The following is a 57,671-nucleotide window of genomic DNA, read 5'->3' as shown; positions in this document are numbered from 1 at the left end:
CGGCACACACCACACGCACCGCACACACAGAACACGGGGAATCAGACATGAGCAGCAAGACCCGCGCCGTCCTCACCGCCGGCGTCCTCGCCGTGGCCCTCGGGCTCGGCGTCACCGCCCAGGCCTCGGCCGGCGCTCCGCGCACCGTCGCCGGCAACCCGGCCGACAACATCACCCGCATCGCCGACTTCTACGGCGCCTACATCGACGCGGAGAGCGACCCGGACGGCAGCGGTGACCTGCCCACCGCGCTGCGCGCCTACTACATCGACCCGACCTACCTGAAGAAGCTGACGGCCTGGGAGGACCGGGAGCACGCGGACGGGGTGCTGCGGGCCCAGAACACCCCGCTCAAGTGGAAGGTCAAGGACAACGGCACGGCCAGGTACACGGAGGCCGTCGTCACCCTCACCTGGAGCCGCAACACCACCACGAAGCTGGTCGTCGACATGACCCGCTCCACCCACAAGATCATTCACATCGGCACCACCGGCCTCGGGGGCAAGTAGCCGGAAGGTCGGCTTTCGGCCAGGTTCGCCGGTGCCGCGGACCGCGTGAAACAGCTCGGGGGGTTGCGTGCGGGGCTGAATCACGCCGGGTCCGCGGCACCCTTGGCGCGTACGGGACGGTCCGGACGGTGACGTACGGGCCGGAGCGTACCCGGGACTTGGCCGAACACCCGGTCGTCATCGACGTGACATGACTGGCCCGTGCCCGAGCGGGCATGGATCCCGTGAACGTGTTCGATCAGGAGGGGATCCGGCAACAGCGTGCGGGCGGGGGTCATGAACAGTCAGGCACGAGGGGGCGGTCCCGTGGCCATCGGGGCCTCCTCGGCGCAGACGGCGGGGGAAGAGACCGACCCGACGGAACGGGGGCACCCCTCGCAGCTCAGGCGCCGACTGGGGCGCTCGGACCTGCGGGCGGTGCCCGAGGCACGCAGGGAACTGCGGGAACTGCTGCGGCACTGGGGGCGTCCCGGCCGCTCCGAGATAGCGGAACTGCTCACCAGTGAACTCGTCACCAACGCACTCGTCCACACCGACCGCGAGGCGGTGCTGACGGCGGTCGTGGAACCAAGCCAACTACGCGTGGAGGTGCGGGACTTCGTGGCCCGCAGGCCGCGGGTGTGCACCCCGGGCACCGGCGACGGCACACACGGCCGGGGCCTGGTGCTGGTCGACTCCCTCGCGGACGCGTGGGGTGTCCAGGCGCACGAGGTCGGGAAGTCCGTGTGGTTCGAACTGGACGCGGAGGCCGCCTAGCGGGGGCCGGGGCCGTATACACAACGGGACGGGGGCGTGACCTTGAAGGTCACGCCCCCGTCCCGAGGTGCCGTACGGCAGCAGGTGATCAGCCGAACTGCTGCTCAAGGTCCTTGAGCTTGCGCTCCAGGGAGTCGAGGCGCGGCAGCGCCATTGTGTCGTCCTCCGCGGTCAGGTCGACCGTGATCGGGTCAGACCCTTTGCGGACGGGCTGAAGGGAGGGCCGCTGGCGTACGGGCAGCTGCTCCGGCGCCGATATGGCAGGCTCCGCAGTGGGCTGGGAGGCGCGCTCCACCTGGTGCTGGACCTCGTCCTGCCGGCCGCGTCCGACGAAGCCGCGGTGGCCCCGGCTTATGGCCTTGAGCTGAGCCCGCTCCAGACGGTCCTGCTCGCGGCGGCGCAGCCGGTTCGTCTCCTTCTGCCGCTTGTCCTCGCGCACCTCGTCGACCGCCTCGTCCAGGCTGCGCACGCCCTCGAGGAGCATCAGCGACCAGGCCTTGTAGGTCTCGCGGGGGGCGCGCAGCCAGCGGACGATGCGGATCTGCGGCAGCGGGCGCGGCACCAGGCCCTGCTCACGCAGGGCGGCCTTGCGGGTCTGCTTCAGCGCACGGTCGAAGAGGACGGCCGCGGACAGCGACATGCCGGCGAAGAACTGGGGAGCGCCCGCGTGGTCGACGCCCCTGGGCGCGTGCACCCAGTTGAACCAGGCCGCGGCGCCCGCGAACGTCCACACGAGTATCCGGGAGCCGAGGGCCGCGTCACCGTGGCTCGCCTCGCGCACCGCGAGGACGGAGGAGAACATCGCCGCGCCGTCCAGACCGAACGGCACGAGGTACTCCCAGCCGTCGGAGAGGCCGAGGTTCTGCTGGCCGAAGCCGACCAGGCCGCGGAACGAGAGGGCCGCGGCGACCGACGCGGAGGCGAACAGGAGCGCGTAGGAGACGGTGCCGTATACGGCTTCCTTACGCCGGCGGCGCTCCTCGCTGCGCTCCCACGAGTCGTCCTTCGCGTGCTCCCCGCCGGACCGCTTGGACCGCGCAAGCACCGCCACCGCGACCAGCATGCCCAGGAGCAGTACGGCGCCGGGAAGCAGCCAGTTCAGCGATATGTCGGTCAGTCTCATCTAGGGGTCCCTTGCATTGGGATAGGGCGTATCGCCCGCCATAGTGGCCCAATCCCACTGGCCCTCAGGGGGTTTCGGGGCAAGAGGCCGCCAAGGAAGTGCAAGGGGATGCCCCAGGGCGGCATTCTGCTCGAACTGCCGCGTGAGGGGCGGGAGTTGAGTTCGAGTAAGACTACCCATACGGGTGGTTCTTCGGAAAGTTCCTGCGGCAAGTGAGGAAGTTGTGAATTCCCTGTCCCCACAGGAGCGACCTTGCCATCGGCGATCTTAGTGGATGCCGAGGAGTGCTGCACCCCGGGGGTGGGTGCCGCGGAGAGGCTGAGGGCGGCTCAGGCCGCCGCGGCCGCCACGAGTTTGACGATCCGCTCGTCGTCGCAGGTCCGCGGGCAGGTGGCGCAGGTGTCCTCGGGACGCAGGGTGTAGTACATGCAGCAGCTCGCCCGGTCCCGGGTGGGCAGCGGCTCCCCGGCCGGACCGGTCAGCACCCGGAAGGCGGCCGAGCCGACGTACGGCTTGGTGGCGCCCGGCAGGAGCTGTTCGAGTTCGCGTACGACCCGCTCCTCCTCCCCGAGCAGTCCGGCGATGTACCAGAGCCCCTCGACGACCTCGTCGGTCGCCATGCCCCACAGGGCGCGTCCGCGCCGCCGCATCCGCGGCCCGAAGCCGCCGAGGACCGGTTCCAGATGCTCGGCGACGGCAGCCCGCACCTCCGCCCGCAGCGCCTCCTCGCCGCCGACGACGACCGCGCCGGGCAGCGCCGCCGCCGGGTCGTCCGGGAGGCAGGCGAAGGAGGCGACGCGTACGGCCATCCGGCCCGCCGTACGGTCGTACGACACCTCGGTCGCGGGGAGGCGGGGGACCCGGCGGTCCAGGAACCAGGGGAGGGTGATCAGGAGGCAGGCGGCCCAGCCGTAGCGGTGCAGGCCGAAGGTCGCGACCACGTCGGGGCGGGCCGGCTTTCCCTCGTCGCGCAGGATCTGGTCCTCGTCCCAGGCCAGGAAGGCGTCCAGACCGGGACCGCCCGCCGCCAGCTCGGCGGCGCCGACCCAGTCGCCGCCCCGGGGCGCCGCGTCGCCCGGCCCCAGCTCCGTGACCGCCAGGTCCGGGCAGACCTCGGTGAGGCGGGCGTAGGAGGCGGAGACGGGGGAGATCATGGGCTACCGCCGATCGGGTGAGGGCCGACTGCCAGATAAGTAAGCCTTACCTTACCCACCCGTTCGGAAGTTTGAACCAGCGCCTTGTGCGCCTAAGGTGCTTGACGGACAAGTAACAACCCGCCGTTAATGACCCAAGTGCCGACGAGCCGGAGGAGGACCCGTGGACCAGCGCGCGCACGCGGCTCCCGCCGAGACGGCCAGGGTGCCTGCGCAGTCGCGGTCCGAGGAGTCGGCGCGGGAGGCGCCCGGTTTCCCCGCCGGTCCGCCGGCCGCGCGGGGCGAGCACACGCACAGTGAGCCGCCGATCCGGCAGCCGAGGCCCGCTGTGCAGCGGGCCTCCGTGCGCGGGCAGATCCTCGACGCGTTGCGTACGGCGCTGGTCGGCGGGGAGCTGGCGCCCGGCGAGGTGTACTCGGCGCCGGCGCTGGGGGAGCGGTTCGGGGTCTCCGCGACACCGGTGCGCGAGGCGATGCAGCAGCTGGCGCTGGAGGGCGCGGTCGAGGTCGTGCCCAACCGCGGGTTCCGGGTCGTGGAGCGGGGCGCTCGCGAGCTCGCGGAACTGGCCGAGGTGCGGGCGCTGATCGAGGCACCGGTGATGCTGCGGCTGGCGCGCAGCGTGCCGGCCGAGCGGTGGGCCGCGTTGCGGCCGCTCGCCGAGGAGTCGGTGCGGGCGGCGGCGACGGGGTGCCGGGTGACGTACGCGGAGGCCGACCGGGCGTTCCACCGGGCGGTGCTGGCCCTCGCGGGCAACGAACAGCTGGTACAGATCGCCGAGGACCTGCACCGCCGTGCGGTTCCGCTGCGCGGGGCGCGGGCCGACCTGATGGCAGATGCGGCCGAGCATGCGGCGCTGCTGGAGGCGTTGATCTCGGGGGAGCTGGACGCCGTGCGGCGGTTGGTGACCGGGCATTTCGCCGCCGCGGGCTGACAGGGCAGGGCGTTTGCGGCGGCGGCTCGCCGTAGGGGTGCGGACCGGGTGCCGGGTGCGGGTGGGTGGGGGCTGGTCGCGCAGTTCCCCGCGCCCCTGACGGGGCGCTTCGCTCGCCGCTCCTTTATGCGGTGGGCGCCGGGGGATCGCCGTAGCGGTGTGGGTCGGGTGCGTCGTGGCTGGTCGCGCCCACGCGGCGGAGCCGCACATCAAATACAGCCCCGCGCCCCTGACGGGGCTCGTTGTCCGCGGGCAGTCGTGCCTCCCCCAGTGCCTTAAGGGCCTGGGAGGTGCCCCCAGGGCGGCACGGGTGGGCGCGGGCGGCACCCGGCAAGCGCCGGTAAGCGTCCCCACCCCCCGGCCTCAGCGCCCTCAGCTGCCCTTCGCCGTCTTCTGGTACGCGTCGTGCCACGCCGCCTTCGCGCCCGAGTCGCCTATGCGGTAGACGTCGACCACCGCGCCGGCCGCCACGGCCACCGACAGCACGCCCACGACGATCCGCACCGGGAGGGCCGACCAGCGGGCGTCCTTGCCGGGAGCCTGCTCCTCGCCGCTGCGCCGCGTCGCCCACCACACCACCGCGGCCAGTACGAACAGACCCAGGGCCCACGGCAGCAGCCCGTCGCCCAGTTCGGTGTGCCGGCGGACCAGGGTGTCCTCGGTCACGTGCCGCTCCAGCCACTCGCCGGCCTGGGTCGTCAGCGGCACGCTGACCAGGGCGACCAGGGCGAGCGCGGGCAGCAGCACCCCCAGCCGCCGGGCGACCCGCGGCCACAGTGCGGCGGCCACCAGGGCGAGTGCCGTCAACGGGACCAGGACGACGACGATGTGGACCAGCAGGACATGGGCCGGCAGCCCGTTGACGGTGCTCATGGCGAAGCGCTCCTGAGAGGGTCGGGGCGCGTGAGCCTGGCACAGCAAACTCTCAGTTTCCTCTGAGCCGATCCTCAGGCGGTCGCCGCTCCCGGTGCGGGCGGTGTCAGCTGCCGCGCCAGCCAGGTCGGGACGCCGCCCAGGAGGCGGAACAGGCGGCCCGCCTCCTCGCGCAGGCGCGACGCCTCCGGCTCGGACTCCGTGTCGGCCAGGGAGGCGAGGGCCGGGGCCGTGCCCACCAGGTAGCCCAGCTCCTCCCTGATCCGCAGCGACTCCGCGAACCCGTGCCGCGCCTCCGCCAACTCCCCGTCCCGCAGCGCCAGTCCGGCCAGGTGGCGCCAGGTGAAGGAGAGGAGGAGAGGGTCGGCGTGGGCGGTGGCGGCGGCGTGGGCGCGGCGGTAGGCGGCGCGGGCGGCCTGCGGGGAACGGGTGAGGTTCTCCGCCAGCAGACCCCGGCGGAAGTCGAGCAGCGCCCGCCCCGACGTCCCCGGCGGGATCAGCGCCGCCGCCCTGCCGAGCGCGGCCCGCGCCTCGTCCGCCCGGTCGCGGACGCCGTGCAGCGTGGCCGCGTAGGCGAGCTGGCCGCGCTCGCAGGCGGCCGCCCCCCGCTCCTCGTCGGTCCGGGCCACCGCCTCCGCCGTCCGCAGCGCGTCCTCGGCCTCTTCCCAGCCCCGCTCGGTGTACAGACACCGCTCGACCATCAGCCCCGCCCGCTGCAGCGAGTACGCCGGGGTGTCCGACGGCAGCAGGGCCGCCGCGTCGGCCCAGCAGGCCCGCGAGCGCAGCCGCCATACCGCGGTCTGGAGCGGATCGTCACCAGCGGTCGTTCCGTTCCCAGACATGGCGGAATACGCCACGTTGCCCTCCCCTAGCGCGCCGTCGAGCAGTGAAGTGGTGGCCGCATTCCAGCACCGATCGCCGCGCGGGGCCAAGAGGGTGGGTGAATAATTTCACAAAGTCGTGGGACGGCGGCGGCACTTGGCGTGAGCCGGTCGCACGCCCGCGTGACCTCAACTCATCCGCAATGCCAAGAAGAAATCGAGCTTGTCCTCCAGCCGGGACAGGTCCCGGCCCGTCAACTGCTCGATCCTCCCCACGCGGTAGCGCAGCGTGTTGACGTGCAGGTGGAGACGGGTGGCGCAGCGGGTCCAGGAGCCGTCGCAGTCGAGGAACGCCTCAAGGGTGGGGATCAGTTCGGCGCGGTGGCGGCGGTCGTAGTCCCGCAGGGGGTCCAGCAGCCGGGCGGTGAAGGCACGGCGGACGTCATCGGGGACGAAGGGGAGGAGAAGGACATGCGAGGCCAGCTCCTGATGACCGGCCGCGCAGACCCGGCCCGGGCGGGCCGCCGCCACCCGGCGGGCGTGCCGGGCCTCCTCCAGGGCGCCGCGCAGCCCCTCCGCGGAGTGCACGGCCGCGCTGACACCGAGGGTGACCCGGCCGTCGTCGTCGAGACCCGCCGCCAGCGGGTCCCGTACGGCCGCCAGGAGGGCGTCGGCGTGGATGCCGGACTCGGAGCCGTCGTGCTCGGCGACGACGGCGGGCAGCGGCACGAGGGCGATCGCCTCGTCGCCGGTGTGGGCCACCGCTATCCGGTCGGAGGGCTCCGGGCCGGTCGCCAGCGGGTCGACCAGGATCTCCTCCAGGAGGGACTGGGCCACCGGGCCGCCCTCCACCTCGCCGCCGTCCCACTCGACGCGGGCGACGACCACCTGCCAGTGCGGGGCCGCGCCGAGGCCGGGCAGCAGGACCGGGGCGGCCACCCGCAGGCGGGCGGCGATCTCGGCCGGGGCCGCGCCGGTCTGGACCAGCTCCAGGACCTCCTGCGCCAGCCTGCGCCGCACCGTGCGGGCCGCGTCGCGGCGGTCGCGCTCGACGGCGATCAGCTGGGTGACGCCCTGGAGCAGGTCGAGCCGCTCCTCGGGCCAGTCGCCCGCGTCCGCCTCGACGGCCAGCAGCCAGTCCGACAGCACGGTCTCGCGTACGTCCCGGGCACCCTGCGGGGAGCGGCCGCTGGAACGGATCGGGAAGAGCGAGTAGGTCGTGCCGTCGAGCAGGACGCGGTGCGGGCCGCGGCGGCCGGTGCGGGTGGCGGCCAGGTGCTCGGCGGCCAGCCCGGCGCAGGCTTCGGCGGGCAGCGCGGGCCCCGACACCTTGGAGCCCGCGATCAGGCGGCCGGCCGGGGACAGCACCCAGGCCCGCAGGTCGAGGTCGGAGCCGAGCAGGTCCAGGACCACGTCCGGACCGCCGCCCGCCGGGCCCGAGGTCATCATCCGCCGGTGCCGGTCCACGACGGCCGCCAGGTCCCCGGCACGCTCGCCGCTGACCTGCCGTACGACATGCTCGGTGATCGTCGCGAAGGCCACCGACTCGTGGACCGCGAAGAGCGGGAGGCGGTGCCGGGCGCAGGCCACGACCAGGTCCTCCGGGACGTCGCCCAGCTCCGCCTCGCCCGCCGCCAGCGCGACCACCCCGGCCTGCACCAGGAGTCGTACGAACGGCTCGGAGTCCGCCGCGTCCCGGCGCCAGGCCAGGCCCGTCAGCACCAGCTCACCGCCGGAGAGGTAGCGGCTGGGGTCGCGCAGGTCGGTGGTCATGACCCCGCGCACGGTACGGTCCAGCTCGTCCTCGCCGCCGAGCAGCCGCAGGCCCAGCGCATCGGTGTCCAGGAGTGCGCGCAGCCGCATCTCGTCGCCGCCGTTCTGTGTCTCGAAATCTACGATGAATCATGAAGGGTCACGGGTGAGGCGCCCGGACGGGCGGGTCCGCGGGCCGTCACCAAGGGTCGCCGGGCCGCAACCGATGGCTGCCAGGGCGTTTCCTGCGTTTCCACAGGAAGACCAGGAGGTTACTGATGACCCCCGTTCATACGAATCTACAAGATGCCCGTGCTGGCCAGCCAACTCCTTCATGGTTTCAGTGACTGACCCCGCTGGAGTAAGGGGCGGTGTACTGGCGTCATTCCGCGTTAACAGGACATGAACGAGCCGGGCCCGCCGCACACGGATTGGCTCAATCCGCACGACTCACGAGACTCACGAGACGGAGAAGAGAGCCGGTCATGGACTTCCTTCGCCCCGCCAGCTGGGAGGAGGCGCTCGCCGCGAAGGCCGAGCACCCCACCGCAGTGCCGATCGCGGGTGGCACCGATGTGATGGTCGAGATCAACTTCGACCACCGCCGGCCCGAGTACCTCCTCGACCTCAACCGCATCGGTGATCTCTACGAATGGGAGGCCGGCGAGGAGAGCGTACGGCTCGGCGCCTCCGTCCCGTACACCCGGATCATGGAGAACCTGCGCGCCGAGCTGCCGGGCCTGGCCCTCGCCTCGCACACGGTCGCCTCCCCGCAGATCCGCAACCGCGGCGGCGTCGGCGGCAACCTCGGCACCGCCTCCCCGGCCGGCGACGCCCACCCCGCGCTGCTCGCGGCGGGCGCCGAGGTCGAGGCCGAGTCGGTGCGCGGCACCCGGCTCATCCCCATCGACGACTTCTACACCGGCGTCAAGCGCAACGCCCTCGCGCCCGACGAACTGATCCGCGCGGTGCATGTGAAGAAGGCCGACGGCCCGCAGCAGTACTCGAAGGTCGGTACGCGCAACGCGATGGTGATCGCCGTGTGCGCCTTCGGGCTCGCCCTGCACCCCGAGACGCGGACCGTGCGGACCGGGATCGGTTCGGCCGCCCCGACGCCGGTGCGCGCCAAGGTCGCCGAGGACTTCCTGAACGCGGCGCTCGACGAGGGCGGCTTCTGGGACAACGGAAAGATCATCACCCCGTCGGTCGCCAAGCAGTTCGCGGACCTGTGCGCCGCCGCCTGCAACCCGATCGACGACGTCCGGGGCACCGCGAGCTACCGCCGCCACGCGGTCGGCGTGATGGCCCGCCGGACGCTCACCTGGACCTGGGAGTCGTACCGCGGCACCACTTTGCAGAAGGGGAGTGTCGCCTGATGCGCGTCAACTTCACCGTCAACGGACGTCCGCAGGAAGCCGACGATGTGTGGGAGGGCGAGTCCCTGCTGTACGTGCTGAGGGAGCGCCTGGGCCTGCCCGGCTCCAAGAACGCCTGCGAGCAGGGGGAGTGCGGGTCGTGCACCGTCCGGCTGGACGGCGTGCCCGTGTGCTCGTGTCTGGTCGCGGCGGGGCAGGTGGAGGGCCGGGAGGTCGTCACCGTGGAGGGGCTGGCGGAGTACGCCAGGCAGCGGGCCTGCGGGACGGAGGCCTGTGGTATGTCACATGTCACGCGTGACACTTCAAAGAACTGGCAGCCCAAGCCCCCCTCCGACTCCCACACCGGAGAGGGCACCGAACTCTCCCCCATCCAGCAGGCGTTCATCGACGCCGGCGCCGTCCAGTGCGGCTTCTGCACCCCGGGGCTGCTGGTCGCCGCCGACGAGATGCTGGAGCGCAACCCCAACCCGACCGACGCGGACATCCGCGAGGCGCTGTCGGGCAACCTGTGCCGCTGCACCGGCTACGAGAAGATCATGGACGCGGTCCGCCTCGCGGCCGCCCGGCAGGGAGAGGCGGTCTGAACCGGATGCCCACCAACGGCGCTCCCCTCGGCACTCCCACCAAGGTCACCCAGGGCTCCCAGACCAAGGGCGGCATCGGCGAGTCCACGCTCCGCCCGGACGGCACCCTCAAGGTCACCGGAGAGTTCGCGTACTCGTCCGACATGTGGCACGAGGACATGCTCTGGGGCCAGATCCTCCGCTCGACGGTCGCGCACGCCGAGATCGTCTCGATCGACACCGGCGAGGCCCTCGCCCAGCCCGGTGTCTACGCCGTCATGACGTACGACGACCTGCCCACCGAGGTGAAGAACTACGGCCTGGAGATCCAGGACACCCCGGTCCTCGCGCACGGCAAGGTACGCCACCACGGCGAGCCGGTCGCGATCGTCGCCGCCGACCACCCGGAGACCGCCCGCCGCGCGGCCGCGAAGATCAAGGTCGAGTACCGCGAACTGCCCGTCATCACCGACGAGGCCTCGGCCACCGCCCCGGACGCGATCCACGTCCACGAGAACCGCGACGACCACCACATCGGCCACGTCCCGCACCCCAACATCGTGCACCGCCAGCCGATCGTCCGCGGCAACGCCGACGAGGCGGCGAAGAAGGCCGACGTCATCGTCAAGGGCGAGTACTACTTCGGCATGCAGGACCAGGCCTTCCTCGGCCCCGAGTCCGGGCTCGCCGTGCCCGAGGAGGACGGCGGCGTCCACCTCTACATCGCCACCCAGTGGCTGCACAGCGACCTGCGCCAGATCGCGCCCGTCCTCGGCCTGCCCGAGGACAAGGTGCGGATGACGCTGTCCGGCGTCGGCGGCGCGTTCGGCGGCCGCGAGGACCTGTCGATGCAGATCCACGCCTGCCTGCTGGCCCTGCGCACCGGCAAACCGGTGAAGATCGTCTACAACCGCTTCGAGTCCTTCTTCGGCCACGTCCACCGCCACCCGGCCCGCCTCTACTACGAGCACGGGGCAACGCGCGAAGGCAAGTTGACGCACGTCAAGTGCCGGATCGTGCTCGACGGCGGTGCCTACGCCTCCGCCTCCCCGGCCGTCGTCGGCAACGCCTCCTCGCTCGGCATCGGCCCGTACGTCGTCGACGACGTCGAGATCGAGGCCATCGCCCTCTACACCAACAACCCGCCCTGTGGCGCGATGCGCGGCTTCGGCGCGGTCCAGGCGTGCTTCGCCTACGAGGCCCAGATGGACAAGGTCGCCAAGCAACTGGGCATGGATCCGGTGGAGTTCAGGAAGCTGAACGCCATGGAGCAGGGCACCATCATGCCGACCGGCCAGCCGGTCGACTCCCCGGCCCCCGTCGCCGAACTCCTGCGCCGGGTCAGCGCGATGCCGCTGCCGCCCGAGCGCCAGTGGGAGAGCAGCGAGGGCGCGGACGTACGGCAGCTGCCCGGTGGTCTGTCCAACACCACGCACGGCGAAGGCGTCGTACGCGGCATCGGCTACGCGGTCGGCATCAAGAACGTCGGTTTCTCCGAGGGCTTCGACGACTACTCGACGGCGCGCGTGCGGATGGAGGTCGTCGGCGGCGAGCCCGTGGCCGTCGTGCACACCGCGATGGCGGAGGTCGGGCAGGGCGGTGTGACCGTCCACGCGCAGATCGCGCGCACCGAGCTCGGCGTGGCGCAGGTGACCATCTACCCCGCCAACACCCAGGTGGGCTCGGCCGGTTCGACCTCGGCCTCCCGGCAGACGTACGTCACCGGCGGAGCTGTGAAGAACTCCTGCGAGCTGGTCCGCGAGAAGGTCCTGGACCTGGGCCGCCGCAAGTTCGGCACGTACCACCCTGCTTGGGCCACCGCCGAGCTGCTCCTGGAGGGCGGCAAGGTCGTGACCGACGGCGGTGAGGTGCTCGCCGACCTGGTGGACGTCCTCGGCGACGAGGCCGTGGAGATCGAGGCGGAGTGGCGGCACCGCGCGACCGTGCCGTTCGACCTGCACACCGGGCAGGGCAACGGCCACGTCCAGTACAGCTTTGCCGCCCACCGCGCGGTCGTCGAGGTCGACACCGAACTGGGCCTGGTCAAGGTGATCGAACTGGCCTGTGCCCAGGATGTCGGCAAGGCGCTCAACCCGCTCTCCGTCATCGGCCAGATCCAGGGCGGTACGACCCAGGGCCTGGGCATCGCGGTGATGGAGGAGATCATCGTCGACCCGAAGACCGCGAAGGTCAGGAACCCGTCCTTCACGGACTACCTGATCCCGACCATCCTCGACACGCCGACCATCCCGGTCGACGTCCTCGAACTCGCCGACGACCACGCCCCGTACGGGCTGCGCGGTGTCGGCGAGGCCCCCACCCTGTCCTCGACTCCGGCGGTCCTCGCGGCGATCCGCAACGCGACCGGCCTGGAACTGAACAGGACACCGGTACGCCCGGAACACCTGACGGGCAACGCGTGACCAGGGCGTGGCCGCCTCCCGCGGCCACGTCGTAACGCGGCACCACCGGCGCCGGGCAACTGCTCAACTCCCGGCGCCGCCCACCCAAAGCGTGCACCACCGGGCCGTCCCCCGGGTCATGCACTTCCCAAATCCCGTACCGTCGGAGGCGTTTGCGCAACGGCGGCTGCGGGGGCCCCTGTGAACCTTGGGAGACGGCACCATGACCCAGCAGTCACTGGAGCCCAGGGCGACGGCCGAAGACGCGGGAGAAGGCACCCGCGTCCCGGCCGGACGGTCCTGGCTCGACCGGTACTTTCATATTTCCCAGCGAGGATCGAGCGTCGCGCGTGAAGTGCGCGGCGGCGTCACCACCTTCATGGCGATGGCGTACATCCTCCTGCTCAACCCCCTGATCCTGTCCGGCAAGGACGCGGCCGGGGACACCCTCGGACAGAAGGCGCTGATCACCGCGACGGCGTTCGCGGCGGCCTTCACCACGCTGCTGATGGGCTTCGCCGGCAAGGTGCCCCTCGCGCTCGCCGCCGGCCTCTCCGTCTCCGGCGTGCTGTCCTCGCAGGTCGCCCCGCAGATGACCTGGCCGCAGGCGATGGGCATGTGCGTGATGTACGGCGTCGTCATCATGCTCCTGGTCGTCACCGGCCTGCGCGAGATGATCATGAACGCGATCCCGCTCGCGCTCAAGCACGGCATCACCATGGGCATCGGCCTGTTCATCGCCCTGATCGGCTTCTACAAGTCCGGCTTCGTGCACCAGGGCAAGGCCACCCCGGTCACCCTCGGTCCCGCGGGCGAACTCGCCGGCTGGCCGGTGCTGCTCTTCGCCGGCACCCTGCTGCTGATCTTCATGCTGCAGGCCCGGAACGTCCCCGGCGCGATCCTGATCGGCATCATCAGCGGCACGGTCGTGGCGGCCGTACTGAACGGCCTCGGAGTCATCGACCCGAAACAGTGGGCCAGCGGCGCCGCGCCCGAACTGCACGGCTCCGCCGTCTCCATGCCGGACTTCTCGCTCTTCGGGCACGTCGCGTTCGGCGGCTGGGGCAAGGTCGGCGCGATGACGGTGGCGATGATCGTCTTCACCCTCGTGCTCGCCGGGTTCTTCGACGCGATGGCCACCATCATCGGCGTCGGCACCGAGGCGAAGCTCGCCGACGACAAGGGCCGGATGCCGGGCCTGTCCAAGGCGCTGTTCATCGACGGCGCGGGCGGCGCGATCGGCGGAGTGGCCGGCGGCTCCGGCCAGACCGTGTTCATCGAGTCGGCCACGGGGGTCGGCGAGGGCGCCCGTACCGGTCTCGCCTCCGTCGTCACCGGCCTGTTCTTCGCGGCCTGCCTGTTCTTCACCCCGCTCACCGCGATCGTGCCCCAGGAGGTCGCCTCGGCCGCCCTGGTGGTCATCGGCGCGATGATGCTGATGAACGCCCGGCACGTGGACTGGGCCGACCGGGCCACCGCCATCCCGGTGTTCCTGACGGTCGTCCTGATGCCCTTCACCTACACCATCACCACCGGCGTGGCCGCCGGCGTCATCTCCTACACCGCAATCAAGGCAGCTCAGGGCAGGGCGCGGGAGGTCGGGGCATTCATGTGGGGCCTGACAGGGATCTTCCTGGTCTATTTCGCCCTCAATCCCATTGAGAGCTGGCTGGGCGTCCACTAGGACGCTCCGCTGGGAGAGCCGTGAACGGGCCCGTGGTCGGGTGCGGGTCCGTTCGGGCTGGTCGCGCAGTTCCCCGCGCCCCTTACGGGGCGCTTGACCTCAACCTCGTCAAGGAGATCGGGACATGCTGGACATCGCCGAGGAGCTGAGTCGGTGGGTCGTCGACGGGCGGGACTTCGCCGTGGCCACGGTGGTGGCCGTCGGCGGAAGTGCGCCCCGGCAGCCCGGTGCCGCCCTCGCGGTGGACGCCGAGGGCACGGCCGTGGGCTCGGTCTCCGGCGGTTGTGTGGAGGGCGCCGTGTACGAGCTGTGCCGGCAGGCGCTGGAGGACGGGGAGACCGTCCTGGAGCGCTTCGGGTACAGCGACGACGACGCCTTCGCCGTCGGTCTGACCTGTGGCGGCGTCATCGACATCCTCGTCACACCGATACGGGCGGACGACCCCGTCCGGCCGGTGGCCGCGGCCGCGCTGGCCGCCGCCGTGCGCGGGGACGCGGCGGCGGTCGCGCGGATCGTCACCGGGCCGCCGGAGCTCCTGGGCCGCGCCCTCCTGGTGGACGCCGACGGCTCCCACGAGGGCGGCTTCGGCGCCCATCCGGAGCTGGACCGCACGGTCGCCGCCGAGGCGGCCGCCTTCCTGGACGCGGGCCGCACCGGCACCCTGGAGATCGGAGAGCAGGGCTCTCGGTGCGGAGCACCGCTCATGGTGCTGGTCGAGTCGTCCGTCCCGCCGCCCCGGATGATCGTCTTCGGTGCGATCGACTTCGCGTCCGCGCTGGTCCGGGTCGGCAAGTTCCTCGGCTACCACGTGACGGTGTGCGACGCGCGCCCCGTCTTCGCCACCAGGACCCGCTTCCCGGAGGCCGACGAGATCGTCGTCGAGTGGCCCCACAGGTACCTGGAGCGCACGCAGGTCGACGGCCGTACCGTCCTGTGCGTCCTCACCCACGACGCCAAGTTCGACGTCCCGCTGCTCCGGCTCGCCCTGCGCCTCCCGGTGGCCTACGTCGGCGCGATGGGCTCGCGCCGCACCCACCTGGACCGCAACGAGCGCCTGCGCGAGGTCGGCGTCACCGAACTGGAGCTGGCCCGCCTCAGGTCGCCCATCGGCCTCGACCTCGGCGCCCGTACGCCCGAGGAGACCGCGCTGTCGATCGCGGCCGAGATCGTCGCGAACCGCAGGGGCGGCAGCGGGGTCTCCCTGACCGGGGCGCACACCCCGATCCACCACGACGTGACGTCTTCGCAGGCCCCGGCGCGGCGGATCGGGTCGGTGGCCTAGCTCCCCCTGTGGCGGCCGTCCCGGCGTGCTCCCCCGGAGCGCCCGGCCCGTTCCCCCGATCGCCGTACCGGTCCGGGCGCCAGGGGACGATGGAAGCGCCTTCACAGCCGCCGTACAGCGTCAAATGACGCATTCGGCGCCGGGAGTTCCGTTCTCATGCACGCGAGTTGCACGTGAGTTGCACGCGGGTTGCGTGCGCGCTGCAGGCGCGTCGGCTCACTCCTCGGCCCAGCGCCGCAGCCCCGCCAGGTCGAGTACGACGGTCCGCCCCCGGCGGGTGGCCACCAGACCCTCCTGCTGCATGGCCCGCAGGCAGCGCACCACCGACTCCCTGGACGCCCCGGTGGCGGCGGCCAGTTCACGCTGGTTGACCTGCACGGCGACGGCACCCGGCAGGGTCCCCGGGGCCGCCGAGCCGTACTGCACGGCGAGCTTCACCAGCAGCCCGGCGACCCGGGCGCGGGTGGTGCGGGCGCCCTGTTCGGCGCGCAGCCCGTCGGAGTCCCGTAATCGGCCCACGACACTGCGCAGCACCGACAGGCACAGGCCCGGGTCGCGCTCCAGGAGCCGCAGGAAGGCCTCCGCGGCGACCACCGCGCCCTCGCTGCGGCGCATCGCGGTGACCGTCGCGCCCCGGGGCCGGCCGTCTATGCAGGAGAACTCGCCGAGGAGCTCACCGGGGCCGCGCAGGGCGAGCAGGCTGGTGTAGCCGTTGGCCGAGTCGACCGTCACCTTGACCAGGCCGTCGGTGAGCAGGACGACGGAGTGGGCCTCCTCGCCCTCCCGCATCAGCACCTCGCCGCGGGTCCACCCGCGCGGATGTCCGGCCTCCCGTAACAGCTTCGCTTCCCCGGGCGAGAAGAACGCCACCTTCGAGCCTCCCGGCCGCATCGAACCACGGTGACCGTTCGGCACCGGACGGCCACTGTCCATCCTGCGGCCGGGCTCTGCCAAGGGGCCGGCCATCCGCACGGCACCGCGGTCAGGGCCGCCGGAGCAGCGAGTTGACCGCCCGTCCGAACACGGCCCGGGACATCCGGCGCACCAGCGGGTCGAAGAGCGACGGCAGCCCCCGGATCCGCAGTTCCTCGTGCCAGACCACCCGGGTGCGGCCGCCGGGGCCGGGGTGAACCTCCAGTTCGGCCCAGCCGAGCACCACCCGGCCGTGCTTGACCAGGCGGCACCGGCCGGAGCCGCCGTCCTGCGGCGGATGCCAGACGGTCACCTCCATGGGATCCTCGAAGGACAGCGGTCCGAGACCGGAACGCGCCACGAAGACCGTGCCCTCGTGGGTCGGGGGATCGGTGAGCACGGTGACCCGGGTCAGCGGGACCACGTCGGCATGCCGGGACCACTCCGTGAGCCGGCGCCACGCCTCGTCGATCGGCAGCGGAGCCGTGCGTTGGAGGAGGAAGTTGACCACGGCACGATCGTAGGGAACCGGCCACCGCGAGCGGGGCTCGCTCGGCGTGTTCACAGGACCGAAAGAATCGTCCAACCCGGGCCGGTACCGGCCCGGGGAACCGTACGATTTCCGTCATGGCGGGCGAACCGCCTGCCCTCACGGGGAGTTGGTCATCATGCCGTTGAAGACCTATGGCGTACTGATCACGCGGGCTGTCGACACCCGGCGCGAAGGCGCCGCCGACACCCCGCACTACCAGATCCACCTCACGGACGACCACGGCGTCCACTACCGGGCCGCGGTCAACGTCCTCTCGCAGGAGAAGCCCGCCGACCTGCTCTACCTCGTCGACGACGACCTGAAGCACCCGATCACGGCCCGCCTGGACGGTCTGACGAGCGGCTGGAACACCCTGCCGCCCGGGCCCGGCGGACCGAACCTCGACTTCGTGCGCGGCAACCTGTTCGACCCGGCCCACCTGCGCACCCTGCCCGCGGACGCGAGCGGCCCCGACAACGACCTGGCCGACCTCCTGGACCATTACGTGCGGCGGGCGGTCGACGACCCGGACGCCCGGCTGTACGTCTTCGGCGAGCGCTTCGGCCCCGAACCCTCCGTCAAGGACAAGGTGTTCGGCTTCCTGCCAGGCAACGGCGTCCACGACATCCATATGAACCAGGGCAACGACGGCCGCTTCACCGGCGACGACGGGGTCTGGCAGGACGGCGGACTGCTGATCCGCTTCCCGGGCGACGGCCAGGCCGCGGAGCGCTGGGTCGGGATCTTCCTCGCCTTCCAGAGCCAGGCCTGGCACACCGACGACGTCACCGGCCACACCCTCCCCGACGTCGACACCTCCCGCCCCGCCCCCGGCGACCGGCCGGTCCGGATCGTCGCCGCGCTGGTCAACCCGGTCGGCCCCGTCCCGGAGGCGGAGACCGTCACCCTCCTCAACGCCTCGTCCGCCCCGGTCGACCTCACCGGCTGGCGCCTCCTCGACCGCATCGGCCAGGGCTCCCCGGTACCGGCCGGCCGGCTCGCCGCCGGCGCCACCCTGGCCGTACCGCTGTCCGACGGCGCCCAACTCGGCAACCACGGCGGCGAGATCAGCCTCCTCGACGCCACCGGGCTCAAGGCCGACGGGGTGTCGTACACGGCCGAGCAGGCGACCCGCGAAGGGTGGTGGGTCGTCTTCTGACAGGTCCGCGCACGGCCCTGTCGCGGCGGCACGGCGGTACGGCACCATGAGCGCGGTCCGTACCGTCGTCGTCCCGGGGGGCCTCTCATGGCACACGAACACGAACCGCAAGGCAGACTCGACGAGTTGATGCGCGAGCCCTATCCGCTCTACGCGCGGGCACAGGCGGCCGAGGGTCTGGTCCACGTGCCCGAGCTGGCCGCCTGGCTGGTCGCCCGGGACGCCGACGTACGGGAAGTGCTGCTCCGTACCGAGGAGTTCTCGTCGGTGAACGCGTTACGGCCGGACGTCATGCCGTCGCCCGCCGCGCTCGCGGTGCTGGGCGGCGGCTTCGGCGGCGGGCCGGTGGTGGTCGTCTCGGACGGCGAACGGCACCAGCGGCTGCGGGCACCGCTGCTGCGCGCGCTGTCGCCCGCCCGGGTCGCGGCGGCCGTGCCCTACGCCCGTGAACGCGCCGCCGCCCTCGTCGACGCCTTCGCCAAGGACGGCCGGGCGGAGCTGATGGCGGCCTACGCCATGCGGCTGCCCGGCGAGGTCATCGGCCGGATCGTCGGACTCGACCCCGCCGACGTGCCCCTCGTCGTGCACGGCGGGTACCGCGCCGAGGAACTGCTGTTCCGGCCGCTGCCGGAGGACGAGCAGATCGCCGCCGCCGAGGACGTGGTCGCCATGCAGCACATCCTCGACGCCTGCGCCCGCGACCGCTACAGCCAACCCCGCGAGGACCTGGCCACGGAGATCGTCGCCTCCGTGGCCGAGCCCGGCCACACCGAACTGCCCCTGGAGCAGCGCCACGAGGCCGTCGCCCATCTCCAGAACCTGCTGATCGCCGGGCACCTGACCACGACCGCGCTCATCGGCACCACCGTCCTGCACCTGCTGAGCCACCGGGACCAGTGGGAACTGCTGTGCGCCCGGCCCGACCTGATCCCGGCGGCCGTCGAGGAGGCGGCCCGCTACGACACCGCGCTCCAGGGCTTCCGCCGGGTCACCACCTGCCCGGTCACCCTCGCCGGCACCGAACTCCCGGCCGGGGCCGAGCTGTTCGTCGCCTTCGGCGCGGCCAACCGGGACGCCTCGCGGCACCCCCGCCCCGACACGTTCGACATCACCCGGGACGCCCCCGCCCGCCATCTCGCCTTCGGTTTCGGCGCGCACGCCTGCGTCGGCGCCCAGCTGGCGCGCGAGCAACTCCGCATCACGCTGGAGGAGTTGACCCGCCGGCTCCCGGACCTGCGGCTCGCGGAGGGCCGTCCGGTCACCATGCGGCCGACGATGATCCACCGCTCACCGGAGGAGCTGCACCTGACCTGGGCGGCGTCCTAGGCCTCCGCTCCGGTGCCGGACGCCTGATCGAGGCTCTTCGGTCAGACGCCCGGCTGTCCGGACCGGTGGTCACTTCTTGGTGACGGACTCCACCCAGCTGATGAAGTTGGTCGTCGAGTCGCCGGTGCGCTCGGCCTGGGTGTGTCCCTGGGCCCACACGGTGGCGAAGTCGACGTCGCGGATGCCGTAGTTCTGCAGGGCCAGCGCGATGTTGATCTCGGTCGTGTTGGCCGTGTCACCCTGCATGATGCCGGTGCGGATGCGCCAGTGGCGCGCCGGCTGCGACCGGCGGTAGCCGCCGAAGGCGGGTGAGAGGAAGTACAGCGGGTTGTACGCGTCGGCCCGCCAGGCCATGTCCTTGCCGACGCTGTCCTTCTTGGCGAAGTCGCTGTCGTACGCCGAGGAGCCGTAGTCGGAGTTCCAGTCGGAGTACGTGGCGTACGTCGTCTCGTTCGCCTTGATGACGTCGCGAGTGAGGGGCGCGAAGTGCGAGGGAGCGTTGAGCCCCATCGCGAAGACGCCGTTCTCGGTCTGCCCGCGGGAGTACCCGTCGAACGCGCCGACCGGCTTGCTCGCGGTCTTCTGGCTGTTGACGAAGCCTTCGAGGCCGGACACCGTGGCGGTGTTGGTCGTGGCGTCGTAGGTGACCCAGGTGCCGGCGGTGTTGAGGTGGGCGATGTAGTCGTCGACCGTCTCGTACGTGGTCGAGGACCCCGTCTGGCCCGATCCGGGCGGGCCGCCCATCGTGGTGATGGTGTACGGGAAGGTGTTGTCGGACAGGAAGTTGTTCAGCGAGGTGGTGATCACCTCCATCAGGTGGTCGTAGTAGCTGCCGGCCAGGTGGACGCCGCTGCCGGACTCGGTCAGCTTCAGGCGCCTGCCCTGCTCGTCGCGCAGGCCCAGGCGGTTGACGTACTTGGGCCAGGCCTTCGCGAGGTCCGCCGAGTAGGCGCTGGTCCAGGTCCCGGACGCGCGCGTGCCGGTCGAGGCGAACTGGCCCATGTTCCACTCGTAGGACAGGTTGGCCTCGTGCAGGCTGGTGATCGGGCACCAGGCCATGACGCCGGCGACCGCGTCGCTGAGGGGCCGGCCCTGGGCGTCCTCCATCGCCGCGCCGATCGTGCGCAGGTACGGGTGGAACAGGGGGCTGTCACCGGACGCGCCCGCCACGGTGTCCTGGGCGCCGCCGCCGCTCATGCCGAACAGGACGATGTCGTCCGTGCTGCCGGGCAGCACGCTCCGGTTGTACCGCAGGAAGCGGACCGCGGCCTTGAGGTCGGTCACGCCCCAGGGGGCCGCGTCGGAGCGGGTGCTGGTCGAGCTGTCCCGGCCGCGCAGGCCCGGCCACACGTAGATGTGCCCGGCCGCGAGGTACTGCGACACGCTGCTGTAGCCGTAGGACGTGGCCGGCTTCTGCCCGGCGTAGCCGGGGGTGTTGACCGGGATCACGATCGGCGCCGTGCGTCCCGAGTACGCGCCGACGGTGCCCTTCGGGTTGACCTTCGCGGTGTACGTGGTCCCGTCGCTGTTCGCGGTGGCCGTCAGATAGGCGCCCGGCACGTATATCGACAGGTTCTCGTAGTCCGTCGCGGCCGGGCTGGCGACGTACACCTTCCCGAGCTGGTAGTACACGTCGTTGGCCGAGTCGTACGACCAGGCGGTGGAGTCGAACTCCAGCGAGTACGCCGAGGACGTGCCCGACGAGCTGTTCGACGACGATGTGCCGGCGAAAGCCGTGCCTGCCGCGCCCTCGGCGATTCCGAACGCGGCCATGGCCGCGGCGCCCCGGACAACGGTTCTGCGGTTGACGTCCACCCGGTAGACCTCCTTGTGCAGCGGGTTCGTGGTCACAGCCGTACCTGCGCGCCGCTCTGGCGGCATCGCGGGCAGGTCGGGCTGTGCGGCTCGTACGAGTCCCCGACTGTAGGCAAGGAGGCCCAGGATTGTTGACAATTTCGATGATAATTTTGTTAGAAGCCTCGCCGGCTGTTCTAGGGCCTGTACACCTTCCCCGGTTCGGCCTTGCCGGGGGCGAGCAGCTGGGGGACGGTCACGAACACGTACCCGCGCGCCTTGAGGGCGTCGATGATGCCGGGTACGGCGGGCACGGTGCCCTTGTAGAGGTCGTGCAGCAGGATGATCCCGTCCCGGGAGGCCTGGTCCAGGACCCGCTTCTCGATCAGCGCCGAGTCGGTGGTCATGTAGTCCTTCGCGGTCACGCTCCACAGCACCTCGGAGAGGCCCAGCTCCCGGCAGATGCGGTGCACGTTCGCGTCGGTACGGCCCTGCGGCGGGCGCATCAGCGTGGGCTTCCGCCCGATGAGGTGCTCGATCGCGTCGTCGGTGCGGGTGAGCTCCGCGCGTATCTGCCGGTCCGATATCCGCGTGAGGATCTTGTGGTCCCAGGTGTGGCTGGCGACCTCGTGCCCCTCCGCCGCCATCCGCTTCACCAGCTCCGGGTACTTCTCGATGTGCCGCTTGCCCAGCAGGAAGAAGGTCGCCGGGACGTGCTTCTCCTTGAGGATGTCGAGCAGCCGGGCCGAGTTCTCGCTGGGCCCCGCGTCGAAGGTGAGCGCGATGCACTTGGCCTCGCGGCAGTCGACGGTCCCGAACCGGGCCTGGCTCGCCGTGGCGGCGTGGTTGCGTGCGTCGGCGGGCGAGGTCGTGTCGACCTGCGCGCAGCCCGCCAGGGTCAGGGCCAGCGAGGCGGCCGCGGCGGTGAGCGCCGGGAGGCGAAAACGGCCGGACCGGGTTCCGGTGGGCCGGAACCCGGAGGGCCGTCTTTCCCTCTTCTTGCTCGGAAGCTTGCTCCAAAGTGGCATGCCGGGACTATACACACAGTGTATAGAATGTGTGTGCGAATTTTTTGGTGATCGATTCCGGGCGGTGCGGGAGGCTCCGGGGCTGGTCAGCCGTGTGTGGTGGGGTCCACTTCGCCCCAGGCGATGCCCGCTCCGCGGTCCATGTCGCGCACGCGGGCCATGTCGGCGTCGTCGATGCGGAACGAGAAAACGTCCAGGTTCTCACGCATGCGGACCGGGTCGGTGGTCTTGGGAAGCACCGGACAGCCGTTCTGCACGCCCCAGCCCAGAAGGAACTGCGCCTCGGTCACGCCGTACTTTTCCGCCAGCTTCTTGAACGGGGAATCGGGGCGCTCGCCTTCGGTGCGCATCTCCTGCGTCTTGCCGCTCATGTGGCCGGGCGCGGTGCGCCAGGTCGACAGCGGAACCAGGCTGCTGTAGGCGATGGGCGTGATGCCCTTCTGGTGCAGGTGGGCGACCAGCCGGGGCTTCTGTGACCAGGGGTGCAGTTCGGTCTGGTCGGCGTGCGGAACGGGAAGCCCCGCCTCGATCAGCTCGTCGATGTGATCGGCGTTGAAGTTCGAGACGCCGAACGCACGCGCCTTGCCGCTCTTGTGGGCCTCGACCAGTGCCTGCCACTGTTCCAGGCGTTGCTCACGCCCGAACGTGGCGTGGACGAGATACAGGTCGACCTGCTCCAGGCCGAGCCGGTCAAGACTCTCGTCGAGGGACCGCAGGGTCTCTTCGCCCGTCTTGCTGCGTTCCTGTGCCAGCGGCCACAGCTTGGTCGTCACGAACACGTCGCCGCGTTCGAGCCCTTCCTGCCGCATGCCGCGACGCAACCCTTCGCCGACGCCGCGCCTGTTCTCGTACACCTCGGCCGTGACGATGTGCCGGTACCCCGCGGCCAGGGAACTCTCGACGGCGGACGCGACCTCCGCGTCCGGAATGAGATAGGTCCCGAAACCGACCAGGGGAATCCTCACCCCGGTGGTCAACTCATGATCAGGCGTATTGGTCATCGAAATCTCCTTGCCGGACGGCTTCCTGCTCTTGGAGTGCGGCGTGACAGAAGCCGGCGGGTGACGTGCGGCCGGTGGCGCCGCGCATCACCCGCCGGGAGCGGCTCAGTGGTTGTCGACGGCCGAGGCCCAGTCGAAGTCCACGCCCATCTGCTTGTACATGGTCGAGTAGCCGACGAAGCAGTTGAACTGCTCGACCTTGCCGTCCTTCAGGTACCAGAAGTCGGCGGTCGGTACGTCGACCTTCGCGCCGTTCGGCTTGACGGTGCCGGCCGGCGACTGCAGCGGTCCCTCGAACGTGCCCTGGATCGACAGCTCGATGCTGATCACGTCGCCGTTCACGGTGATGCGCTTGAGTTCGCGGTGGACGTCGGGGAAGAGGCCGGCCATGTAGGGCAGCACGTTGCCGAGTGCCTCGCCCCGGTAGGCCACGCCGGGGACCATGTCGTTGAAGACGCCGTCCTTGGTGAAGCTGTTGACGAAGGTCGGGACGTCGATGTGGTTGCCTTCGGCGACGTAGTAGTCGCGCAGGACGACGGCGAGGTTGTGCCGCTCGTGCCTGGTCAGGTGGCGGTCCGTGAGCGGCAGCTTCGCCAGGTCCTGATCGGTAAGGCCCTCGTGGGCCGCCGTACTGCTGTGGGCCGCCGTGCTCCGGTGGGCGGGGCTCGCGGCCTGTGACGGCGCGGCGGCGATGGAAAGACCGCCCAGGACCGCTATCGCGGCAGTGATGGTGAGCGACTTCCGGCTGAGCAGCTTCATGTCGTTTTCCTCCAGGCTCGTTCGCGGGATCCGGGATCCGGGATCCGGCGACACGGTTTCTCTCGCGCTCTTAGTTAATCAAACGCTCGCTTGAGCTTATGGAGGGATGGCGACAGCTGTCAAGCGACTGTTTGAATTGCGCCAACGGGTGACTGTTTGACAGTGAAGTCAAGCGGATGCTTGACTCCGCTCTGTGGTAGGGGCGAAAAAGACGGATCTGCGCCGGGAAGCCGGTCAGCGCACCCGGGAGGGCCTGCAGACGGCCGCCCTGGAGCTGCTCTCGCAGCGAGGCCAGGAGGGCGTGACACTCCGCGAGATCACGGATCGCGCCGGAGCCAACGTCGCCGCGGTGAGCTACCACTTCGGGTCGCTGAAGGCGCTGTGCGACTCGGCGATAGAGCTCGCGCTGGAACGGTATCTGGACGCGCAGCTCCTCGAACTCAACGCGCTTGGTTCCGATGCGACGCTCCAGGACGTGGCGGTGGCGTTCGCCCGGCCGATGATGCGCGCGCTGGCGGCCGGTGGACAGGACCTGGCCATGATGCGGACCGTGGCGCGCGTCGGCATCGATCCGCCCGAGGGATGGGACCGGCTGGCCGGCAAGTTCGACCGGAGCCGCCGGGAGGCCCTCCGGGTGCTGACCGCGAACCTTCCCGGAGTCGGCGACGAGGAGCTGATCTTCCGTACGCGCTGCGCGGCCGGCCTGCTGAACTGGCTCGCCCTGGCACCCATCGGCACCGAGCTGGCCGCCCTGTCCGCCGAACAGATCGAACGGCAGCTGGTCCCCGTGGTGGCCGGGGCATTCCGCGGGGACACCCCCGCCGACCACTGACCAGGCCACAGGCCGACCCGGTCACAGGCCACGGGCCACCGGAATCCGGGCAACCCGAGAATCCGGGCAACCCGAACAACTCTGCCAGGGGACCCGCGGCATCCGGAGCGCCCTCGCGTCCTCGGCGTTCGCCCGGTTGGTTCCCGCAGGTCAGGCATGGGGCGGCGGTCGTGCCTGGCTCGGCTCGCTCCGGCGGTTTCACCCGCCGCCACACCTGGTGTGACCATGGAGGAGGGGGACCGACCCCGGCCGGAGAGGACGCCCCATGCGCTACCGGGACCGCGCGCACGCCGGCCGCGAACTCGCCGCCGCGCTGGGCAGGTTGCGCGACGAGGGCGCCCTGCCCGACCCGATCGTGCTGGCGCTGCCCCGGGGCGGGGTGGCCGTGGCCGCGGAGGTGGCGCGGGAGCTTCCGGCCCCGCTCGACGTGCTCGTCGTACGCAAGATCGGCGCCCCGCACCACGAGGAGTTCGGCGTCGGCGCGATCGCCGGGGACGACCCTCCGCTCCTCGACCCGGCGACCCTGGCCCACCTGGACCTGAGCGAGGACGACCTCGCCCCCGTGGTCGAGCGGGAGCGGCAGGAACTGCGCCGCCGCGAGCGCCGCTACCGGCAGGGCCGACCACCGCCCGAACTGCGCGGCCGTACCGTGCTCGTCGTCGACGACGGCCTCGCCACCGGGTCCACCGCCCGCGCCGCGCTGCGCCACATCCGGGGCCGGGGCCCCGCGCGGACCGTGCTGGCCGTCCCGGTCGGCGCGCCCGACTCGCTGGACGCGCTCGCCGCCGAGGCCGACCTCGTCGTCTGCCCCTGCCGGCCGGCCGTCTTCAGCGCGGTCGGGCAGTGGTACGACGACTTCGGGCAGCTGACCGACGCCGACGTGCTCGACGTGCTGGGCCGGGTCTGACGGGGCGGGGTGCGCGGTGCCGGAGCTGGCCGAGGGCGAGGCGCGACGCCGGTTCGCCGCGGCCCGGGTGGCACGGCTCGCGACCGTGGACGAGGCGGGCCGCCCCCATCTGGTGCCGGTCGTCTTCGCCCGGCACGGCGCCGACGGGATCGTCACGGCCGTGGACCACAAGCCCAAGACCACACCCCGCCTCAAGCGGCTGCGCAACATCGCTGCGCGGCCGGCTGTGAGCCTGCTCGTGGACGCGTACGACGAGAACTGGGACCGCCTGTGGTGGGTCCGGGCGGACGGCGACGCGAGGGTGATTCCCGCCGACGCGGCCGTCGTCGAGCCGCTGTGCGAGAAGTACCCGCAGTACCGGGAGCGACCTCCCGGCGGCCCGGTCGTTCTCGTGACCGTCTCGCGCTGGACCGGCTGGCAGGCGGCGCCCCCCTGACCGCCGGATTTCCCCGTGTCAAGTCCCGAACTGTCGGAACGTGACCCTCTCGCCGGCCGCGGGCCTACTGGAAGCACGGGGTCGACGACCCCGGGGCCGCGGACCGGCCAGGCGGCCTCGCGCGTGCAACGCACCCCTGGATACGATTTGGGCAGGTTTCTGGCGCTACGGGGTGGACGGGTGATGGCGACGCGCATCGCGGGCTACGAGGTCCAGGGCGAGATCGGACGCGGCGGCATGGCCGTCGTCTACCGCGCCACGGACCTGCGCCTGGACCGGACCGTCGCCCTGAAGCTGCTGGCCCCCGAGATGGCCCGCAACGACACCTTCCGCCGCCGTTTCACCCACGAGTCACGGGTCGCCGCCGCCATCGACCACCCGCACATCGTGCCGATCTTCGAGGCCGGCGAGACGGACGGCGTGCTGTACATCGCGATGCGCTACGTGTCGGGGCCGGACCTGCGCGCGCTGCTGGACAAGGAGGGCGTGCTGCCGGTGGACGCGGTGCTGCGGATCGCGGGCCAGGTCGCCTCCGCGCTGGACGCGGCGCACGAGCACGATCTGGTGCACCGGGACGTGAAGCCCGGCAACGTGCTGGTGGCGCAGGGCACGGACAGCGAGCATCCGGAGCACGTCTATCTCACGGACTTCGGGCTCACCAAGAAGTCGCTGTCGCTGACGGGGTTCACGACGGTCGGCGAGTTCGTCGGCACGCTGGACTACGTGGCGCCGGAGCAGATCTCGGGGCGCCCGGTGGACGGCCGCTGCGATCTCTACAGCCTCGCCTGCGTGGTCTTCGAGATGCTCGCCGGCGGCCCGCCCTTCGTACGCGACGAGGACATCGCGCTGCTGTGGGCGCACCAGTACGACGCCCCGCCCGCGCTGAGCGAGGTGCGGGCGGGGCTGCCGCCGGCGTTCGACGACGTGTTCGCGAGGGCGCTGGCCAAGGTCCCCGAGGACCGGTACGGCTCCTGCCTGGAGTTCGTGGGCGCGCTGCGGTTCGCCGCGTACGGCGCCGGACCGGTGGGGGAGCCGGCCGAACAGCCGTCCGCCGACGGACCCCCGACCGTCACGGCCCGCACCCCGCGCCCGCCCGGCTGGGCCCGCCCGGTGTTCCGCCGCTGAGCGCTCCGCTGGAAGGGGCGCGCTGTGCCGTCGGTCGACTGCGGCGCCGTTGTGGCTGGTCGCGCAGTTCCCCGCGCCCCTTCGGGGCGCTGCCGAGCGGCACTCCAGGCTCTCAGCCCTCGGCGAGGTACTGCTCGGCCCAGACGGTCTTGCCGGTGCCGGCGTGCCGGGTGCCCCAGCGCTGGGTCAGCTGGCCGACCAGGAGGAGCCCGCGTCCTCCTTCGTCGTAGGTGTGGGCCCGCCGCATGTGCGGGGCGGTGTTGCTGGAGTCGAAGACCTCGCAGGTGAGGGTGTGGTCGTCGTGGATCAGGCGGAGCCGGACGGGCGGGCGGCCGTACCGGAACGCGTTGGTGACCATCTCGCTGACGATGAGCTCGGTGATGAACGCGGCCTCCTCCAGCCGCCAGTCGGCCAGCTGCCCGGTGGCCAGCTTGCGGGCCTCGGCGACGGCGGCGAGGTCGAAGGGCAGCTCCCAGGTGGCGACCCGGTCGGCGTGCAGGGCCCGGGTGCGGGCGACGAGCAGGGCGATGTCGTCGTCGGGGCGGTGGGTGAGCATGGACGTCAGGACCCGGTCGCAGACGGTGTCCAGGCTTCGCGCGGGGCGGGCGAGCGCGGCGAACATCGTGTCGAGGGCCTCGTCGATGTCGTGCTCGCGGGGTTCGAGCAGACCGTTGGTGTAGAGGGCGATCAGGCTGCCTTCGGGGAGTTCCGTCTCGTACGACTCGAAGGGCAGCCCGCCGAGGCCGAGCGGGGGGCCGGCCGGGACGTCGAGGAAGCGGACGGTGCCGGCGGTGACCACGGCGGGCGGCGGGTGGCCGGCCCGGGCGGCGCAGAGCCGCCGGGTGACGGGGTCGTACACGCCGTACAGGCAGGTCGTGCCCACGCCGCCGGCGGTGTCGGCGGCGTTGTCGGCACCGGCCTCCTCGGCGGAGAGATGGACGACCAGGTCGTCGAGGTGGCTGAGGAGTTCGTCGGGCGGCAGGTCGACGTCGGCCAGGGTGCGGACGGCGGTGCGGACCCGGCCCATGGTGGCGGCGGCCCGCATGCCGTGGCCGACGACATCGCCCACCACGAGCGCGACCCGGGTCCCGGACAGCGGAATGACGTCGAACCAGTCGCCGCCCACCCCGGCCTGGCTGACCGAGGGCAGATAGCGGGTGGCGATGTCCAGGGCGGCCTGTTCGGGCAGGGTCTGGGGGAGCAGGCTGCGCTGCAGCGTCATCGTGGTGGTGTGCTGCCGCTGGGCGCGCGCGGCGCCCTGCATGCCGGCGGCCGTGCGGGCCGCGAGCTGTTCGGCCAGCCACAGATCGTCCGCGTCGAACGGCTCGGTCCGCCGGTTCCGTCCGAAGAGGGCCACGCCGAAGGTGATGTCGCCCGCCCTGAGCGGCACCGCCAGCAGCGAGTGCGCCTCGCTCTCCCGGACCCAGGCGGCGGCCTGCGGATCCTCCCGCGCCCAGCGGCCCACGATCTCGTCGCCGCCCGGGTACACCGTGCCCCGCCCCTCGGTGAGGCACCGGCCCGGCGGTGACCACGGCGGGCAGCGCAGCACTTCGCCGGAGGGCCGGGGGAGCGGCGGCCCGTCGGGTGCCGAGCGCACGGCGGCCCGGCGCAGGGCGACGCCGTCGGGCGGCGGTGCGCCGTGCCGGGGAGCGTCCAGCAGGTCCACGGCGCAGACGTCGGCGAAGGCGGGGACGGTGACCTCGGCCAGCTCCTGCGCGGTGCGCTGCACGTCGGAGCTGGTGCCGATGCGCACCCCGGCGTCGCTGAGGAGCAGCATCCGGCGCCGTACCAGCTGCTGGGACGCGTCGGCGTGGGCCGTCAGGGCCACCGCCCGCACCCGGCCGTCCGAGTCCGTCAGCGGCATGAGCCACGCGTGCCAGGTGCGCTCCGGGTCGGCCGGGTCCAGATGGAGACGGATCTCCTGCGGCCCGGCGCCGTCCAGGACCCGCCGCATGCTCGACTCGGCCTCGGCGCTGCCCTCGTACGGCACGATGTCCGTCAGCCGCAGCCCCCGCATCATCCCCTCCGCCAGCGACAGCGTGCGCTGGGTCGCGGCGCCGGCCCGGGCCAGCCGCAGCCCCTCGTCGAAGACGGCCGAGACACACGGTGACTGCTGGAAGGCCCACTCGCCGAGCGCCTGGCCGGCGGCGGCCGCGGCCGGGCCGGTCACGGGGGACACCACCAGCCAGTCCGTGCCGCCCGGGCGTTCGCCGGAGGGCCTGCGGTGGACCAGGACGTCCAGGTCCAGCCGGTGCCCGTCCCGGTGGCGCAGCGCCGCGGTCCCGTTCCAGCGCGGTCCGGCGGCCGCCTCCCGCCACGTGTCCCGGCCGGGGTCGGCGAGCAGCAGGGCGGCCCGCTGCCCCAGGATCTCGGCGGGCGGGTACCCCAGCAGCAGCCGGGCCCCGTCGCTCCAGCCGGACACCACGCCCCGCTCGTCGACCGTGACCGTGGCGGTGCGGGCCCCCTGGGGCACGGCGTGCGTCTGCGCCGGTTGGCTGGGAGGGGTGGGACGTCGTTCCATCGCCGCTCATCCTTCGCGGAACCTGCACGGCCGGCTCTCTCCCCAGGATGATCCCGGCCGGCACGGAGCACCAATCCGCCGCCGCTGCCACCCCGGCGCACGGGTCACACCCGCCGGAGGTTCCTGTGACGCGCCTGTGACAGTCGGCGGACAGCGCCATGACGTGGGGTTGTCAGGGTTTTGTAAACGGACAAATCGCCCCTATTGGTCAATCTCGACTGACCGCATGTGAAGGACCCCCTCATGAGCTTCACCGCAGTCACCCAGCACACCGAGACCGCCGCCGTCGCGCTGGCCCCGCGTGAGCGCGAGACGCTGAAGCACATCGCCGCGGGCTGCACCTACCTCCAGGCGGCCCGGCTGATGGGGCTCTCCCGGCACACGGTCGACGCCTACCTGCGCCGTATCCGCGCCAAGCTCGACATCAACACCACCGCCGAGCTCACCCGGCTGGCCATCTCCCTCGGTCTGTGATCCCACTCCGCCCGACAGATCCGCCCCGCCCGTGACAGCGTGGGAGCAGCAGCCGGCCATGGTGTCCTGGAGGCGGAGATGACGGTGAACGGGCTCGGACTTGTGGTGCACGGCGGGCGCGCGGAGGCGGTGGACGCGGCCCGTGCGGTACGGGCGTGGGCCGCGGAACACGACGTGCGGTGCACCGACATCGACGTGTGGCACGACGGCGGACGGCACCACTCCGGGGAGGAGGTCGCGGCCGCGGGCGACCCCGACCTGATCGTCACCCTCGGCGGGGACGGCACCTTCCTGCGCGGCGCCCGGCTCGCCGCCCGCAACGACGCGCTGGTCCTCGGCGTCGACCTGGGCCGGGTCGGCTTCCTGACCGAGGTGCCGGTCTGCTCGGTGCGGGAGGCGCTGGACGCGATCCGCGAGGACCGGTACACCGTCGACAGCAGACTGCTGCTCACCATGCGCGCCTCCCGCCGCCTGGAGATGCCGGCCGACATGGAGCGGCTGATGCAGTACGGCCGCGGGCCGCTGCTGCCGCCGCCCCAGGTGCGCACGGACTGCGAGCAGGACACCGACTGGGGCATCCCCCTGCACATCACCGCCGTCAACGACGTGGTCCTGGAGAAGCTGTCCCGGGACCGCCAGGTCTCCGTCGGCGTGTACGTCTCCGGCCGGCTGCTGGCCTCCTACTCCGCCGACGCGCTGCTGGTGGCGACGCCGACCGGCTCGACCGCCTACAGCTTCGCCGCCGGCGGACCCGTCGTCTCGCCCTGCGCGGAGGCCCTCGTCTTCACCCCGGTCGCCCCGCACATGGCGTTCAACCGCTCGGTCGTCACGGCCCCGAACGAGGCGGTCGGCCTGCGCGTCCTGGAACGCTCGGGGCAGGCCGCGGTCAGCGTCGACGGCCAGGTGCGCGGGGTACTGGAGCCGGGGGACTGGATCGGCGTGTACGCCGCCCCGACCCGGCTGCGGGTGGTCCGGTTCGCGCCGATGGACTTCTACGGCCGGCTGCGCGAGCGCATGAACCTCACCGACGCCCCGGCCGCGGTCGCCGACGGCACCCCCGCCCCCCTGTGGTCGTTGCGGACGCCCCCGCCCGGTGACCTGGCCCATCTCTCCCTGCCGCTGATGTCCGCGGAGTACGCCGACGCGAAAGAACCGTGCGTCGACGGGAAAGACGGTGCCCTCCCCGCGCTGGAAAAGTCGGTCTTCCCACGTCATGTGCAGGAAGGCGACAACACCCCATGAGCACCGACTCCCCGGTCCAGACGGTCCAGACGGTCCGCGGCCCGGTCCCCGCCGACGACCTCGGCACCGTCCTGATGCACGAGCACGTCTTCGTGCTCAGCGAGGAGTTCCGGCAGAGCCTCCCGGAGACCTGGGACGAGCAGGAGCGCGACGACGACGCCGTGACCCGGCTCAAGGCCCTGGCCGCGACCGGCGTCACCACCATCGTCGACCCCACCTGCATCGGCCTCGGCCGCGACGTCGCGCGGGTCGCCCGGGTCAACGAGCAGGTCGACCTCAACATCGTGGCGGCCACCGGCATCTACACCCTGGCCGACGTCCCCGACTACTTCCGCTACCACGGCCCGGGCACCCTGCTCGGCGGCGCCGAGGGCATGACCGAGCTGTTCGTCCGCGAACTCACCGAGGGCATCGCGGGCACCGGGATCCGGGCCGCCTTCCTGAAGTGCGCGATCGAGGACCGGCTCACCCCGGGCGTGGAGCGGGGGCTGCGCGGGGACGCCCAGGCCCATCTGGCCACCGGCGCCCCGGTCCCCGTGCACACCGGCGCCGCCGCACGGACCGGCCTGGTCGCCCAGGAGATCCTGCGCAGCGAGGGCGCGGACCTCGGCAAGGTGGTCGTCGGGCACAGCGGCGACACCGCCGACCTGGACTATCTGCACGAACTCATCGACAACGGCTCGTACGTCGGCATGGACCGCTTCGGCCTCGACATCCTGCTCCCCGGCGACCAGCGGGTGGCGACCGTCGCGGCCCTCGCGGCCGAAGGGCTCGCCGGGCGGATGGTGCTGTCCCACGACGCGTCCTGCCACATCGACTGGTTCCCGCCCGGCGTGAAGGAGCAGATCGCACCGGACTGGCACTACACCCACCTGCACGACCAGGTCCTGCCCGCCCTGCGCCGAGCCGGCGTCACAGAGGCCCAGTTGACCACCATGCTGGTCGACAACCCGCGCCGCTACTTCAGCTAGCGCGCCGCCACCGGGCCTCGCTCGGGGTCGTCCCGAACTCCGCCCGGAACGCGGTCGCGAACGACGCGTGACTGCCGAAGCCGCAGGAGTGCGCGATCTGCGCGATCGAGTACGACGCCCAGCCCGGGCCGGCCAGCCGTTCGCGGGCCGCGTTCAGCCGTTCGCGGCGGATCAGGTCGCGGGCCGTGGTGCCGGCCTCCTGGAGCACCTGCTGGACATAGCGCACGGACCAGCCGAGCGCCCGCGCGACGGCGACGACGTCCAGGTCCCGTTCGCACGCGTGCTGCCGGACGTAGCGGCGGACCGCGGCCTCGACCGTCGCCCGCTGCCCGGCGGGCGCCGTGTCGGTGCCGCCCTCCGCGGCCAGGCAGACCAGGTCGAGCAGCCGGTCGCACGCGAGGTCGAAGGTGCTCTCCGACAGTTCCTCGCGCTCCTCGTGGAGCGTGGTGGTCAACTGCCGTACGATCCGGCCCAGTCCGCGCTCGGCGCCGAGCAACTGCGGCTCGCCGGCCGCGATCCGGCTGCGCGTGGAGACGTCCTCGCCGGACATGATGAAGGCGATCGACAGGAAGTCCGCGTCATGCGCGAACTTCATCGGACGGTCGATGTCGCAGAGCACCATGCTGCCGGCCCGGATCTCCGTGGCCGACGGCCCCTGCTCCACCCAGGCGGTACCGGCCAGCGGGACGAGGAGTTCGTACGTACCCCGCGGATCGGAGCGGATGTGCCGGGTCTCCCGCTGCACCACCTCCCGCCCGCCGGCGCACAGGGCGACGCCGTACGCCGTCGACTGCTGCCACTCCAGGCGGGCGCGCCACGGCGCCTCGCGGTCGGGCACGCTGATCCGGCTGGCGCCGTGCAGGCCGGTGAAGAGCTCGTCCCAGGCGCTCGCCGAGGTCAGGGTGAGGGCTTCACTCCAGGAGTACACGCGCCTCATGGTAAGCCGCCCGGGGGCGAGGGCGGCCCGGGCGGACAACGCTGTCAGCGGCCCGCGAACCGGGCGAGTCCGGCGAAGTCCGCCGCGGTTGGGCAGCGCCCCGAAGGAGCGCGGGGCCGTATCCGATATGCGGCTGCCGCCGCGATGGGGGTCCCCCCGGGTTCGGGCGAAGCCGAGAACTTGGGGAGCGACCAGCCCCGACGGCGCCGCGGTCGGCAGCCGGCACATCGTGGCACTTCCGGCGGAGCGCTGAGTGGGGACGGGCGGCGTCTTGTCCGTGCCACATCGTGCACCACCGCGCAGACATCGGGCACCACCGTGCACCGTCACCCGCGGTCGGGCAACGCCACGCGCCATGGCGCACGTTCAGGTACCACCATTACCACCGCACACGATCAGGTACCGCCGTGCAGCACCGCGCGGGATCAAGTTGCACCACGCATCACCGAACGCCCCACGACGCATTGGACACCACCCCCACATGACCGTTTCGCGACGCTTCCTCGCCCCCGTCGTCCTCCCCGCCGACCCGTCCTGCACCGTGCTCCGGGACGCGGCGGTCGACGTCGGCCCCGACGGCCGTATCACCTACTGCGGTCCGGCCGCCGACGCACCCCCGGTCCCGGACGCCCACCCGCGCACGGTCCTGACCGGCATCCTCGCCCCGGGCCTCGTCAACGCCCACGCGCACTCCCCGATGACCCTGCTGCGGGGCCTCGGCGGCGACCTGCCGCTGCTGGCCTGGCTGCAGGACGCCGTATGGCCCGCCGAGGCACGCATGACCTCGCGGGACGCCCGTGCGGGCATGCTCCTCGGCTGTGTCGAGATGCTGCGCTACGGCGTGACCACCAGTGCCGAGATGTACGCGCACGCCGAGGCGGTGGCCGACGCGGCGCTGGAGGCCGGGAGCCGGATCCTGCTCGCGCCCGCCTACTTCGACCGGCCCGGCGACGGCTGGCGCAGCGCCGTCGACGGGATCGGCAAGTGGATCGACGCCGACGGCCTCCGCTTCGGCCCGGGCGAGCGCGTCGAGCTCTGCTACGGCCCGCACTCCGCGTACACCCTGCCCCCCGAAGCCCTGCGGGCGACGGCCGAGGAGGCCGGGCTGCGCGGCGCGCTGGTGCACATCCACGTCGCGGAGACCCTCGCCGAGGACGCCGAGCAGCGGGCACAGCACGGTTCTGTACCCCAACTCCTGCACGACACCGGGCTGCTGGACGGGCGGCTGCTCGCGGCCCACGCCGTGCACCTCTCCGGCACCGACATCCGGCTGCTCGCGGAGTCGGGCGCCGGGGTCGCCCACTGCCCGGGCTCCAACGGCAAACTCGCCTCCGGAACGGCGCCCCTGCACGCCCTGCGCGCCGCGTCCGTCCCCGTGGGCCTCGGCACCGACGGGCCCGCGAGCAACGACGACCTCGACCTGTGGGAGGAGGCCCGGCTCGCGATGATGTTCAGCCGCCTCGCCACCGGCGACCCCCTGGCACTCACCGCCGCCGACGCCTTCCTCATGGCGACCTCGGTGGGCGCCGCGGCCCTCGGCCGGACGGACGTCGGAGCCCTGCGCCCCGGCAACTGGGCGGACCTGGTCCATGTCTCGGTCGACGGACCGCAGTTCGCGACCGGTGTGGACGTGCCGGACGAGCGGCTGCTCGCCAACCTCGTGTGGGCGGCCGGCTCCCGCGCGGTCCGGGACGTCTGGGTCGCGGGCGAGCCGGTGGTGGCGGACGGGGAGACGGTCCGCGTCGAGCGCCCGGCCGCGCAGCGTGCCGCCGCCGAAGCGGCGGCACGCATCGTCTGAGCGGCTTGACGCAGCCGCATGAAGCCGCTGCATCGAGCCGCCGGATCAGGCGGCCGGCCGCCAGCTCCAGTTCTGCCGTTCGTAGGCGATCTCGAAGCCGAGGCGGAGCATGTTGTGCAGGGAGGGGTTGTGGGTCCCGGGGGTCTCGGCGCCGGTCTCGGCGACGAGCGTCCGGCATCCCAGCTCCTGTGCCCTGCGCGCACGGGCGGCCAGCAGCGCGGTCTGGCCGCCGCGGTTGCGGGCGTGCGCCGCGACGGAGCCGGCGAAGAACTGGGCCGTCTCGCCGCGGACGTACATCGTGCCCGTGCCGACCAGCTCCCCGTCCAGCCAGGCCGCGTGGGGATGCCAGCCGGGCTGCTCCACGCTGCCGGCGGCCATCCGCGCGTAGGGCTCGACCGGCATGCCGAACGCCGTCATCATCACCTCGCCCCATACGGCGGCCTGTTCGGCCTCCACCGGGGCGACGCGGATCCCGTCGGGGGACCGGCCGGGCGCGTCGGCGCGGGCCACGGCCTCCTCGACCGGGCAGACGAGCTTCACCCAGGACGAGCCGGACGCGGTGATGCCCTCCCGCGCGCAGATGTCCGCCCAGTCCTCGGGCAGGAAGGCCGGGGCGATCTGGAGGACGGCCTGCGGGGTGCCCGCCGCGCGGTAGAAGTCGCAGACCTCTCTGACGAGGTCCGCGGTGACGGGGGTGCCGACGCCGAAGCCGAGGGCCTTGCTCCAGAAGCGGGTGACGTCTTCGGTCATCGACAGCACCACTCCGCCGCCGATGCGTGCGGCGCTCATGCCGAGCGCGGTGCGGACGGACTCGGGGGCCCGGGTCTCGAACTGGAAGAGCGCTTCGGCCTCGGACTGTTCGGCGACGGACGGCTGAACGACTGTGGTCATGACTCTGATTCTCTTTCGGAACGTTCTCTCTCGGGAAGCCGGATCGCCTAGCGGCCGGTCGTCACGAACCGGGTCACCGCGGCCGTGAAGGCTTCCGGCTCCTCGATGTGGCCGAAGTGCCCGCTGTTCTCCAGGACCACCAGCTCCGAGCCGGGGACCAGGGCGTGCAGTTCCTCGGCCCATCGCACTCCGCAGATGAAGTCGTGGCGGCCGGCCAGCACGAGGGTGGGCACGGTGAGCTTGCCGAGGCCGGCGCGGTCGTCGAAGACGATCGGGGACAGGTCCTCGTCCAGGCCGGAGACGTACGTGGCCCGCACGGCCGCCCGGATGGGCGCGAACTCCTGCTCCCGGCCCCAGTAGTCGGCGAAGTAGGCGGGGAACAGCCCCCGGGCGACGGCGGTCTGCGCCGCGTCGTCGGTGACAGTGGGGATGGCCTGGAAGGCGGCCAGGACCTCGGCGAGCCCGGGGTGGCCGGCGTGCCGCCCGGCGAACGCCTCCACCTGGCGCACGGTCTCGGCGGTGTGCTCGGGACCGGTCACCGGCAGGCTGTCGTACAGGATCACCCCGGCGAGGCGCTCGGGGTGGTGCAGGGCGTGGTACTGGGCGACGAAGCCGCCGTGCGAGTGGCCCAGCAGGTGCACCCCGGAGACGCCGAGGTGGTCGAGGAGCGCGCCGAGGAACCGGCTGTAGCGGGCCCGCGTGTAGCCGTTGGGGTGGGACGGCAGCCGGTCCGAGGCGCCGCTGCCGATCGGCTCCGGGTAGACGACCGTCAGGTGCCGCTCCAGTTCGGGCATCCGCAGGTACTCCCAGTCGATGCCCGGGCCGCCGGAGTGCGCGACGCACACCGGCCCCGTGCCGTGCACGTGGTAGCGCTGCACGAGGCCGTCGGTCTCGACGGCGTGCGTTCCGGTGGCCAGGGGATCGCTCAGGGGCGTGGTCATGTTCTTCTCCGTGTCCGGTGGGTTCATAGGACATCGGCAGGACGGGACGGAGCAGGAGAAGTTCGATCCGGGTTGTGTGAGGGCGGTCACACCTGAAGAAGTGGCGGTCTCCGGCCGGCGCGAGGTCCCGGGGGCGCGGGTTGCCGGGCGCCGGCCGGGAACCGGTGGCGGCGCCGTTCAGTAGCGGCCGCCCACCGTCCGCTCGGCCAGCCCGTCCAGCGTGGCGGCCTCGTCGGCGGTCAGCTCGATGCCGGCGGCGGCCACGTTCTGCTCCAGCCACTTCACGCGCTTCGTCCCCGGGATCGGCACCACGGGCACTCCGAGGTGCGCACCCCGGGCCTGCACCCAGGCCAGCGCCAGCTGTGCCGGGGTCACGCCCTTCGCCTCCGCCAGGGCGCGGACGGCGTCCGCGATCACCTCGTTGTCCGTCGTCCGGAACCGGGGCAGCCGCCGTCGCGCGTCGCCTGCCGGCAGCGCGGTCACGTCGACCGTGCCGGTCAGGAAGCCCCGGCCGAGCGGTGAGTACGCCACCAGCGCCACGCCCAGCTCGCGCAGGGCGTCCCCGGCGGTCGTCTCCAGGTCCCGGGACCAGATCGAGTACTCGCTCTGCACCGCTGTGACCGGGTGCACGGCGTGGGCGCGCCGCAGCAGTTCGCCGTTCACCTCGGACAGGCCGATGTGCCGGATCTTGCCCTCCTTCACCAGCTCCGCCATGGCGCCGACGGACTCCTCGATCTCGGCGTTCTGCGGCGGCCGGTGCAGGTAGTAGAGGTCGATGTGGTCGACGCCGAGCCGCAGCAGCGAGGCGTCGCAGGCCCGCTTGATGTAGCCCGGGTCGCCGCGCAGCGCCCAGGTGTCGCCGCCCATGCGGTCGATGCCGGTCTTCGTGGCGAGCTGGACCTCGTCCCGCCGGCCCGCGACGGCCCGGCCCACCAGCACCTCGTTGTGCCCGAAGGCGTAGGCGTCGGCGGTGTCGATGAGGGTGACCCCCAGGTCGAGGGCCCGGTGAATGGTGTCGATCGCGTCGTCCCAGCTGGTCGGGCCGTATCCCTCGCTCATGCCCATGCAGCCGAGACCCTGGGCGGAGGTGGTGAGGTCACCGAGAGAAACCGTGTTCACGGCATGACTCCGTTCGATGTGCGCAGTGTCTACGATGGCAGATACCGGAGGATCCTCCGGTAGTGAAAAACGTTAACGGAGGATCCTCCGGTAAGCAAGTGGGCAGAATGCCGGTACGGTGACCGGCCTGGAGGGGAGTACGGCATGAACGAACAGGGACCCGCACGGCCCGTGCGCGCCCATGCCCGCCGCAACCGCGAGAAGCTGGTGGCGGCGGCCCTGGAGGAGTTCACGCGCACCGGCAAGGACGCGCCGCTGGACGGCATCGCCAGGGCGGCCGGGGTCGGTATCGGCACCCTCTACCGGCACTTCCCTACCCGGGAGTCACTGGTCCTCGCGGCCTACGAGCACGAGGTGGACCAGCTGTGCGCCGGCGCCGAGGACCTCGTCGCGGCACTTGCGCCGGACCGGGCGCTGCGCGAGTTCATGGGCCGGCTGGCGGGCCTGCTCGTCACGAAGCAGCACATGTCGGAGGCGCTGCGCTCCGGCGGGGCGGAGGAGTCGTACTCGAAGGTCTACGACACCATCGACACGCTCTTCACCGCGGGCGTCGCCGCCGGGACGCTCCGGGCCGACATGGAGACGGCCGACGTGGTCCGGGCCATGGGCGGCCTGCTGCGGCTGGACGTGGCCGGCGACTGGAAGGGGCAGGCCGACCGCCAGATCAGGCTCCTGATGGACGGCCTGTACACAGGAGCTCCGGCCCGCGCCGAAGGGCGCGAGCCGGAGCGGTGGGAGTCGGGGCGGCAGGAGCCGGAGCGGTAGGAGCCGGCAGGTCAGTCCGCGGACCGTACCGTCGGCATGGCGAGCGCGACCGGGCCGGTCTTGCAGGAGTCGTGGCAGTCCTTCTCCAGGCTGCAGCACAGCGAGCAGATCGCCCCCGAGTGGAACGGGCAGTTCGCCACGTCCGGCCGCTCGAAGTCGGTCGCGCACACCGTGCACGTCAGCGTGACCGCCGACGGCAGCCCGTCCGGGCCGAGCAGCGGCTCCGCGAGGTCGTCGACGCGGGCGATGTAGTACTTCCCCTTGGTCAGCACCGCGAACAGCGGCGAGAGCACCATCGCCAGGAACAGCGCGATGAACGGCGAGTACGCCTTGCCGTACGCCCCGAAGGCGTTGAAGTAGGCGGCGATCGAGACCGCCGACGCGATCAGCATCGAGCCGAAGCCGACCGGGTTGAAGTTGTGCAGATGGGCCCGCTTGAACTCGATGTACGACGGGCTGAGCTTCAGCGGCTTGTTGATGACCAGGTCGGCGACGACCGCGCCGATCCAGGCGATCGCCACGTTGGAGTAGAAGCCGAGGACGGTGTTGAGGAAGCCGAAGACGCCGCCCTCCATCAGGGCCAGGGCGATGCCGACGTTGAGGAAGATGTAGACCACGCGCCCGGGGTGACGATGCGTCAGCCGGGAGAAGAAGTTCGACCAGGACAGTGAACCGGAGTACGCGTTCGTCGAGTTGATCTTTACCTGGGAGAGGATCACGAAGAACGTGGCCAGGCCGAGCGCGACGGGCGCGGCGAAGGTCTTGAAGCCGGACACGTACTGCTGGATCGGCTCGTTGGCCTTGGCCAGGCCCACGCTCCCGGCGATGTAGAAGGCGAGGAACGCGCCGCCGATCTGCTTGGCGGCGCCGAGCACCACCCACCCCGGACCGGCGGAGAGCACCGCACCCCACCACTTCCTGCCGTTCTCGGGCGTCTTGTCCGGCATGAACCGCAGATAGTCGACCTGCTCACCGATCTGTGCGATCAGCGACAGCGCGACCCCCGCACCCGCGCCCACCCCGAGCATGCTGATGCTCGACCCGGTGGGCGAGTTGCCCGCGAAGTGCGTGAACTCCGAGAACTTGCCCGGCTCCTGGATCGCGATGGACACGAACGGCGCGACCATCAGCACCAGCCACACCGGCTGCGTCCACACCTGCATCTTCGACAGCGCGGTCATGCCGTAGATCACCAGCGGCAGGATGATCAGCGAACAGATCAGGTAGCCGACGGCGAGCGGGATGTGCAGGCCCAGCTCCAGGGCCTGCGCCATGATCGAGCCTTCGAGGGCGAAGAAGATGAAGGTGAAGCTGGCGTAGATGACCGAGGTGAGCGTCGAGCCGAGGTAGCCGAAGCCCGCGCCCCGGGTCAACAGGTCCATGTCGATGGAGTACTTGGCCGAGTAGTACGAGATCGGGATGCCGGTGAGGAAGATGACCACGGCCGCGGTCAGGATCGCCACCATCGCGCTGGAGAAGCCGTTGGAGATGGCGATCGAACCGCCGATGGCGAAGTCCGCGAGATAGGCGATGCCGCCCAGCGCGGTGGTGGCCACCACGTAGGGGGTCCAGCGGCGGAAGGACTTCGGCGCGTACCGCAGCGAGTAGTCCTCCAGCGTGTCGTTCTGCGCCCAGTCGTTGTACGTCCGTTTGCCGTCCGTGCCGCTGTCCGTCCCGCCGTCCGCCACGGCCGGCGGCGCCTCTTTGCCGACGATCTCCGTCACGACTCTTCCCTCTCTCGTCCCCGGTCGTTTGCACGGAAGAGTCGCGGTGCGCTGTTTCCCGAACGTTTCACCTGCTTTAAAAGACAAAGCTTGATACTTCCCGTGGGAAGTATCGTCACATGGTGGGCGTGGTCTCAGAGTTGGGCGACGACGTGGAAGTCGAAGGCGTCCGCCCGCGCCAGATACAGCCGTTGGGCGAGATGGTTGCCGCGCAGCCGTACGACGCCCCGCGGACCCTCGTACGAGACCGCGTCACCGACCGCGCACATCGCCCGCACGTCCAGCGACCGCGCCCGTTCGGCCAGGGCCGCCAGCAGCCGTACCCCCTCGAAGCACGACTCGCCCAGGCTCCCCACCACCGGGGCGTGCACACCGAACCGGGCCGCGTGGCGGGCGCCGAAGTCGAGGCTCTCGGCGGTCGCGAGGGTCTCGAAGAAACCGGCCGCCGCCCAGAGCCCGTCGGTGCCGTCCGCGCCGGTGGCCAGCAGGATGTTCTCGTCCATGTGGGTGCTGAGCCGCAGGCACCGCTGGTGCAGTCCGTAGGCGGCGAACGCCCGGTTGAAGCGGGCCGCGTCCGCCCCGACCAGCAGCATCAGCACCGCGTCCGCCTCGCACCGCTCGATCCGGCGCAGCACCGGCCCGAACCCGTCCGCCCCCAGCGGCACGAACACCTCGTCCCGCACGCGCCCGCCGCACTCCCGCGCATACGCCCGCGCCGTACGGGCGGTCACCCGGGGCCACACATAGTCGTTGCCCACCGTGCACCAGCGCCGCACCCCGGCGGCCTCCGCCAGCAGCCGCATCGCGGGCCGCAGTTGGGCGACATCGGTCTCACCGGTCAGGAACACGCCGGGCGTCCGCTCGCCGCCCTCGTACTGCGCGGTGTAGACGTACGGCACCCGGCCCGCGACCCGGGGCAGCAGCGCCTGCCGTACCGCCGAGGTGTGCCAGCCCACCACCCCGTCCACGCCGCCCAGCGAGACCAGCGCCCCGACCTCGGCCGCCACCCGGGCCGGCGGCGCCCCGCCGTCCACCGTGACCAGCCGGACCTCCCGGCCCAGCACCCCGCCCACGGCGTTGAGTTCCTCCACGGCCAGCCGCGCGGCCGACTCGCACGACGGCCCGAAGACCCCCGCCGGCCCCTGCAACGGCACGACCAGGGCGAGGAGCAGCGTGCCGCTCCGGTCGCTCGGCGGCGCCGGACGCATCGGCCACCTCCGTGCGGGCATGGGGAACGCGGATTCCGGTCCCGGGCCCCGGCGCCCTCGCCAAGACTCGTATTCTGCGCGCACAGTAGACCTACCGGAAGGACACCGGCAATGCCGTCCGTACCCTCCTCGCCGGACCTCGCCCACCTCCTCAGCCATGCCGAGCGGCGGGTCGTGCGGCGGCTGGCCGCGGTGCTGGCCGAGGAGGACTGCACGGTCGAGGAGTGGCGCGTCCTGTCGCTCGTCGGGGACGGCCAGGGGCACCCGATGTCCGAGATCGCCGACCACGCCCTGATGCCGGCGCCCAGCCTGACCAAGCTCGTCGACCGCATGGTCGCGGACAACCTGGTCCACCGCCGCCCCGACCCCCACGACCGCCGCCGCGTCCTGCTCCACCTCACCCCGCGCGGCGAGGACCTCCACCGGCGCACCGCCCACCGCGTCCGCGCGGACCAGGCCCGCCTGCTCGACGAGACGGCCGACGGGGGAGCGCTGGCGCACCTGCTCCTCCGCCTCACCGCGGCGGCCGAGGCCCTGCTCACGGCGAGCGATGACGACGCCCGGCACACGGCTGTCGGCGACGCCCGGCGGGCTGCCGCCCAGAGCACTTCCGGCTGACTAGGCGCTCCGCTGGAAGTGCCGCGATGTGCCGTCTGCGGCGCCGTCGTGGCTGGTCGCGCAGTTCCTCCCCCAGCCTTCGGCCGGGGGCACCCCCAGCGCCCCTGGGGCGCTGCCGAACCGCAGCGGAATTCGCCGGACCCGCTCAGCCGACCGGGTACGACTCCGCGGCGGACCTCCGCCGGGAGTGGCCGCGCCGTTCGCGATCGGCCGCACACCTCGGCAGCGGTCGCGCCGCCGTCCTGTCGGGGGCGCCGTGCGCGGGCACGGACAGGCACATTTGCCAAGCAGCCGGGCAGCCGCCGGAGTTCGGCGGTCCGTCGGCGGCGGAGGCTGCCCACCATGGGAGTTGGATCAGTCGGCGACCCATGGACGCGTGCGTGTCCGCGGTCGGCGCGACGACGTACCGAAAGGAGGAGGCGTGGCCTCCACCCAGGTTGATATCCAGGGAATGATCACCGCCCGGGGCGCCTTCCAGGACGCTCTGGAGCACACGACCGGTGCCTACAGCCAGATGGACGGGCAGATCTCGGGTCTGCTCGGCAGCTGGAGCGGCGACGCGTCGAACATCTTCCACCAGGCCATGCAGGAATGGCTGGCCGACTTCGGCAAGGTCAACGCCGCTCTCCAGAAGATGCTGGACCAGCTGGTGGCGAACACCGGCGTGTACGACAACGTGCACGGCACCACCACGGACAGCGCCACGGCGGTCCGCAACGCCGTCGGCAACGGGCTGCCGAACTTCAAGATCTGACGGCCGACCTCCGAGAAAGGAGCACACCACCATGCCTACGTACAGCGTCGACATGCCGCAGGTGGACACCATCGTGGGTGAGATGAACGCCATCACCCAGCGCATCACCCAGACCCTCTCCGACCTGGAGACCCAGGCCCAGAGTTCGCTGAGCGAGTGGACCAGCGACGCGCGCAACGTCTACACCGAGGTCAAGGCCCAGTGGGACGCCGCCGCCGCCGAGATGGCCCGGCTGGCCGGAAACGCCACCACCACGCTCGGCAACATCAACGGCTACTACAGCGACGGAGAGCGCAAGGGCGTGCAGATCTGGGGGAACTGAGATGGATCCCGCCAACCCGGGGCACCCGGCGCCCGGCGCGCCCCCGGTCAAGACCACGCCCGACCCGTACTCCGGGCCGACCCACATCGATCCGGGTCACGGCACGGTGGACCCCAACTCCGGGAAGTTCCAGCCGCCGTCCGTGCCCTCCGGCAGCGGCAGCGGCAGCAAGACCCAGGTCGACACCCAGCCCATGGAGGTCTTCGCCTCCAACATGGAGCAGTTGGTCGACCCGGTCCAGCGAGCCCTGGACCGTCTCCACGGCATCGATGTGCACGCCGGCGCCTTCTACGACGGCAACGTCATCCGCAAGGACCTGAACGGAGCCAACGGGGACGACGGGCTGAAGAAGAAGCTCGGGGACGTCCTGCACGATCTCACCGAGGGCCTGACGGACATCGCCAAGGGCGTCCGGGACATCGCCGGCCAGTACTCCAAGGTCCATGACGCCTCCGTCGTCGACGTGAGTGATCTGACGAAGGCCATGCAGCCGGCGCAGTCCGACTTCGACGCGCTGGCCAAGGACAACGGCGCAACGCCGGCGACAGGTTCCACGTCGACGGGATCGTCCGGCAGCGGATCGGACAGCCCCGACAGCTCCAAGGGCAGCTGACCCACCGTGGGCGGGTCCGCCCCACCCGCCCACGGCAGGGCCTGACAGGACAGGAACTCCATGCCCGACAACAACGACAAGTACAACGGCGGCGGGTTCACCCAGGGCAGCGACGGCGCCGTCTACGGGGACAGCGGCAGCGACCCAGGCTCGACGTCGGACTACGACACCTGGGACTGGAAACAGATCCAGGCCGCCATCGTCGGTATGTCGGCAGGCGTCCACAGCCAGGCCAACGAGGACCACGCCGCCGCGGTGGCCTCCCCGCAGTCCCTGCAGGACGCGGCCGACATCCTCGCCGAGGTGCAGGGCGTCCTCGACACCGTCGCCCAGTCGCTGACCGCGCAGGCCAAGGCCCTCGCCGGGGACAACGGCCCGTGGCAGGGTGCCGCCGCCGACGCGTTCGTGGAGATGATCGACGGCTTCTCCAAACAGGTACAGGCCAACGTGGAGGCCCTGGCCGGCGGCTCCACCGGCGCCCACAACGTCCCCCAGCAGGTGGCCGACAACGCGGTGAACCTGGCCAACGCACAGCGCCTGATCGGCGAGATCGACCAGTGGTACGCCAACCAGGCGCGGCAGATGGGCGTTCAGCCGATGAGCAACGGCCTCATCCCGATCAGCAAGAAACCGCAGCTCGTCGAGATGATGACCAATGACATGCGCAAGGTGCTCAAGAGCCTTGCCGGCAACTACCGGGTCACCGTCGACAACATCAAGTCGCCCTCGCCCATCAACAGTCCGGGCAACGGCACGTCTCCCACGGACGGTCTGCCCGACACCTCGGTGCCGGACAGCCTCACCAACCCGGACACCGGAACAGGCCTGGCCCCGGACACCGGTACCGGTCTCGACACGGGCACCGGTACGGGTCTCGCCCCGGACCTCGCGACGGACGCGGCCACGGGGCCGGGTGACGACACCGCCACGCCCTTCTCGGGTTCGCTCGACCCCGGCGGCACCGCCGACACGCCGGCGGGCGCCGACGGCGCGGGACCGCTCGGCACGGACGGCCTGTCGCCGGACAACCTCCTGGCGACGCCGTCCGCCTTCCCCGGCGACACCGGCACGGACACCGGCATCGGCACCGGTACCGGTACCGACGGGTTGCCCGTCGACGCCTCCGCCTTCCCGGGGGACACCGGCACCGGCTCCGGCACTGGCACCGGTACGGGTATCGACGGGCTCTCCGGCGACGCCTCCCCGTTCCCCGGTGACACGGGCACCGGGGCGGCGGACCCGACCGGACTGGCCGGCGACGTCGCGGGCTTTCCCGGGGACACCGGTACGGGAGCGGGTACCGGCGGCTTCGACCCGCAGACGGCGACCGCACTGCCCCTCCCCGGGTTCTCCGGCTCCACCGGCACGGGGGACACCTCGCTGTCCGGCCCCGGCCTCGCGAACAGCGGTTCCGCCTTCACCGACGACGCCCTGCCCACCAGCTTCCCCGGCGACACCGGTCTCGCGGACACCGGCGCCGCGGGCCTCCCCGGTACCGGCGCGCTGGACATCCCGTCGGCGACGGAGACGCCGTCGGCGTTCCCGGGCGGCCTCGGCCTGGAGTCGCCCGGTCCCACCGCCGACGGCAGCACGAGCCTGCCGACGTCCACACCGACGGCGTTCCCGGGGGCGACCGACGTGGCGGTGCCGGACGCGACCTCGGGTACGGGCGCGGGAACCGGCACCGGCATGCCCTTCCTGCCCTCCGGCATGGGAGCACCCGGAGCGGCCGGGACCGGTTCCGGGTTCTCGGAGCCGAGCGACTCCTCCGGCCTCCTCGACGGCGTCGCGGACCCGTGGACGGGCTCGACGAGCACGGATCCCGTCGACGTGCCGACGACGGACACGGCGGCGCTCCCGGGGGCCGGCAGTCTGGACCTGCCGACATCGACGCCGACGGTGTTCCCGGGCGGAACGGGCGTGGACGTACCGGAGGGTTCCGGGGTGCCCGGGGAGTCGGCCGGCGTTCCCGGGGCCGGAGCCGCCACGGCGGACGGCGTGAGCGCCTTCCCCGGCGGCGAGGAACCGACGTCGGGCGCCGCCGGACAGGGCGCGGGCACGGGGATGCCCTTCATGCCCTCGGGCATGGGCGCGCCGGGGGCTGCGGCGGGGGCCGCGGAGCCGAGCGACTCCTCCGGCCTTCTCGACCATGTGACGGAGCCGTGGACGGGTACGGCGAGCACGGATCCCGTCGACGTGCCGACGGCGGACACGGCGGCGCTTCCGGGGACGGCCGGTCTGGATCTGCCGACGTCGACGCCGACGACGCTTCCGGACGGGGCCGGGGTGCCCGGAGCTTCCGGGGTGTCCGGCGAGCCGGCCGGCGCTGTCGGTGAACTGCCGGACGGCGTCAGCGGTTTTCCGGGTGCGGAGGAGCCTGCGGCCGCCGCGGGAGCCGGGACGGGTGCGGGGATGCCCTTCATGCCCTCCGGCATGGGCGCGCCGGGGGCTGCCGCGGGGGCTGGGGAGCCGAGCGACTCCTCCGGCCTCCTCGACGGCAGCAGCAGCCCGTGGGACGAGGAGAACGACGCCGCGGCGACGGGGTCCGTCGAGGAGGCCGGCGCGGTGGTCGCAGCGGGCGGGGCCGCGCTGACCCTGGCGACTGCCGCGGACGGCGCGGCGGTCACACCGTCGGGCCTGCCGGTCGCCGTCCCCGCCGTTCCCGCCGTGCCTGTCGCGGCCGCCGCCGGTCCGGACGGTCGGCGGGGCGCGGAGCCGGAGCCGGATTCGGAGACCGCCCGTCCGTGGGCGGAGGAGACCGAGTGGGCCGATCCGGCGCCGGACGAACCCGCGCCGCACGCGCAGGAGCCGCCGTCCCGCGAGGCGGCGCTGCTGGGCGAGGCCGCCCTGGACGCCGCCGCCGTGATCGGCGCCCGTACCGGCCGGACACCCGGGGAAGCGGCACCGCCGGAGGCGGAGCCCGTGCCGCCCGGCCCCGAGGAGCCCGCGGAGGCTGCGGACGCCGAAGAGGACTTCGCGGCATGGGACCGTACCGACGACTCCTTCGTGCCGCTGCTGCTGAGCACGGCGGTCGAGGAGGAGGACGCCGACGGGCCTGCCGCGCGGTTCTCCCGCGAGGACGAGGAGACCTGGACCGGCGCACCCGGCACCCGGACCGCAGAGGCGGCGCCGTCCGGCCTGGTCACCTGGCAGCCCAGCCGCCGGCAGCCGCCGGGGGAGGGAACACCGGGCGGCCTCGGCCTGCCCGTGGGCGGTCTGATGTGCGCGGACGTTCCCTACGATCCGGACCTCGACGAAGAGGACGAGGAGGAGGGCGGGCAGGGCGAGGACGACGAGCGGAAGCCGGCCGCCGTCAGCGCCGCCGACCTCCTGGTGCAGGACCACGGGGTCTGGGGAGCCCCGGACGACACCGACAACGGCTTCCTGTGACGGCCCGCGACAAGGTCGTACGGACACATCCGGGAGTACGAACGGGACGCGGGCCCCGAAGGGACTGGAAGTCGCGGCCGGGACCGGTGCTGACTGGACGTCGGGTACGGCCGTGATGGGCGGCGCTCTTGACGGACGGCCGGGGACGGCCAAGCACGGCGCAGGACGGAGGACGGGCGTTGTCCGGGTACGAGCAGGAGATCGATCGGTTGCTGGCGGACTACCGCGCACGGCGGGACGAGGCCGACTCGGTCCGGCGCCGGATCAACGAGGTCACCGGCACCGCGACGGCGCCACGACGGGTGGTGAAGGTGACCGTCAGCGCCCGCGGTGAGCTGGTCGACATCGACTTCCCGACCGGCGCGTTCCGGCGGATGACGCCCAGGGAACTGGCCGACGTCCTGAAGACCACCATCGCCGAGGCGCGGGCCGCGGCACTCGCCGAGATCGACTCCATGGTCTTCGACCACGTGCCGCTGGGCCTGTCGCCCTCGGCGCTGCTGTCCGGCACCGCGGACATCGGGGGGTTGCTGCCCGCCGAACCGGAGTCGCAGGAGGCCATGCGGGACTTCCTGAAGCACGGCCTCTTCGAGAGCCGGCGGGACGACTCCTGACCATACCTGACGGTATGTCACATGCGTTTCGGTGCGGACGGGTTCGCTGAGCGGAAGGGGATTCGGTATGGGTGAGCGATTCGGCGCGGACACCGACGGGATCGGCGACGAGCTGCCGTATTTCGAAGGATTCACGAACGACCTGGACGAGACTGCCGGGAACTTCGAGAACCTGCCCCTGGATCCCGAGATCTGGGGTTCCGACGCCCTCGGCAAGCAGTTCGCGGCACAGTTCGTCCCCGCGCTGCGCAGGCTCACCGATGTCGTGCGCGGGGTGCACGGGGTGAGTCTGGAATTCATGGACGGCACTGATGCCATGCGCGTGAATCTCGGCAAGGTCGGGGACGTCACCACGGAGGCGGCCGAGGGGCTGCGGCGCGCCAGCGGTACGTCGGAGCACCGCCCGGCGTCGGGAGCCGGGCCGCACGTATGAGTCTGATGATTCCGCCGGAGCTGGACTGGGTGGCCAAGATCGCGGTGGGCCAGGACTTCCCGAAGGGGGACGAGGACCGGCTGCGTGGGCTCGGCGACGCGGTGGACGCCGCCGCGCAGCACCTGACCCGGCTGGTGGGGGTGCTGGACCCGGCGACGGCGGGGGTGCTGGCCGCGGTCGGCGGCCAACTGCACGACGAGTACGAGCAGTACACGCGGAACATGGCGACGGTGCTGCCGAACGTGGCCTCGTCGACCAAGGGCCTGGGCGACCTGGCCCGGGAAACCGCCGTGCAGATGGAGTACACGAAGTACTCGCTGCTGCTGCAGATCATCTGGCTGGCGTACGCGCTGACCGAGTTGTTCGCGTGGGGCCTGCCGGAGGCGGCCGCGGCCGTCGTCAAGGGCGTACAGGCGATCTGCCGGCAGATCCTGCTGGCCGCCCTGCGGAACGCGGCGATCGGTACCGCGTTCATGGTGGGCTCGGACGCGGCGGTGCAGGTCGTCCAGTTCCTGAAGGGCGACCGCACGCACTGGGATCTGCGCAACACGCTGCAGGCGGCGGAGGGCGGGGCGATCGGCGGTGCGTTCGCCGGCGTCTTCAACGAGGTCGGGCACATGGTCGCGCCGAAGTTCGCGGCCTCGCTGGCGGGGCAGCTGACCGCGGGGGCGGCGACCGGGGTGGCCACGACCCTGACGACGGACGCCATCAACGGGTTCGACGGCGCCGGCCTCACCGCCGGACTGGCCGCCGTCTCCGGAGCGGTGGGCGGACTGTACGGGGGCCGCAAGGGCGAGACCCCGGGCGGCGCGGCCGACATCAAACTCCCCGGCCATCTCGACCTCCCCGAGCTGTCCGGGGCGGGTGACCTGTCCGTCCCGCTCGTGGACGGCGACGGGGCGGGTGCCGGTTCCGGGGTGCCGACGCCGGACCAGGCCACCGACGGGGCCTGGCTGCGCGGGCAGTGGGAGGCCGCCGGGCCGGCGGTCGCCGCGCCGGGCACCGACACGGCCACCCCGGCCCACCTGGTCACCGGCATGCCCGACGGGGCGGGGGCCTCCACCGCAGGCACCGCTGCTGCGGTCGGTGCCGGTGCCGGTGTTGGTGAGCCGGTGTCGGCCGGGACCTCCGCGTCGACTCGCGGGGCGGCGGCGGATCGCGTCGTCGCGGCGGCGCGGGAACCCTTCGACACGCACTTCACCACCTGGGCCCGCGGCCTCCCCGACGCGGACGCCCGGGAGCACCTGCTCACCGAGCCGGGAGCCGCCGTACGCGTGCACCGGGCCGCGTGGCAGGCGTTCACCTCGGATGTGCGTACGGCGCTGGAGGGGGCGCCGCTCACCGTGCGCGAAGGGTCCACCGAGCAGGCCCTAGCGCACACCGAGGCCGCGCTCGGACTCGGTGACCCGGCGGTCGTGCACGGGCTGCTGGACCGCGCGGCGGCCGCCGACCAGCGTCAGGTCGCCGCCGTACGCGCCTTCGACGGCGTCGTGCCAGCCGCCGGTCACGGCGCGGGGGCCGAGGGCGTCCTCTCGCCGGCCGGGCGGGAGTCGCTGCGCCAGGACTGGTCGGCGCAGACGCGGGCCGACCACGACGCCGTCTTCGGCCGCCTGGGCGTGGGCGACCGCACCGGATCGGCCGACGCGGTCCTCACCAGCAGTGGCACCGGAGGTGAGCCGACCAGGGCGACGGTCGCCCACGGCGAGCCCGGGACCGCAACGGCCGAGTCGGCGCGGGGCGCCACACCGGAACACCCGCTCACGGGCACACACACCCCGGTCGGCGCACCGGAGCGCACGGCGGCGGTACCGGACGTCAGGACCGCGGACGCGACGAGGCCCGTCACAACCGGCACCGAAGCAGGGACGACCACCGAGCCCCGACCCGCCACACCCGACCTCGGCCCGCGTACGGCTCCTGACCTGAACGCGACGTCGGCGGCGGCCGCGACGCCGACGGCGGATGTGGGACCGGCCGCGGAGCGGGTGTCGACGGCGGATGTGGGACCGGCCGCGGAGCGGGTGTCGACGGCGGATGTGGGACCGGCCGCGCAGGCGGCATCGCATGTGCTCCCGGAATCCACTCCCCACCCGGAATCCACACCCCACCTGCAGTCCACTCCGCTCCCGGCACCGAACACCCACCCTGAATCCGTCCCGCACCCGGCCTCCGGCCCGGCCGTCTCGGAGCGTCGCCCCGAAGGCGTATGGCAGGAGCGGGTCGCGGCGCGGGTGGCGGAGCTGCCCGGCCGGGTGGACGGTCAGCTCGGTCGTGAGCAGGCCGCGCGTGCCGCCGTCGCGGCCGTCCAGCACCCCGCCGGGGAAGCGTGGCATCGCATCCTGCCCACCCTCGGCTCCCACTTCACCGACACCTTCGGGCTGCGGGACCACCCGCTGGAGGTCGGCCCGGACCGGGAGACCGCGGCCGCGGTATCCCTGACCCGCGCCGACCAGTCGCACGCCGAGCGCCCGGACGCGCTCACCGCCACGACCTCCACCGGCGAGGCGAACACCCGCGGAACGTATCTGCGCGAGGCTCAGTACCACGTGGCCAGGGCCGCCGCCCGCGACGCGGCGGTCGGAGACGCCGTCGCCGAGGCCCGGGGCGTCACGAGGGAGAGCGACGCCCTGCCGCCCGCCCTCGCCCAGCGCCACATCGACGCACATCGCACGCGCGTGGCCGACCTGTTCGACACCGTCGTCCCCGGCCGCTCCCCGCTCACGGACGCCACCACGCCCCGTACCGGGACGAGCCCGGAAGCGGGCCGGGCGCTCCCGGCGGACACGTCCCCGGGCGCCGGCGCGCTGGACGCGGCCACCGCCTCCTGGCACACCCGGCGCGCCGACCTGACCGCACGGCTCCGCGCGGATCTGGACGCGGCGCGAGGCACCCGCGACGAGACGGCGGTCACCACCACCCCGCCGCACGACCCGGGCGGCACCCCGCCCGCCCCGGCCGGCCGGACCACCACGGACGCGGCGGCTCCCGCGAACCGCCCCCGCAAGGCCGAATCCGGAGGCGAACTGCCGGGCTTCACCACCAGGTTGACGCCCCCGGACCACGGCCGGACCCCCACCACCCACCCGCACACGGACGGCACCCCGCCGGTGCCGGTGCCGACGGGAGGCACCGCCGACCCCGCGGCCCGCGACACGTACTGGCGGGGGTTCCTGGGGCGGCGTGACCGCGAACTGAACACCCGGCTCGACCTGGAGGCCGCGTTCGAAGGGGTCTCGAAGGACGTGCCCGGCGAGGTCGGCCGGGCCGTCGAGCGTTTCGCCGCGACGGACCTGTTCGGCGGACGTCATCTGGAGACCGGGCCGACCGAGGACGCGCACCCGGCGTCCGGTACGCCGCGTACCGCCGTCGAGGAGTCGTACCGGGAGCAACTGCACGACGCCTACCTGCTGCTCGCGAAGGAGTCGGGCGGCGGAGCGGTGTCCCGGGCGCGGTGGCAGGCGGTGCACGACGCGCTGCGCGGGCAACTGCCGCTGCACGTCGAGCGGATCGTGACGCGCCGACGCGCCCTGGACCTGTTCACGGGGGAGTTCGACGGGGCGGTGCGGGACTTCCGCCGGAACGACGTGTTCGACGGACGGCACCTCCCCGAAGGCGGAGACGATGTGGCCGGCCGACTCCTCCGCGCCCCGGCCGCCCTGGCCGACCGGCTACGGCACCCGGCACCCGACGACGTCCCCGCCACCCTGGCCGACGTCCGGCTACGGGCCATGCTCGGCCACGCCCGGGCCGTCGACGCCGTGTTCACCGAACGGATCCGCCACGAGGTCACGCGGGCGGTGGACACCGCTCTCGGCAGGAGCGGCTCCGAAGAGGAGCGGACGGGCCGGTCGGCGGCCGACCCGTTCGCCGACGACAGCGTGCGGGAACTGCGCACGAACCTCGACCGGCAGGTGCGGGACCTGAGCGAGCGCGAGCGGTCGACCGGCCGTGCCCTGCGCGTCGTGGACCGCGAACTGGCCGCCCCGGAGGAGGACTTGCGGGGCCGGTACGCGCCTCAGGAGGCGCGCGACTGGGCCCGCGAGTCGTTCCGGAAGGACCTGCTGTCGGCGTTCGCGCGCATCCACAACGACCCGGACGGGCCGGCGGGGGACCGTGCCGCGGCCTGGGAGAGCCACGTCGAGCAGGCCGGCTCCAAGGAGGCGATCGCGGCCCGGCTGGCGTACGCCGAGTACCGCCACCTCCGTATGGCCGAGGCGGAGCGCACCTTCGAGCAGGCCCACGCCGACTTCCAGCGGTCCCACACCCTCACCCCGCTCAGCGAGTCCCAGCGCGAGCGGGTCCACGAGGAGTGGACGAAGGTCGCGGAACAGGCCGTCGAAGACCACTGGTTCGGCCACCTCGCCCACCCCGACTTCCGCAGTCCCGGCCCCGGTGAGGACCGCCTCCGGACCGCCGAACCCCGGCCCTTCACCGACGCCCTGCCCAGGCTGCGGGCCGCCCTCCCGGACCGGTTCACGCACGAGACGGACCTGGAGCACGTGCTGTCCGACGCCGGAAAGGACTTCCACACCCTCGTCGGCCACCCCGACAGCCGCTTCAGCCACCGGCACTCCGTCCGGGACACCACCCTCGACACGCTCGGCAAGGGCTTCCGCGAGGCGACCGTCACCGCGTACGACACGGCCTGGTCGCCGGTGGCCCACGACATCACCGCCTGGCTCGCCCACGAGGCCCGACACGAGAACCTCTTCACCGAGACCCTGACCGGCCACGCGGCCACCCCCCTCGCCCGGCGCGAACCGGATCTGCCCCCCACCCCGGCCGCACACCCGGCCGACCCGGCCACACCCCCGGCCGACCCCCGCCCCGACCACCAGACGGACAGCCCCCCGGCCACCGTCGCCGACCGGCGGACGGACGGCCCCCCGACGACCGTCGCCGACCAGGTCCAGGCCCAACTGCCCGAACCGGCCCGTCCCGCGGACCACCCGCCTGCGCATGACGCGAACCGCGACACCACGCTCGACCACACGGCCGACCAGCCCACCGACCGCACCACCGATCGGACCGCTGACCAGCCCACCGACGGCACCACCGATCGGACCGCTGACCAGCCCACCGACGGCACCACCGATTCGCCCACCGCCGACCAGCTCCAGCAGCAGGCGATCGCCGAGCGCCCGGAACCGGCCGCCACCGCCGACGTACGACTCGTACCAGCACCACCCCCGGTGTCACGGCAGGACGTCCGCCCCACCCCGCCCTTCCACCCGGGCCCCCGTTTCGACGCCAGGCGTGTCATGGACCGCGACAGCGTCGAAGTGACCGAACTGAACCTCAAGGTCGCCTTCGCCCCCGGCACCGCCGAGGCCGACGCGGCAACCGTCCTGGAGCGGACCCGCACGGGCGTGAGCCGCCTCTTCCAAGGCTCGGGCCTGTACTCCCACGGCGGACGCCTGCACATCACCGTGCAGCAGGTACCGCCGGACACGGACCCGCACCTGACGGTCGACCTCGCCGACGCCGACGCCGAAACCGATGCCGCCGACGGCCTGACCGCCTGGCCGCGGAACGCCGACCCCGAGCACTACGCCCGCCGGATAGGCCTCCACACCGGCCTGCTGAACCGGTTCACGTCCGAGCCGGCCCCCGCATCGTCACCCAGCGGCCCGCCGGTGGTACCGGTCTCCTGGCGGACATTCGAGCGGCAGTCGCTCGCACCGGTCACCGACCACCCCTTCCTGATCGACCACACCGTCACCCGCGACGGCACTCCGGCTGTCCATGTGCACCTCAAGGTGGCGGTCCCGGACATCACCCATCAGCCCCCGTCGGCTCGCAACGTCCTCCACGCCCGCGTCCGCGACTCGGTGACCGTAGGCATCGGCCCCCTGCTCGACGCCCTGGCAGCGGGATACGCAACCGACCTCTCCGTGGATGTCGTACGCCCCGGCCGCGGCGCTCTGATCCAGCTCACCAACGACGCGTCCACCGGCGCCTGGCACCTGCGGACGCCCACCGGGGAACTGGCCTCCCGGCTCGCCGCCGCCCTCGGCCACCGGCCCGCACCGGACGACGGTGCCGACGCGCTCTCCGAGGCGGCCAGCGATGACGGCACGCTTCTGGCCGACGGTGACACGGCCGACGAGGCGGGCACCCTCGTCGGCGGCGACACCGGTGCAGACGACATGGGGCTGAAGAAGCCCGGTCCAGGGGACCCGAAGGCCGCCGCCGACATCACGACGTGGCTGAAGGGCCTGACACGCGCACACGACGGGACGGCGGCGCTGCTCGACCCCGCCGCCCGGTTCCAGCAGGACGTACAGGTCTATTCGGCCTGGACGCCGGTCGGTCAGATCCCCGCCGCCCCCGCCCCCGCGCCCAGAGCACAGCAGGAGGTCGCGGCAGCCGCCCGTGAACTGAGCGAGAGGTGGCACCTCGGACGGGTCGACGGCATGGGCCGTGATCCGTTCGGCGTCAGGGAAGTGCCGTCAGCACCTGATTTCCTGCGTCCGAACGGCAGCGCCTACGACTTCGACGCCCTGCGCTCCGAGCAACGGGCCGCATTCTTCCGAAGGCTGGACCTCTCCCGCTCCGGGCGCCTCTCCGCGGACCAGCTGACACCGCAGGCACTGCCGGCCGTGGCGCAGACGGCGACCGCGGGCATGATCACCCGCCGCGGCTCCGGATTCGGCCCCAAGCGGCAGAAAATCCCCCACCAGGTGCACAGCATCTGGTTCGGCACGCCGTTGCACGACGACGGGCCCCACGGAGCGCGCACCGACTTCCGGCGCAACATCACCGAAGGTGCCAGGCGCAACCCCGGATTCGACTTCGTGCTGTGGACGGACGTCAGCCGGGCCGAGGTCGCCGAGGTCCGGGCCAGGACCTTCCAGCCCGCAACCGCGACGGACCGGCAGCTCAAGGTTCGTGACATGGTCGACTGGGCGTTGGCATCTCCCAACATCCGGCTGGTGAACATCGACGAGGTGTTCAACCGGGACACCCCGATGACCATGCAGGCCGAGGTACTGACCGAGCGAGGCCGCGGCGGCAGGTCGTACGCCATGGCCAGCGACATCGCCCGGGTGGAAATACTCCACCGCTTCGGCGGTGTCTACAGCGACGGTGACAACCACATCCACGACCTGCGCAGGCTGGTGGAGGACGTCGCCCAGCGGCGGGACGGCTTTGCCGTGCTGCGCGCCAACGTCCAGCAGGACCGCCAGGATGCACCAGGGCGTGACACCCGTACCCCGAACAATGCCGCCTTTGTCGCGGTGGCCCGCAACGACGCCACCCGGAACTACCTGGCGATCATGCGTGAGAACCACCAACTGAGTCTCCCACGACTGTTGCGCCGTGCCTTCCCCAATCTCGACCGGCGGGGAGTGACCGATGACCAGATCGGCCAGGACAACACCCCCTTCCCGAATCTGTCGCAGCCCTCGATCGAGGTCGTGCACCGTACGGGCCCGAACCGGCTCACTTTCGCCAGGCTCGCGGAGAGCCTCGGCCATGTGGGAAGCGCGGAGGAGAACCAGCAGCTGCCCGGTGACCGTTTCCGTCTCGGCGCGATCCCGCCCGAGGCGATCACCGTGCAGACCCGTGACAGCTGGAACGTCGGCTACTCCTCGGGATCGGCGAACGCACCGGTGCCGGAACGGCTTCGGCTGGTCACACAACTGCGCCAGACAGTGGTCAACCTCCACGCCGAACTGCGCAACCGTCCGGGCGGAACTGTCCTTGGCCCCGTCAACCGGGGTGCGGAAGAGCTGCCACCGGCCTACCGCGCCCCGTTCTGGAACGAGGCCCTGAGGCTGTTTGCCGCGTCCCTCGGAGCCGACGTCCAGAACGTCCGATGGATCGCCGCCAGGGAGGGGCAAGTACCGGGTGACGCCTACCAGACCGCTCGCGGACTCTTCCCGAACGCCGTGTTCGTCGGTCGAGTGCCGGATGATTTCGTGCACTCGGTGCGGGCCGAGGTCAACACCGCCCTGGCCCGGATCCGCTGGCCCGGAACCGCACCTGCGGACGTGGTGCGCGAACATCTGGGCGCGGCGCCGACGTACTTGTTCAGACAACCCCGCCGCTCGATAGGCGAATGGATCGCCGGAGTGATCGCCCACGGCGGCCCGCTCGGCCTGCGCGCCGGTGCGCCGACGTCCGAGGGGGACGACACGCTCACCGGGGACGACAGGAGCACCGGAAGCGGGCAGCCGTCCACGTCCGCGGTCGCTCCGGTCCGTATCCCCGATGCCGCCCGATGGCTCCTCGACGAGACCAACGCCGAGCTGCGGAGTCTGAAGTGGCCGGGCGGGGCCGCCGATCTCGCCACCGTGCTCGGGCACCGCAACACGTACACGTCCGCCCAACTGCTGCATCAGCCTGTGCGGCACATCGGCGCGCGGATCGCCCGCGCCATCGCCAACGGCGGTACGGAGGCCGAGCTGCTCGGGGGTTCGCCCGCCTCACGGCGGAACGACGAGCGGCGGGCCGGGACGTCCACACCGTACGGTTCCTCGGGCCAGCGGTCGGCGACGCGCGGCGGGACCCCCGCGGCGGTGGCCGGTCCCTCGCAGAGTCACGGCGGGGCGGCCGCGGCCTACCAGCGCGCCGAGGAGCTCACCGCCGATCTGCAGCGGGCGCTGGTTCCTGTCACCGTGCCCCAGTTCCTGCCGCCGGGGCCCCTGGGCCCCGACCTGTTCGGGCTGCGGCGGGCGCCCGGCGTTCCGGCCGTGCTGCGCAACCAGGCGGGAGTCCCGTACGACTACTCGGGGCTGTCCGCCGACGCGCAGGTGGAGTTCCTGCGGCGCGTGGACATGGTCGCGCGGACACCCGCCCAGGGCATGGACCCACAGGGGTGGCAGGTACCGCAGCGCCGGTTCAGCCACTCCCACGCGCTGTTCACCACGCAGTGGCACTCCCGTGCCGCACGCCGACGCGTCGATCCGCTGCCGTTCACCACGCTGGAGATGCCCCGGCTGGTGCACGCCGTCTGGCTGGGCGGTCCGCTCAACACGGCCGACGCTCCGCGGTTCTGGGAGCGGTACGGCAACGACGCGCTGCGGTTCCGCGACGAGGCGACCTTCGTGCTGTGGACCGACGTACCGCGCGCGGAGATCGGGAACGCCCTGGCCGGGCACCGGGGGCCCGCCGGCTCCCGCGCCGCCAAGGTCTTCGACCTCGTCCAGTGGGCGGGCCGCGCCGGCATCCGTCTCCTCAACGTCGACGAGGTGTTCAACGCGAGCCGTCCGATGCGGCTCAACGACGCGTTCCGCACCGGGCTGGCGAAGCAGACCGGGCCGGGCTGGGCCGCCGCGGGCGACCTGCTGCGG

The 57,671-nt window shown here is 72.4% G+C and carries 45 protein-coding genes; 27 read left to right on the top strand and 18 right to left on the bottom strand.

Annotated elements, in window-relative coordinates:
* The first annotated feature begins 47 nt into the window (after window positions 1–47).
* Together KVT45_RS38865 and KVT45_RS38860 are read left to right on the top strand one after the other, a co-directional pair.
* The gene (locus tag KVT45_RS38865) at window positions 48–509 is read left to right on the top strand and encodes a hypothetical protein (protein ID WP_217553991.1); all 462 of its coding nucleotides are present in this window, start codon (window positions 48–50) and stop codon (window positions 507–509) included.
* 306 nt (window positions 510–815) lie between these two features.
* Complete coding sequence (locus tag KVT45_RS38860) at window positions 816–1,265, top strand: ATP-binding protein (RefSeq protein ID WP_308311000.1); 450 nt, start codon at window positions 816–818, stop codon at window positions 1,263–1,265.
* 88 nt (window positions 1,266–1,353) lie between these two features.
* Here KVT45_RS38860 and KVT45_RS38855 read toward each other — a convergent pair whose 3' ends face one another.
* Complete coding sequence (locus tag KVT45_RS38855; RefSeq protein WP_089104555.1) at window positions 1,354–2,388, bottom strand: DUF2637 domain-containing protein; 1,035 nt, start codon at window positions 2,386–2,388, stop codon at window positions 1,354–1,356.
* 329 nt (window positions 2,389–2,717) lie between these two features.
* On the bottom strand, window positions 2,718–3,542 hold the full coding sequence (locus tag KVT45_RS38850; protein ID WP_217553986.1) for a (2Fe-2S)-binding protein: 825 nt from the start codon (window positions 3,540–3,542) through the stop codon (window positions 2,718–2,720).
* Window positions 3,543–3,705: 163 nt separating this feature from the next.
* Here KVT45_RS38850 and KVT45_RS38845 point away from each other — a divergent pair, with 163 nt between their 5' ends.
* Window positions 3,706–4,473 carry a GntR family transcriptional regulator gene (locus KVT45_RS38845; RefSeq protein WP_217553984.1) on the top strand — a complete coding sequence of 256 codons (768 nt, stop codon included), beginning with the start codon at window positions 3,706–3,708 and terminating at the stop codon, window positions 4,471–4,473.
* 372 nt (window positions 4,474–4,845) lie between these two features.
* Here KVT45_RS38845 and KVT45_RS38840 read toward each other — a convergent pair whose 3' ends face one another.
* The 3 genes from KVT45_RS38840 to KVT45_RS38830 form a co-directional block, all read right to left on the bottom strand.
* Window positions 4,846–5,346: a DUF2231 domain-containing protein gene (locus KVT45_RS38840; protein WP_217553982.1), complete on the bottom strand. Its 501-nt coding sequence runs from the start codon at window positions 5,344–5,346 to the stop codon at window positions 4,846–4,848.
* A gap of 74 nt (window positions 5,347–5,420) precedes the next feature.
* Window positions 5,421–6,188, bottom strand: a complete 768-nt coding sequence (locus KVT45_RS38835; RefSeq protein WP_150135375.1) for a hypothetical protein — start codon at window positions 6,186–6,188, stop codon at window positions 5,421–5,423.
* Between the two features lie 168 nt (window positions 6,189–6,356).
* Complete coding sequence (locus tag KVT45_RS38830) at window positions 6,357–8,030, bottom strand: PucR family transcriptional regulator ligand-binding domain-containing protein (protein WP_217553978.1); 1,674 nt, start codon at window positions 8,028–8,030, stop codon at window positions 6,357–6,359.
* A gap of 374 nt (window positions 8,031–8,404) precedes the next feature.
* Between KVT45_RS38830 and KVT45_RS38825 the strand changes: the two genes are divergently transcribed.
* From KVT45_RS38825 to KVT45_RS38805, 5 genes are all read left to right on the top strand, one after another.
* Window positions 8,405–9,295, top strand: a complete 891-nt coding sequence (locus KVT45_RS38825; RefSeq protein WP_217553974.1) for a xanthine dehydrogenase family protein subunit M — start codon at window positions 8,405–8,407, stop codon at window positions 9,293–9,295.
* Window positions 9,295–9,879 carry a (2Fe-2S)-binding protein gene (locus KVT45_RS38820; protein ID WP_217553972.1) on the top strand — a complete coding sequence of 195 codons (585 nt, stop codon included), beginning with the start codon at window positions 9,295–9,297 and terminating at the stop codon, window positions 9,877–9,879. Before KVT45_RS38825 ends, KVT45_RS38820 begins: the two co-directional genes overlap by 1 nt.
* A 5-nt stretch (window positions 9,880–9,884) precedes the next feature.
* Complete coding sequence (locus KVT45_RS38815) at window positions 9,885–12,281, top strand: xanthine dehydrogenase family protein molybdopterin-binding subunit (protein WP_217553969.1); 2,397 nt, start codon at window positions 9,885–9,887, stop codon at window positions 12,279–12,281.
* 202 nt (window positions 12,282–12,483) lie between these two features.
* Complete coding sequence (locus KVT45_RS38810) at window positions 12,484–13,944, top strand: NCS2 family permease (protein WP_217553966.1); 1,461 nt, start codon at window positions 12,484–12,486, stop codon at window positions 13,942–13,944.
* A 124-nt stretch (window positions 13,945–14,068) separates the two neighbouring features.
* Window positions 14,069–15,226 carry an XdhC family protein gene (locus KVT45_RS38805; protein WP_217553960.1) on the top strand — a complete coding sequence of 386 codons (1,158 nt, stop codon included), beginning with the start codon at window positions 14,069–14,071 and terminating at the stop codon, window positions 15,224–15,226.
* A gap of 216 nt (window positions 15,227–15,442) precedes the next feature.
* On the opposite strand, the gene KVT45_RS38800 is transcribed toward KVT45_RS38805, so the two are convergent.
* On the bottom strand, window positions 15,443–16,117 hold the full coding sequence (locus KVT45_RS38800) for a Crp/Fnr family transcriptional regulator (protein ID WP_217553958.1): 675 nt from the start codon (window positions 16,115–16,117) through the stop codon (window positions 15,443–15,445).
* Between the two features lie 91 nt (window positions 16,118–16,208).
* The gene (locus KVT45_RS38795) at window positions 16,209–16,649 is read right to left on the bottom strand and encodes an SRPBCC family protein (RefSeq protein ID WP_217553957.1); all 441 of its coding nucleotides are present in this window, start codon (window positions 16,647–16,649) and stop codon (window positions 16,209–16,211) included.
* A gap of 157 nt (window positions 16,650–16,806) precedes the next feature.
* Between KVT45_RS38795 and KVT45_RS38790 the strand changes: the two genes are divergently transcribed.
* Together KVT45_RS38790 and KVT45_RS38785 are read left to right on the top strand one after the other, a co-directional pair.
* The gene (locus KVT45_RS38790; protein WP_217553953.1) at window positions 16,807–17,829 is read left to right on the top strand and encodes a DUF2278 family protein; all 1,023 of its coding nucleotides are present in this window, start codon (window positions 16,807–16,809) and stop codon (window positions 17,827–17,829) included.
* A gap of 87 nt (window positions 17,830–17,916) precedes the next feature.
* Window positions 17,917–19,155 (top strand): cytochrome P450, encoded by a 1,239-nt coding sequence (locus tag KVT45_RS38785; RefSeq protein ID WP_217553947.1) that lies wholly within the window; start codon window positions 17,917–17,919, stop codon window positions 19,153–19,155.
* A gap of 69 nt (window positions 19,156–19,224) precedes the next feature.
* Here the strand turns inward: KVT45_RS38785 and KVT45_RS38780 are convergent, their stop codons facing one another.
* From KVT45_RS38780 to KVT45_RS38765, 4 genes are all read right to left on the bottom strand, one after another.
* Entirely contained in the window at window positions 19,225–21,006 is a 1,782-nt protein-coding gene (locus KVT45_RS38780) for an esterase (protein WP_308310999.1), read from the bottom strand.
* A gap of 140 nt (window positions 21,007–21,146) precedes the next feature.
* On the bottom strand, window positions 21,147–21,977 hold the full coding sequence (locus tag KVT45_RS38775) for a polysaccharide deacetylase family protein (protein ID WP_217553946.1): 831 nt from the start codon (window positions 21,975–21,977) through the stop codon (window positions 21,147–21,149).
* Window positions 21,978–22,063: 86 nt separating this feature from the next.
* The gene (locus KVT45_RS38770; protein WP_217553942.1) at window positions 22,064–22,978 is read right to left on the bottom strand and encodes an aldo/keto reductase; all 915 of its coding nucleotides are present in this window, start codon (window positions 22,976–22,978) and stop codon (window positions 22,064–22,066) included.
* A 105-nt stretch (window positions 22,979–23,083) separates the two neighbouring features.
* A complete protein-coding gene (locus KVT45_RS38765) occupies window positions 23,084–23,737 on the bottom strand; it encodes a nuclear transport factor 2 family protein (protein WP_217553939.1) in 654 nt (217 codons plus the stop codon).
* Window positions 23,738–23,930: 193 nt separating this feature from the next.
* Here KVT45_RS38765 and KVT45_RS38760 point away from each other — a divergent pair, with 193 nt between their 5' ends.
* The 4 genes from KVT45_RS38760 (at window position 23,931) to KVT45_RS38745 (ending at window position 27,037) form a co-directional block, all read left to right on the top strand.
* Window positions 23,931–24,569, top strand: a complete 639-nt coding sequence (locus tag KVT45_RS38760; protein ID WP_217553934.1) for a TetR/AcrR family transcriptional regulator — start codon at window positions 23,931–23,933, stop codon at window positions 24,567–24,569.
* Window positions 24,570–24,834: 265 nt separating this feature from the next.
* Window positions 24,835–25,476, top strand: coding sequence for a phosphoribosyltransferase (locus tag KVT45_RS38755; protein ID WP_217553932.1), 642 nt, complete (start codon window positions 24,835–24,837; stop codon window positions 25,474–25,476).
* Window positions 25,477–25,492: 16 nt separating this feature from the next.
* The gene (locus tag KVT45_RS38750; protein WP_217553930.1) at window positions 25,493–25,912 is read left to right on the top strand and encodes a TIGR03668 family PPOX class F420-dependent oxidoreductase; all 420 of its coding nucleotides are present in this window, start codon (window positions 25,493–25,495) and stop codon (window positions 25,910–25,912) included.
* Between the two features lie 183 nt (window positions 25,913–26,095).
* Window positions 26,096–27,037 (top strand): serine/threonine-protein kinase, encoded by a 942-nt coding sequence (locus KVT45_RS38745; protein ID WP_217553928.1) that lies wholly within the window; start codon window positions 26,096–26,098, stop codon window positions 27,035–27,037.
* A 112-nt stretch (window positions 27,038–27,149) separates the two neighbouring features.
* Here KVT45_RS38745 and KVT45_RS38740 read toward each other — a convergent pair whose 3' ends face one another.
* Window positions 27,150–29,558: a SpoIIE family protein phosphatase gene (locus tag KVT45_RS38740; RefSeq protein ID WP_217553926.1), complete on the bottom strand. Its 2,409-nt coding sequence runs from the start codon at window positions 29,556–29,558 to the stop codon at window positions 27,150–27,152.
* A gap of 243 nt (window positions 29,559–29,801) precedes the next feature.
* Between KVT45_RS38740 and KVT45_RS38735 the strand changes: the two genes are divergently transcribed.
* The 3 genes from KVT45_RS38735 (at window position 29,802) to KVT45_RS38725 (ending at window position 32,245) form a co-directional block, all read left to right on the top strand.
* Window positions 29,802–30,032: a response regulator transcription factor gene (locus KVT45_RS38735; RefSeq protein ID WP_089104534.1), complete on the top strand. Its 231-nt coding sequence runs from the start codon at window positions 29,802–29,804 to the stop codon at window positions 30,030–30,032.
* Between the two features lie 78 nt (window positions 30,033–30,110).
* The gene (locus KVT45_RS38730; RefSeq protein ID WP_217554057.1) at window positions 30,111–31,274 is read left to right on the top strand and encodes an NAD(+)/NADH kinase; all 1,164 of its coding nucleotides are present in this window, start codon (window positions 30,111–30,113) and stop codon (window positions 31,272–31,274) included.
* On the top strand, window positions 31,271–32,245 hold the full coding sequence (locus KVT45_RS38725; protein WP_217553924.1) for a phosphotriesterase: 975 nt from the start codon (window positions 31,271–31,273) through the stop codon (window positions 32,243–32,245). The genes KVT45_RS38730 and KVT45_RS38725 overlap by 4 nt, the downstream gene beginning before the upstream one ends.
* Here KVT45_RS38725 and KVT45_RS38720 read toward each other — a convergent pair.
* Window positions 32,238–33,173, bottom strand: a complete 936-nt coding sequence (locus KVT45_RS38720) for an AraC family transcriptional regulator (RefSeq protein ID WP_217553923.1) — start codon at window positions 33,171–33,173, stop codon at window positions 32,238–32,240. The genes KVT45_RS38725 and KVT45_RS38720 overlap by 8 nt on opposite strands.
* 490 nt (window positions 33,174–33,663) lie before the next feature.
* Here KVT45_RS38720 and KVT45_RS38715 point away from each other — a divergent pair, with 490 nt between their 5' ends.
* Window positions 33,664–34,980 (top strand): amidohydrolase family protein, encoded by a 1,317-nt coding sequence (locus KVT45_RS38715; RefSeq protein WP_217553921.1) that lies wholly within the window; start codon window positions 33,664–33,666, stop codon window positions 34,978–34,980.
* Window positions 34,981–35,025: 45 nt separating this feature from the next.
* Here the strand turns inward: KVT45_RS38715 and KVT45_RS38710 are convergent, their stop codons facing one another.
* The 3 genes from KVT45_RS38710 to KVT45_RS38700 all read right to left on the bottom strand — a co-directional run bounded on the left by KVT45_RS38710 (window position 35,026) and on the right by KVT45_RS38700 (window position 37,931).
* Window positions 35,026–35,871, bottom strand: a complete 846-nt coding sequence (locus KVT45_RS38710; protein WP_217553920.1) for a GNAT family N-acetyltransferase — start codon at window positions 35,869–35,871, stop codon at window positions 35,026–35,028.
* 47 nt (window positions 35,872–35,918) lie between these two features.
* Entirely contained in the window at window positions 35,919–36,812 is an 894-nt protein-coding gene (locus KVT45_RS38705; RefSeq protein WP_217553918.1) for an alpha/beta fold hydrolase, read from the bottom strand.
* A 177-nt stretch (window positions 36,813–36,989) separates the two neighbouring features.
* Entirely contained in the window at window positions 36,990–37,931 is a 942-nt protein-coding gene (locus KVT45_RS38700) for an aldo/keto reductase (RefSeq protein WP_308310998.1), read from the bottom strand.
* A gap of 144 nt (window positions 37,932–38,075) precedes the next feature.
* Between KVT45_RS38700 and KVT45_RS38695 the strand changes: the two genes are divergently transcribed.
* The gene (locus tag KVT45_RS38695; protein ID WP_217553916.1) at window positions 38,076–38,696 is read left to right on the top strand and encodes a TetR/AcrR family transcriptional regulator; all 621 of its coding nucleotides are present in this window, start codon (window positions 38,076–38,078) and stop codon (window positions 38,694–38,696) included.
* 11 nt (window positions 38,697–38,707) lie between these two features.
* Here KVT45_RS38695 and KVT45_RS38690 read toward each other — a convergent pair whose 3' ends face one another.
* Window positions 38,708–40,420, bottom strand: coding sequence for a hypothetical protein (locus KVT45_RS38690; protein WP_217553915.1), 1,713 nt, complete (start codon window positions 40,418–40,420; stop codon window positions 38,708–38,710).
* A gap of 134 nt (window positions 40,421–40,554) precedes the next feature.
* Window positions 40,555–41,628: a substrate-binding domain-containing protein gene (locus KVT45_RS38685; protein WP_217553913.1), complete on the bottom strand. Its 1,074-nt coding sequence runs from the start codon at window positions 41,626–41,628 to the stop codon at window positions 40,555–40,557.
* Window positions 41,629–41,739: 111 nt separating this feature from the next.
* Here KVT45_RS38685 and KVT45_RS38680 point away from each other — a divergent pair, with 111 nt between their 5' ends.
* The 8 genes from KVT45_RS38680 to KVT45_RS38645 form a co-directional block, all read left to right on the top strand.
* Window positions 41,740–42,246, top strand: coding sequence for a MarR family winged helix-turn-helix transcriptional regulator (locus KVT45_RS38680; protein WP_217553912.1), 507 nt, complete (start codon window positions 41,740–41,742; stop codon window positions 42,244–42,246).
* A 421-nt stretch (window positions 42,247–42,667) separates the two neighbouring features.
* Window positions 42,668–43,000: a WXG100 family type VII secretion target gene (locus tag KVT45_RS38675; RefSeq protein WP_167450053.1), complete on the top strand. Its 333-nt coding sequence runs from the start codon at window positions 42,668–42,670 to the stop codon at window positions 42,998–43,000.
* Window positions 43,001–43,031: 31 nt separating this feature from the next.
* On the top strand, window positions 43,032–43,322 hold the full coding sequence (locus KVT45_RS38670) for a WXG100 family type VII secretion target (protein ID WP_217553911.1): 291 nt from the start codon (window positions 43,032–43,034) through the stop codon (window positions 43,320–43,322).
* Window position 43,323: 1 nt separating this feature from the next.
* Complete coding sequence (locus KVT45_RS38665) at window positions 43,324–43,935, top strand: hypothetical protein (RefSeq protein WP_217553908.1); 612 nt, start codon at window positions 43,324–43,326, stop codon at window positions 43,933–43,935.
* 60 nt (window positions 43,936–43,995) lie between these two features.
* Entirely contained in the window at window positions 43,996–47,325 is a 3,330-nt protein-coding gene (locus KVT45_RS38660; RefSeq protein ID WP_217553906.1) for a WXG100 family type VII secretion target, read from the top strand.
* A gap of 179 nt (window positions 47,326–47,504) precedes the next feature.
* Window positions 47,505–47,939, top strand: coding sequence for a YbaB/EbfC family nucleoid-associated protein (locus tag KVT45_RS38655; protein WP_217553903.1), 435 nt, complete (start codon window positions 47,505–47,507; stop codon window positions 47,937–47,939).
* A gap of 67 nt (window positions 47,940–48,006) precedes the next feature.
* Complete coding sequence (locus KVT45_RS38650; protein ID WP_217553898.1) at window positions 48,007–48,372, top strand: hypothetical protein; 366 nt, start codon at window positions 48,007–48,009, stop codon at window positions 48,370–48,372.
* Window positions 48,369–57,671, top strand: a 9,303-nt coding sequence (locus KVT45_RS38645) for a hypothetical protein (protein WP_217553896.1), incomplete at its 3' end; no start/stop codon positions are given. The genes KVT45_RS38650 and KVT45_RS38645, both read left to right, overlap by 4 nt.

Origin of the sequence: Streptomyces sp. GbtcB6 (assembly GCF_019091475.1) — a bacterium.
GTDB classification, from domain to species: Bacteria; Actinomycetota; Actinomycetes; order Streptomycetales; family Streptomycetaceae; genus Streptomyces; species Streptomyces hyaluromycini.
This window is presented reverse-complemented; position numbering and strand designations above follow the sequence as displayed.

Excerpts from the sequence above, each read along its gene's own strand:
- KVT45_RS38705 (WP_217553918.1), bottom strand. The coding sequence starts at position 36,812 with ATGACCACGCCCCTGAGCGATCCCCTGGCCACCGGAACGCACGCCGTC.
- KVT45_RS38805 (WP_217553960.1), top strand. The coding sequence starts at position 14,069 with ATGCTGGACATCGCCGAGGAGCTGAGTCGGTGGGTCGTCGACGGGCGG.
- KVT45_RS38695 (WP_217553916.1), top strand. The coding sequence starts at position 38,076 with ATGAACGAACAGGGACCCGCACGGCCCGTGCGCGCCCATGCCCGCCGC.
- KVT45_RS38855 (WP_089104555.1), bottom strand. The coding sequence starts at position 2,388 with ATGAGACTGACCGACATATCGCTGAACTGGCTGCTTCCCGGCGCCGTA.
- KVT45_RS38660 (WP_217553906.1), top strand. The coding sequence starts at position 43,996 with ATGCCCGACAACAACGACAAGTACAACGGCGGCGGGTTCACCCAGGGC.
- KVT45_RS38840 (WP_217553982.1), bottom strand. The coding sequence starts at position 5,346 with ATGAGCACCGTCAACGGGCTGCCGGCCCATGTCCTGCTGGTCCACATC.
- KVT45_RS38735 (WP_089104534.1), top strand. The coding sequence starts at position 29,802 with ATGAGCTTCACCGCAGTCACCCAGCACACCGAGACCGCCGCCGTCGCG.
- KVT45_RS38765 (WP_217553939.1), bottom strand. The coding sequence starts at position 23,737 with ATGAAGCTGCTCAGCCGGAAGTCGCTCACCATCACTGCCGCGATAGCG.
- KVT45_RS38730 (WP_217554057.1), top strand. The coding sequence starts at position 30,111 with ATGACGGTGAACGGGCTCGGACTTGTGGTGCACGGCGGGCGCGCGGAG.
- KVT45_RS38785 (WP_217553947.1), top strand. The coding sequence starts at position 17,917 with ATGGCACACGAACACGAACCGCAAGGCAGACTCGACGAGTTGATGCGC.
- KVT45_RS38830 (WP_217553978.1), bottom strand. The coding sequence starts at position 8,030 with ATGCGGCTGCGCGCACTCCTGGACACCGATGCGCTGGGCCTGCGGCTG.
- KVT45_RS38850 (WP_217553986.1), bottom strand. The coding sequence starts at position 3,542 with ATGATCTCCCCCGTCTCCGCCTCCTACGCCCGCCTCACCGAGGTCTGC.
- KVT45_RS38800 (WP_217553958.1), bottom strand. The coding sequence starts at position 16,117 with ATGCGGCCGGGAGGCTCGAAGGTGGCGTTCTTCTCGCCCGGGGAAGCG.
- KVT45_RS38775 (WP_217553946.1), bottom strand. The coding sequence starts at position 21,977 with ATGCCACTTTGGAGCAAGCTTCCGAGCAAGAAGAGGGAAAGACGGCCC.
- KVT45_RS38665 (WP_217553908.1), top strand. The coding sequence starts at position 43,324 with ATGGATCCCGCCAACCCGGGGCACCCGGCGCCCGGCGCGCCCCCGGTC.
- KVT45_RS38740 (WP_217553926.1), bottom strand. The coding sequence starts at position 29,558 with ATGGAACGACGTCCCACCCCTCCCAGCCAACCGGCGCAGACGCACGCC.
- KVT45_RS38790 (WP_217553953.1), top strand. The coding sequence starts at position 16,807 with ATGCCGTTGAAGACCTATGGCGTACTGATCACGCGGGCTGTCGACACC.
- KVT45_RS38825 (WP_217553974.1), top strand. The coding sequence starts at position 8,405 with ATGGACTTCCTTCGCCCCGCCAGCTGGGAGGAGGCGCTCGCCGCGAAG.
- KVT45_RS38710 (WP_217553920.1), bottom strand. The coding sequence starts at position 35,871 with ATGACCACAGTCGTTCAGCCGTCCGTCGCCGAACAGTCCGAGGCCGAA.
- KVT45_RS38680 (WP_217553912.1), top strand. The coding sequence starts at position 41,740 with ATGCCGTCCGTACCCTCCTCGCCGGACCTCGCCCACCTCCTCAGCCAT.
- KVT45_RS38820 (WP_217553972.1), top strand. The coding sequence starts at position 9,295 with ATGCGCGTCAACTTCACCGTCAACGGACGTCCGCAGGAAGCCGACGAT.
- KVT45_RS38745 (WP_217553928.1), top strand. The coding sequence starts at position 26,096 with ATGGCGACGCGCATCGCGGGCTACGAGGTCCAGGGCGAGATCGGACGC.
- KVT45_RS38835 (WP_150135375.1), bottom strand. The coding sequence starts at position 6,188 with ATGTCTGGGAACGGAACGACCGCTGGTGACGATCCGCTCCAGACCGCG.
- KVT45_RS38670 (WP_217553911.1), top strand. The coding sequence starts at position 43,032 with ATGCCTACGTACAGCGTCGACATGCCGCAGGTGGACACCATCGTGGGT.
- KVT45_RS38650 (WP_217553898.1), top strand. The coding sequence starts at position 48,007 with ATGGGTGAGCGATTCGGCGCGGACACCGACGGGATCGGCGACGAGCTG.
- KVT45_RS38755 (WP_217553932.1), top strand. The coding sequence starts at position 24,835 with ATGCGCTACCGGGACCGCGCGCACGCCGGCCGCGAACTCGCCGCCGCG.
- KVT45_RS38770 (WP_217553942.1), bottom strand. The coding sequence starts at position 22,978 with ATGACCAATACGCCTGATCATGAGTTGACCACCGGGGTGAGGATTCCC.
- KVT45_RS38715 (WP_217553921.1), top strand. The coding sequence starts at position 33,664 with ATGACCGTTTCGCGACGCTTCCTCGCCCCCGTCGTCCTCCCCGCCGAC.
- KVT45_RS38815 (WP_217553969.1), top strand. The coding sequence starts at position 9,885 with ATGCCCACCAACGGCGCTCCCCTCGGCACTCCCACCAAGGTCACCCAG.
- KVT45_RS38725 (WP_217553924.1), top strand. The coding sequence starts at position 31,271 with ATGAGCACCGACTCCCCGGTCCAGACGGTCCAGACGGTCCGCGGCCCG.
- KVT45_RS38810 (WP_217553966.1), top strand. The coding sequence starts at position 12,484 with ATGACCCAGCAGTCACTGGAGCCCAGGGCGACGGCCGAAGACGCGGGA.
- KVT45_RS38685 (WP_217553913.1), bottom strand. The coding sequence starts at position 41,628 with ATGCGTCCGGCGCCGCCGAGCGACCGGAGCGGCACGCTGCTCCTCGCC.
- KVT45_RS38865 (WP_217553991.1), top strand. The coding sequence starts at position 48 with ATGAGCAGCAAGACCCGCGCCGTCCTCACCGCCGGCGTCCTCGCCGTG.